Consider the following 57,671-nt stretch of genomic DNA (forward strand, 5'->3'; position numbering starts at 1 on the left):
AAGTCTTGCGTGAGCGCGGCCTGCTGGAGGTTTCCGCATGAGCAGTCAGACAGTCCGGATCGCTTGGCGTGAAAGGGCCGCAGAGCTGGTCGCATCGTCTGAGGAATACCTCACCACGGGAATTTTCGGAGATGCGGCAAACATCTCCGGTACCGTAGTTGCCTATTATCGAGGAGCGGCCTGGGCATGCGAACGGGCCTGCGGATTCGACCCCGACTCTTTGTGTGAAGAAACGATTCCTCAGCTGGAAAGTCTGCGCCGGTTCGCCCTTGACGAGGCTCTCCACCATCTCATGGCTGAGGAGCCGGATCAGGCGCGCGGAGTCTTGAGTGAGCACCTTGCGCTGCGTACTCGTGCTCTTGCGGATCCTCTGGTTGTACGCGATACATACTCGGACAGCTCGCACAGTCAGCCCACTTTTCCGCACGGTGGTACGGAACACTGGCTCGGACGTCTCTTCCTGAAGCGGTTCAGTGACACCGCGATAGTCAATGGCAAGAATGTCGAGATCACACTGCGGCCGGCCACGGAGAGCATTGAGGCAGCCCGCACCCGAGCCATCGCACTGGCACAACGAAGTCTGCCGCAATTGGCACACGAACTCTTCGGTTCTGTGCACCATGTTGTTCTCTACCGGGCGGCGCAGCCCTATAGTGGCTACACTATTTCGGCGCCCCTATTTGTCTTTGTCGCTGAGCAGACGTTCGAGCGGGACGAGGTGGCCGCCGAGCTTCTGATCCATGAATGTCTGCATCAGAAACTCAGTGACATCAGCGTGATCCGCTCGCTGCTTCGCCCGGATTATGTTGATTCCGAGAGCGCGACAATCGCTGTCCCGTGGTCCTTCGGCAGTGATCGAATTCGTCGCTTCAGTGCAGATCGTTCCTTTGCCGCTTTTCATGTGTACGCCCACCAGTCCCTTCTCTACCTAGGGATGCTGGCGACGTCGAAAAGTGAAAGTGCTGCCAAGCTGGCAGCTGATAACCTCGTTCTTTCCTGGGCCCGTGCTGCGCACTTCGATCGCGAATTTAGCACCGGTCCGATCCGTGACGAATGGGGGCCCGATGGGTACCGATTCGTCGAATGGCTGAGCCACGCACTCTGGGAAATCGGAAAGTTCCGTCTCCCTGACGGAACGATTCTGAGCTCACATGCGGACGCGTTCGCCAGACCCAAGACTGCGGCAGACATCTGAACTCCCCGAGCCGCGGGGGAGGAAAAGGAAGGGTAAGTCATGAGCAACATCACTGAGCTCGAGTCGAACCTGTCGGACCTCTTCGCATCGTTCGATGTGGATGTTGCAGAGGAAAGCGCTCAGGGCTCCACCGATGTCATCCAGATCGATGCCCGCGAGATTCGCATTGACCTGGTGGGCGCTATGGGCACACGCGCAGCCGGCAACTAATGAGAACGGGCCCGGTCACGTATCCATCGTGACCGGGCCCATTCTTTACCCTTTTGGAGGATAGTAGATGCTTTCCGCGCCAGCACCACTCGTCACCCCGCCGAGCGAAGGGCTGCTCGACCATCTGGGGAAATTGCCGTCTCCCGCGCTGGTATATGATCTCGATAACCTGCAGCGGTCGGTGGAAATATTGAAGGAAGATCTGGCCCGTGTAGAGAATGCCGAGGTGAATCTGGCGCTCAAGGCATGCCACACCCCGCGCGTCCTGTCATTCCTTGCCGGTCTGGGCCTCGGAGCGGATGTCGCCTCCGTGGGAGAACTGGAACTGGCGGTAGGGGCCGGGTTCCGACGCATCACCGCCACTGGGCCGTCTTTTTCGTCCGACCAGCTCCCTCTGCTCGACAAGCACCAGGTAATGGTCGATGCGACTTCCATGGAGCAGTTCAAGGAGATCTGCACCAGCCGGCCCGGGAAGGATGTTGGGCTGCGGCTGAGAGTCCCTCTTCCCAAGTCGCTGCACAACATCGCCACGTTCGGCTCCGGCAGCCGGTTCGGCGTACTCGCGAACGACCTCCGCATTCAGGAGGTCCTTGACCGAACGGGGTGCCGCCTGACTCGATTGCACACGCATACGGGTCAGATGTCCCCCCAGCACGTCATATACAAAGTGCGATACCTGCTCGCTGTGGCCGAAGCGTACAAGAGCATCGAAGAGATCGATCTCGGCGGCGGCTTCTTCGCACTCTACTCGGATCGCGAGCAGGCTCAGCTGGCTTGGGATTCGGTGGCCGTCGACCTGGAGAATTTTGAGCGGAAGACGGGTCGGAAGATCCGCATTCTGGTCGAGCCCGGTGCGGCAATACTCTCCTTTCATGGCTACCTCGTGACGACGGTCCGGTCCGCCGAGTACGGGCACCCCTTCTTCCAGGCCGACGTACTGACCGTGGATTCGTCGGCATGGAATTTCTCTCCGTGGCACAAGCCTCAGTTCATTCCCTTGTCCCCGCGCCGCGAGGGCGAGTCCCTGCGACCCACGCTGCTTGCCGGTGACACCTTGTACGAGCACGATTTCTTCGGTGCAGATTCGCTCGGTCACAGGCATCCCCTTCCGCTGCCTGAGATGCATCCGGGTGAGCGCATTGTCATCACGACGTCGGGTGCCTACACCATGACCAATTCGCGCAACTTCAACCGGTTGCCCCTGCCGCAGGAATACATCCTCAAGTCGGGACAGATCGAGAGAGTCTGATGAGCGCTGTTGCGGGAGCCGGCTCGGGGAGGCTGTCCCTGGAGCGTGATCTGCTTGCCGACATGGCCGGCTTGGCTGCAGATCAGGGGGGTGACGACTCCGCCCGGTGGGCCTCACTTGCAAAGTCGGTCACCCGAATCGACCTCAAGAACCAAGATGATCTTTCGATCGAACAGCAACTGGTTCAAGAAGCTGCCCGTGCGCGAACGCTGCTCCTTCGGCGTGGGCACCGAATGGAAGAAGAGTTCGAGCGGTCGCCGGATCTCTCCACGCATCGCAAGCTCCCGAGCGGCGAAAGGCTTCAACTCGGCTACGAGCGCAGTCTCCCCGTCGACGCACTCGAACGAAAGCTGGCCGCCAGTGGCCGTGTACCGCCGGACGGATGGCACCGCGGAACGGTCGCGTTCAGCAGCGGAATGGCTGCGATAACAAATCTCGTCCAGAGTCTCACCTATATGCTGAGCCCATCGGAAAAGCGTCCGATGCATATTGATTTCTGGGGTGACTACTTCGAGACCGGCGCGCTCCTTCAGTATCTTTCCGGTGCGACAGTGCGAACCCGCAGGCTCGCTCCTCATGATCTTTCCATGGCGTGGTCCGGCCCAGATTCTGCCGACGTCCTTCTGATCGAGCCGATTCGGTACAACTGGTCACTCGATGCCCTCAATGTGAGCCGCCTGGTGAACGGGTGGCGCCGTGGACCCGCACGTGCGCCCATCATCATTCTCGACACCACGCTGGCCTCGCCGGCCTGGCCCACTGCCGCATTCCTTGATGCATTGGTATCTCCGGCCGGAGCTCCACTCGTGGTGGAAGTGCGCTCCGGTCTGAAACTCGATCAGCAAGGCATGGAGATATCGAATCTTGGCGTGGTGGACATCTTCCAGCACGATCGGGCCATGAATCCTGCCCTGACCGTGCAGCATGTGGAGGAAACGGTCAAGTCGGCACGAGGTATCACCGGCGCCTGTCCGTCAGCCGCTGCCGTTGCCGCGCTCGACGCACCCTTCCTGCTGGACGAACGGTGGACCCAGATACACAGTGGCCGTCTGTTCCGCAACAACGCATGGCTGGCGGAACGATTGGCAGTCCGTACGGGTGGACTGTTCCGGTCCTTCGCGCATCCCTCACTGTCCGAAGGATCCAGCCGTGCCAACGCTCCCTTCATCGTCTGTGAGCTGCGCGAGAATACGCTGGACAACCATGCCGTGCTGCTGGCGGCAGTCCGGAAAGAGATCGAGCGGCGTCGTCTCAACATTGTTTACGGAAACAGTTTTGGATTCAGAACCACGCGATTCGATCTCATCGTTCCGCGCAAGACCGAAGGAAATGCTCTGTTCAAGGTTGCCGCGGGCGCACTTGGCGGTCCGTCCCTGGACCAGTTCTGTGAAATTCTCTGTGAAATCGCCTCCTACCCATCGATAGCCAAGTTGCGTGAAACCTATAATATGGACGCTGTAAAATGGAAATGAGCAGCAACATCTCTCAGAATCCGCTCAGCAATCTTGTCCGTGAACTCAGCCGCAGTGAGCGCAGGCCACTCGCGCTCTTCGCGGCGCTCGCACTCGCGGGAGCGGCGGCGGAGGCGACCGTACCGCTGCTCGTCGGAGCATCGCTGAGCGCCGCGCTGGACGCGGGATCAGGGCAGTTGGCCGCAACGGTGATGGGACTGGGTGCGGTTCTTGCCGTCGGAATCATCACCAACGTCACCCGGAATGTCATCGCTTCACGGATCAAGGTGCGCAACGCGGCACAGCTGCGTACCTCGATCGCTGAGAAGGCGGCGAGAGCACCACGTGAGGTGGCGGCATCCGCACACCAGGCACAGGTCGCCACGGTCGTTTCCTACGACGTCGAGCGAGTGACCAGTTTTCCCATCGCACGGATCAAGCTCGTCGCCTCGATCATCGGCATGGCTGTCGTATCCGCCTACCTGCTGTGGATCTCACCATGGGTGACCCTGCTCATCCTCGTGGGCGTGCCGACGTTCATGTGGCTCACGACGAAGATCGCGGAGCCCCTTGAGGAACGCCAGGAGAGGCACCGCGAACTGCTGGGCAAGGTGGCCGAGTTGAGTTCGGACATCGCCCTGGGGCTGCGCATCCTGCGTGGACTCGGTGCGCAGAAGGTCATGCGGTCACGGTTCGAGAAGGCGTCCCTGGACACCGAGCAGGCCGGGGTGAGGGTTGCTCAGACCGAGGCGCTTCTGTTTGTCTCCGGCAATCTGCTGCCCGGTATCCTCCTCACCGGTGTCGTGGCACTCGGAGGTCACCTCGCGGCGTCCGGGGCCATCGCGGCCACCGACCTGGTCACCTTCTACGCTGCTTCGGCCTATCTGGTGCTGCCCGTCTCCACCGCGGCCGGCTACAGCGGTCTGCGCAGCAGCGCGCGGGTCGCCGCCAAGAACATTGTGGAGATTCTCGACATTCCGGAAGGCGACTGGCCCGGCCGACTCAGCCCCATTCCGACGGATGCGGATCTCCTCGACCAGGTGACGGGGCTGCGCGTGCCGGCCGGCAAGCTGAGCGTGCTGGTGCCCGATACCGATACCGACACCGAGGAACTGGGCCGACGGCTCGCCGGGTTGACGCCGGACGCGGACGAACCGGTTCTTCTCGGCGGACAACCTCTGCGGGACTACGACCTGACCGCGCTGCGCGATGCCGTGCGGTACCACGGCTCGCGCACCACGATGCTCTCCGGCAGCGCCCTCCAGGTCCTGGACCCCACTGCCCGCCATGATGACGAGGCACTCCAGGCAGCGCTGTGGGCGGCCGGCGCCACCGATGTGATCGACCGGCTCCCCGAGGGACTGCACACGCACATCGACGCCGACGGGCGCAGTGTGTCGGGCGGACAACGGCAGCGCCTGGTGCTGGCCCGTTCGCTGCTCGGCGAACCCTCCATACTCGTGCTCGTCGAGCCGACAACAGCGCTCGACGCGGTGACGGAGGTCGAAGTCGCCCGGCGTATCGCCGAGCACCGCCAAGGACGCACCACCCTGGTGGTATCCCGCAGCGGCGCATTCCGTGCCGTGGCCGACCAGGTGTTCCGCAGTCAGGAGGGAACCTGTGTCTGACCTCACCCACACCCTGCCGGTGGCCGACGCCCACAGTGTGGGACGCCGGGTCCGTGATCTCCTCACGCGATTCAGGGGACGCCTGACCGCGATCGTCGTCGTCCACGCGGCGGCAACGGCCTGCGGGCTCATTCCCCCTCTGGTGCTGGGCGAGATCATCGACAGGGTCTCGTCCCACCAACAGCTCTCACTTCTCCAGTCGGCCTCCGTGATCGCGGTGGCGCTGCTCGTCGGAGCAGTCCTCGAATTCACCGCGGCGAAGTGGTCGTTCATCCTGGGCGAGCGCGTCTTCTCCATTCTCCGTATGCAGTTCCTGACCGGCCTGCTCGCCATGCCGCTACGCCATGTGGAGAGGGCGGACGCAGGCGAGATCCTGTCCCGGTCCACCTCCGACATGGACGCGTTGCAGGAAGTGACGCGCACCGGTCTCCCGGAGACCATCGTGGGTTCGGTGACGACGGCCATGACCCTGGGCTGCGCCTTCGTCATCAACCCTCTGCTCGCCCTGGGATGCCTCGTCGGATTCCCGCCCATCATTCTCGCGACCCGGTGGTACGTTCGCCGTGCGGAGAAGGCGTACGGCGACGAGCTTGAGGCACGCGCGGCGGTATCGAGCCAGGTCACCGAGTCCGTACGTGGCCACGAGGTCGTCGAGACGCTGAGGCTGGAGGAGGTCCGGAAGAGTTCCGCCTCACGCGCCGTCGCGCGAGCGGTGGACACGGCGAGCGAGCCGATCCGGCTCGAACAGCACGCTTTCCCCGTTATCCAGATCGGATACCACCTCCCCCTGCTTGTCGTGGTGGGCTGGGGCGCATGGCTGGTACGCGACGGCAGCGCCGAGGTGGGACAGGTCGCGGCTATCGCGCTGTACATGCGGGCGATCCTGTCCCCGCTGGACGACCTCATCTACTGGTTCGGCGAGGCACAGCCGGCCCGAGCGGCGCTCGCCCGGATCCTCGGCGTCGCCGCGGACCCCGTTGCCGCTCAGCGCGCTGTTCCGAAGGAGCACGCTCCACTGCGACAGCGGGAAGCGTTGAGTGTTCAGCAGCTCTCCTTCGGCTATGTCGACGGCACGAGCGTGCTTCACGACATCAACCTCACCGTGCACACCGGTGAACGGGTCTGTGTGGTGGGCGCGTCGGGAGCGGGCAAGACCACACTGGCCCTTCTCCTGGCCGGCATCCTCACGCCCGCTTCCGGCAGCATCCGCGTGGCGGACACCGGCCGTTGCGACGACACCCGCCTCGACATCGTCCTGATGACACAGGAGGACCACGTCTTCGGGGGCACCGTCGCCGACAACCTGACTCTGGTCCGGGACGATGCTTCCGAAGCAGCCATCTGGCACGCGTTGGAGGCCGTAGGCGCCGACGGCTGGGTCAAGGCCATGGGTGATGTCCTGCAGACCCGACTGGGAGCGGACGCGCATACCCTCACCCCCGCTCAGGCGCGCCAGCTCTCCCTGGCTCGGCTGGTCCTGATGAAGCCGAGGGTCCTCATTCTGGATGAGGCCACCGCAGGTCTGTCCGAGGAGGAGGCGAAGCGGTTCGCGACGCTCCTTCCCACCGTCCTGCAGGACACCACCGTCATCCAGATCGCCCACGACCTGTGGGCCGCGCAGAACAGTGACCAGGTCGTCGTCATGGACGGCGGCAATATCGTCGAGCAGGGAAGCCATACGGAACTCCTTTCCTCGGACGGTGCTTACACACGTCTGTGGAATTCCTGGCGTTCGGCGTCCCACTCGCAGGGACAGCTCGGATGACCGGGGCGAGCACTCAGCACGCTGGAACGGTCCTCATGATCGCGCCGGGCGCGACCCGCCAGGACACCCCTCAGGGTGGCGCCGATCTGATCTGGCCGCAGGATGGCCGAAGACTGGCCCTGGGCCGGACATCCCTGCACATCCTCATGCAGTTCGCCGTTCCTGCCACGGCGTCATCCGTTGCGGATCGTATGGAGCAATCCGCGCCGGGAAGCATGGAAGTGGTCAACAGGGCAGTCGCCACGCTGGTGGAAGCGGGAGCTCTCTGCGAGCGCGAGGTCCTGCACCCGACGCCGTCGGGACGCGGCTCCGGCCTCTTCGGCACACCCGTGGTGAAGATCGATGACGCGATGAACGGAACCGACGATTTCGTCGTCATCGGGGCACCCTATGACCACGGTGTCACCTATCGTCCTGGAGCCCGCTTCGGACCGGAAGTACTGCGCCGCGTGAGCACCACCGTGTATCAGGCCGAAGCCGGCCGATGCGGAGTGTATGACGTCGAGACGGACAGCCGATTGCTTGCCGGGGTGGGCATAGCGGACGTCGGGGATGTGTCGGCAGCGCCCGGAGGGCTGGGGGAGGACCTGCTGGACGGCCTTGAGGAAATTGTCGCATTGACGGCACACAGCGGAAAAGTTCCGGTCGTGCTGGGTGGGGACCACTCCATAACACTCCGCGTGGTGGACGGTCTGACCCGCCATCATCAGAGACTCGGGTTGCTCCATTTCGATGCGCACCACGACTTCGGAAAGATCCGCACCGGAGAGCGTGTAGGGATGCACCACGGAAACTTCCTCGACTGGGTTGTAGGGAATCAAGCCGTGGAATGCGTGGCTCAGTTCGGTATCCGCCAGCTCACCCGGAACATTCCGCAGGAGTCGGAAAAGGTGCGGCGGTGGCCCGGTCTCACCGCGGTGGCGGAAGACCCGGCCGACATGGTCCGTCATCTGCCCAGCGACCTGGTCTGGCACCTGACGTTTGACGTGGATGTGCTCGACCCATCAGTGATGCCCTCCACCGGAACCGTACTGCCGGGCGGCTACACCTATCGTCAGGCCGAGACGATCGTCAGCGCACTTTGCGACGCCTTGCCCATCGTTGGCGTTGACTTCGTGGAGTATCTGCCCGGAGCCGACGAAGCGCCCGGCGTCACCACGTCCGCCCTTCTCCTGCGGACCTTGCATCATATAGCCGCCGCACGGAAGAAGCCGCTGTGACAAGCGTTCAGATATTGACACCGGAGATCTTGCCGGATTTCACGGAAGCGCTGAAGCGGAACAGCAGCGACGGTATCGACGGCATCGATCATATGCGGATGTCGCGGGTGTCCCGGGCGATGGAGGATTCTTCTGCCGCATTCATTCGGGTTGATGGCGAGTTCGTCGGGTACGTGGCCAACCTGCACGACAGGGGAAACGGGTTCGAGCTCGTCGAGTGTTTCGGCGAGATCCTGCGTCCGTGGCGGCGCCAAGGTTTTGGCGGGCAGCTCATCGACTGGGCAATCGAGCAAGCCGCAGCGAGAAGTCACTCAAGCATGCTGGAAATTGTGATCGACGCTGTCGCGGAAGACGACGGACTGAGTTCACTGCTGGAGTCTCGACGGTTCAGTTCCTCGCACTTCACGCAGATCTCGGCAAGGGCTGCCCAGCATGACGTCGCACGGCTGCGGCCGTTCGGGATCCGCGCGATACGCGCGGAAGACGCCCCCTTTGTCGAGGACCTGTCCAAACGCATCTCGAAGGCGGAGCCGCTCGCGCGCGGTGGTGAGATCTCCATGCATTCCGCACTTCGCCACCCGTACCTGCGGAGGGATCACTGCCTGATCGCGTTCGGTCCCGGTGATGGCCCGGCCCTCGGGGCGGCTCTCACCATGGTCTGGCCGGACGACGCGGAAGACCTGTGGATAGAGACCCTCTGTACGGAGCCGTCGGACCCCCAGTTGCTCCGGCAGATGGTCGTAGAACTGCTGCGGCGCGCCGAGGGTCATTTCGAAACCGTGAGCATGGGTGCTTCCGATGCCGTGCTGAGCGAGCTCGCAGGCCTGGGTTTCGAGGAAGAGTACACGTGGACCCGCAATTCGCTGTTGGTGATGTCGGGGTGACGCTGGTGGGGAGATGAAAGGGGGAGTGGTGCTGTCCGGGATGCCGCGGGCCGGGTGACCGGTTGCGGTGTCTCGTCGGTGCTGTCCCGTAACGGAGCACGTCCGTGTTGAGGGTGCCGGAGTTTCCCCGCCCATGGAGTCAGAGAGTCCAGGAAGGTCGCCCACATGATTATTCACGCATTCAAAGAGCATGGTGCGAAGATTATTTCACTCCTTGACGGCGATGGCGTCGGGGTGGAACCGGAGGGGGGTGGCGGGGACAATATTCTGTCGGGCGTCGCAGAGGGCGGGTTCGAAACCCTCGATTTCACCGGAGTATCTGAAGACATCCGGAATCACATACTGTCCGCTCTTGATGAAGCGCTACTTCCTGGGCCACCCGATCGGATGGTGGTCCGTAGGTACGGTCGGGGCTCCTATGCGCCGCCGCACAGGTTTCGCGAGGAATTGCCGAGCAATTCAGGACCCGACAGCTGGACGGTTCTGTGTGCACTTCAGGACTCGGAGGTCGACGCGATCACCTACTGGTCGGGAGAAAAATTCTCCCGGCACTTCGACCGTGCCGGCAGTGGACTTCACCTCACGCAGGATTCCTGGTGCTGGACCAGTCCGGTACGGGGAGAGACGCGGTACACCCTAGCCATCGGAGGAGAGCAGCGATGGAAGAGCTGAAACTCATTCGCAACCTGGTGCGCAACAGTTCCGAGATCGTAAGAATTGCTGAAATGCATCGAGATCTCTTCGAGGACTACCCGTCGAGTGCCGCGGCAGCGGCGCGGACACCGGATCGCGATCCATTCGACCCGTACCGGGACTCGGAATACGAGGATGACGATCGGTACCACGTATTGCAGGCCAACCACATGCCGGCCGACCTGCTGGAAGCGGTCGTCCGAGGGATCGCTGACGCCGACTCCGACCTCAGCCGATTCTACGTTCAGATCAACCGATACGACCGGGGTGACTACGTCCTGCCTCATCGGGACAAGGTTCAGCAGGGCTTGTACATGCTCACCAGTTCCACGAAGGACGGGCTCGTCGCGCAGAGCAGTGATGGGCGGATGAACTTCGTTGGTGACCGGGCAGGCACCTTGGTCCTGCACGACGCGGCAGCATGGCACTGGGTCGATCCGGTCCAGGACGGGCCTCGGTACACCTTGGTGACGATTCCTCCGAGGCCACCGCGCAGGAGCTCCTGAGGGCTGTCCCGCAATTCCTGGTGGATCAGCGCGCGGCGTCGGATGCGGTGCATCGCAAGGCGGAGAGGCGCCCGCATACTGGATGTATTCGGGCGTTTCGACGACGCGGCGAGGTGCCGTAGCTGTCGTCGTGCGCCCGCCAGGAATTGCGGGACAGCCCTTAGTAGGGCTTGGTCATGTGCGGTCCGTGATGGAGTGTCTTCTTGATCGGTCGTTTCGTTGACCGTGTGTGCTGAGTGAGGAGTTGGCTGCGGTCCGGTGTGATCTGGAGGACTTCGCGGCGGAGATGTTCGGGCCGTTCGCGCGGGCGGATCAGCGGCGGTGGGGCGGGGTCTATCTGCGGGGCCTGCTGCTGGACGGCGGGCGCAAGTCGGTGGAGCCGATGGCCGGCCGCCTGGGCGAGGACGGGAACCGGCAGGCCCTGGCCCACTTCGTCACTTCCAGCCCCTGGGATGCGGCGCATGTGCGGGCCCGTCTGGCCTGGCGCATGCAGCCCGTCATCAAGCCCACCGCGTTGATCATCGATGACACAGGATTCCTCAAGGACGGAGATGCGTCGGCGTGCGTGACCCGGCAGTACACCGGCACCGCGGGCAAGGTCACCTAACTGCCAGGCCGGGGTCTCGCTGCACCTGGCTTCCAACGGCGCCTCCGCGGCCGTGAACTGGTGTCTGTTCCTGCCCGGGAGCTGGGATCCCGCCTCGCCCAAGGCCGACCCGGCCAAGGTAGCCCGCCGCGACAAGTGCGCCATCCCCGTCCAGGTGGGCCATGTCGAGAAGTGGCAGCTGGCCCTCGACGTGATCGACGAGACGCGGTCCTGGGGCATCGAGGTGCCTCAGGTCATCGCCGACGGCGGCTACGGGGACACCGCAGCCTTCCGGCTCGGCCTGGAAGAACGCAGCCTCGACTACGTGGTCGGCATCTCGACCACGACCACCGCGCACCCGAAGACGCACAGCCCTGCACCCCGGCCTACTCCGGCCGCGGCCCACGGCCGGTTCCTGCCTACCCCGAGCCGGCCCAGCGGGTGAGGAGCCTGGTCATCGCGGCCGGTAAGAACTCCGCGCGGCCGGTGCAGTGGAGGGAGGGATCGCGGCCGGGCAGTGGCCGCAACGGGTACAAGCGCATGTACTCGCGCTTCGTGGCCCTGCGGGTTCGGCCCGCCGGACGCGAGATCCGCAAGGCCACGGCCGTCACCGAGCTTCCGGTCCGCTGGCTGCTGGCCGAATGGCCCGCCGGCCAGGACGAGCCCGTGCAGTTCTGGCTCTCCAACCTGCCCGGGACCACCCCGTTGCCCGTCCTCGTGCGCACCGCGAAGCTCCGCTGGCGCGTCGAGAACGACTACCGCGAGATGAAACAGGCCCTGGGCCCGGCCCACTTCGAAGGCCGGACCTGGCCAGGCCGGCACCACCACGTCACCCTCGTCCCGGTCGCCCACGCCTTCTGCACCCTTCAGCGACCGAGCCGATCCCCAGAAGAGACGGCGTCGGCCTGAGCCTCTGCCGAGTTGTCCGCGAGCTGCAGATACTCCTCGTGATCTGGACCGGCGCCTGCCCCGCCTGTCACCGCGACATGCCAGACCCCGCACCGACATGACCCAGCTCTACGAGCTAGTAGCGGTGGGCGCCGCGTCTGTATCTCAGGCGCGGCGGATCCGCCAGAGCCAGGTGCACGCGGCGGCAATCAGGGCGGTGATTACCAGGTTGGGCAGGAGAGCGGGAGCGACGCTGTCCTCCTGCAGGACGCCGGAGGAGAGGTTCCAGGTGGCGATGAGGACCGTGGGCAGGACGGCGGTCAGCAGGACGCCGGTGGTTTTCTGGACGGCCCGCCAGTGCACCGAGGTGCACAGCAGGACGGCGCCGGTGACGCGGAACAGGACGCCGAACACAGGCCCCGGCTGGTCGGGGAAGACCATCCCGAAGGGGACGACGAGGGTGAGCATCAGGAGCGGGACCAGGGGGTGGACTCTGCCGGGCCGGGCGGACGGGGCGTCGTCGCCTTGGCTGTGTGCCGGGACCCAGGCGTTCCCGTGGGCGGCCTCGGCCAGTGCCGTCGCCGCGATCGTGCGGGGGTCGCCCAGTTCGGCCAGGACCACGACGACCGCGGTGCCGGGGCGTTCGGCACGGGTGACCTCGATGTGTTCGGCGAGGTCGGCGAGGAGTTCCTGGCGGCGCTCTGCGGGCAGTGCGGATGCCTCGCGTTCGACGGCGCGGAGGTAGTCCTGGACAATTTCGGCGGTCTTCATGCGGGGTCTCCAGGGGAGGGGCGGGGGACGTTCAAGAAAGCGTCGACGGCGTTGCGGAAGCCGGGCCACAGGAGAGTGAACTCCTCAAGCGCGGCCCGGCCGCTGGCGGTGAGCGCGTAGTAGCGGCGCGGCGGCCCGACGGCGGACTCCTGCCAGGTGGTGGTGACCAGGTCGTCGCGGCGGAGCCGGGAGAGCAGCGGATAGACGGTGCCCTGGCTGGTGGCCAGGGCACCGGAGTCCTCCAGGGCGGCCAGGAGTTCCACGCCGTAGCGAGGGCGGTCCCGCATGAGAGCGAGGACGCAGTACTCCAGGACGCCCTTGCGCAGCTGGGCGGTTGCCCGAGCCTGCTTAGCTGAATAACCTGGTTCCATGTGATGCAAGATACCTGGCGAGGCAGGCAGCGGGGAAGGGGGGTCTTTCTCTGGGCATCCCCCGGTGCTGGGCGAGCTGACGGATCTGGTGCGGGAGGCGTTCGAGCGCTGGGCGCAGCTGGATCAGGCCGAGCAGCAGCGGCGGTTGCGCCTGCGGCAGCAGGCGGCGTCATGATGCGCCGCAGCCGGAAGGAGCGTGCCCGGTGGTCCGATGCCGATGCTGTGGCGGACCAGGAGCTGGAGGAGCAGGGGGGTGGTGGATGTCGCCGTCGTCCAAGTCGGTGGTGGTGACCGGTGTGGTGCGGCGCCTGCCCCGCCTGTCACCGCGACATGCCAGACCCCGCACCAACATGACCAAGCCCTACTAGAGCTCGCCACGCGGTCATGTGCCGGCCTTCTCGTCACTCTTCTCGCCACGGCCGGGGTCTGTCCCGACAAATGATCTTCGACTGGTGCTGCGTGGGCGGTGAGCAGCGCGACTGCTCGCCCGCCCGCACGCGTACCGCATATCGGCATCAGGCGCCGCTGCTGTACGACGCACACCTGCCGGGGACGGACCACGGCCGATGCCGCCCGGTTCTCAGGGCTCCACGCCGTGGCGTCGCGCGATTGCTTGGAGGCGTTCCAGTTCCCGTCGCGCTGCTGTCGGGTGGGCGAGATCAAGGGCCATTCCGGCGCGGGCCGAGATGTAGAGGATGTCCTGGTGGGCGGCGGCGTCGAGGCCGGGAGCGTTCTGCAGGCGGCGGCCTGTGACACTCAGATAGATCGCGATGCTGTCGAGATCCTCGCGCAGGTGCACAGGAAGCACCTGCCGCAGTTCGTCCTTGACGTAGTCGCGGGCCTGCCGGTCCGCCGCGCACGGGCCGGGCGGCACGGGTGCCCAGGGAAGGCCCGCTTCTCGGGAATCCTCGTACATCTCCGCCACCAGGGCGCGCGCATACGCGGGATCGCCCCCGGCCGCTGCCGCACGGGCCGACTGCAACGTGGAGCGCAGCCGTGCACGGACCTGAGGATCCTCGCCGGTCCGGGCGTTCAGATAGCCGGACCACACATCGAACGCCTTGCTCAACTCGGCATCCAGCATGACCTTGTACACGTCCGGCACTCCGCCGCCCCTCCGTCGGGCCCGTCCCGGCATGGACGGCAGCGGTCAGAATAGGACAGGTACTGGGCGGGACGCCCGCGAATTCCCCGGTGCGGTGTGCGGGACCCGGTCCGCGGGCGGCAGGCACCATGGCCGGCTCCCTGAAGGCCCGCCCCCGTTCAGGCGCGGCACTCAGCAACTGGTCGAACTGCCGCAGCCGTCCGGTGAACGTCTTTTCGCCCATCATGCCTCAGCCGTTCGATCTCATTCCTTGACGAACAGGCCGGGCACGCGGAGAAACCGTTGATCGTGAGGCATGACGGCCTCGGCCGGCCCAGCGGCTCGGAGGACGACATCCAAGGCCCGCTGCGGGTCGGCGCTGTACAGTCCGCTCGCCCAGGCGGCGTTGGCTTCGATCACCGACCAAGTCCCGTTCACCGTTCCGACATCCACGACGATGGCGGAGGGCAACGTGTCGCCGTGCTCGGCGAGCAGCTCCGCTCCGAACGCGGTCGCGTCCTTGTGCGGCGGCCCGGGACTCAGCCGACCCCGCCGCGCGTACCGGCTGCCGGTGTGAACCGTTCCATCGAGCAGATACAGCCGGTACTCAGCGGCGAACTCCACCACATGATCAGCACCGGTGTGTGCGGATCCACCGAGTCCGGGCCCGGCAGCCGTGACCCGTCGGTGTAGATCAGTGCCGGTATCCGCTTGTCGTTGGGAGACTTGATGAATGCGGGCCGACGCGGGCCGTAGGCCTCGCGGGTCGGTACGAAGGTGATCTCACGCCCGGTGTACATCCGGGGCAAACGAGCCAGCCAGTCCTCAGCGGCCTGCAGCAGGGCGATGTTCAGAACGGGTGCCACGATGTCCGCGAAGCCGGGCCCGGCGTGCAGATGCTCGGCGCGCGCATCGGCCGGTACGGCGAACGTGGGCAGTTGTACTGTCGGCAGGCCGCGACGGTGAGCGGCATCACGCAGAACCTGCGCGGAGGCCGTGAGGCGGGGTGGCAGAACGAGAGTCACAACTGATCGGGCAAGGGGATCCGCACCCCTGTTCCCATCCACTTGCTCCACCAGGTATCTTGCGTCGCATGGAACCCAGTGATCCGGCCAGGCAGGCACGGGCAGCCGCCCAGCTGCGCAAGGGTGTCCTGGAGTACTGCGTACTCGCCCTGATGCGGGACCACCCCCGCTACGGCGTGGAACTCCTCCATGCCCTGGAGGACTCCGGTGCCCTGGCCACCAGCCAGGGCACGGTCTACCCCCTGCTCTCCCGGCTCCGCCGCGACGACCTGGTCACCACCACCTGGCAGGAGTCCGCCTCCGGCCCGCCCCGCCGCTACTACGCGCTCACCGACAGCGGCCGGGCCGCGCTCGACGAGTTCACCCGTGTCTGGCCCGGCTTCCGCGACGCCGTCGACGGCTTCCTGACCACCCCCCACCCCTCCACCGGAGACCCCGCATGAAGACCTCTGCCGACCTCGTACACGACTACCTCTCCGCCGTCGAGCGCGAGGCTTCCGCGCTCCCCGCCGACCGTCGTCAGGAACTCCTCGCCGACCTCGCCGAACACATCGAGGTGACGCGCGCCGAACGCCCCGACGCCGCGATCGGCGAGGTCCTGGCGGAGCTGGGGGACCCCCGCACGATCGCGGCGACGGCGCTGGCCGAGACGGGGAACGGGGCCCAGGACCGGAGCGGAGCCGGTGCGTCCGCCCGGCGCGGCAAGGTGCATCCCCTGGTCCCGCTCCTGATGCTCACCCTCTCGCTTCCCTTCATGATGGTCTTCCCCGACCTCCCCGGACCGCTGTTCGGCGTCCTGCTGCGCGTCACCGGCGCGGTACTTCTCTGCACCTCGGTGCACTGGGCCGCGGTGCAGAAGACCACCGGCGTACTGCTTGCCGCCGTCCTTCCGAGTGTCGTCATCGTCACCTGGAACCTGTCCAGCGGCGGCCCGACGGGCGAGGTCCCGGCGCTCCTGGCCAACCTGGCGATGCTCGCCCTGCTGGCCGGCACGGCAACATGGCTCTGGCGGGTCCGCCGCGTCTGAGATCCGCTGCGACCCCTCCGTCACGGGTGAACGCCGGTGCTCAGTCACCGACACCGGCGCAATCCTCGCCCAGGACGACGGGACCGCCTTTCGGCCTTGAGTCTCCAGTGACTGGAGACAGCAGGGTGGGGGACATGGACGTGACGACCCTCTATTCGATCGGGGAGCTCTCCCGGCGGACCGGCCTGTCGGTGCGGACCATCCGGTTCTACTCCGATTCGGGGGTGGTGGCGCCGACCACCCGAAGCCCCGCCGGCTACCGGCTCTACGACCTCGACGCACTGCACCGTCTGGAACTCCTGCGCACACTGCGGGAACTGGGCGTGGACCTGGCCACCGTCCGGCGGGTACTGGACCGCGAGCTCTCGGTGGCGGAAGTCGCCGCGGCGCGGGCCGACGCCCTGGACATCCAGATCCGGGTCCTGCAACTGCGCCGGACCGTTCTGAGAGTCGTGGCCCGGCGCGGGGCCGATCCCGAGGAGACCCAGCTCATGCACCGGCTCGCACAACTCTCCGGCGAGGAACGCCGACACCTGATCGACACCTTCATCGACGCCACCTTCGCCCCTGCGGACGCAGAGCCGGCCGCGGCGGCCATGGTGCGTGCCGCCACTCCCGAACTCCCCGACGATCCCTCCACCGACCAGGTCGCCGCATGGGTGGAACTCGCCGGACTCGTCGGCGACCAGGACTTCCGGGCCCGGCTGCGCCGGACGGCGGCGTTCCGGGCCGGCGGGCGCCTGCTCGGCATCGAGCGGAAGGCCGGCGAGGAACTGATGGCGTTCACCCGCCAGAAGGTGGCCGAGGCCATGGAGTCGGGCATCGACCCGCTCGGCGACAGCGCCGCGGCCGTCGTCGACGGCCTTGTGCACCGCTTCGCCGAGGCGTTCGCGCGCACACCCGACACGGAACTCCGGGACTGGATGGCCCAGCAGTTCGAGGAAGCGCACGATCCCGGAGTGGACCGGTACTGGCGGCTGGTCTGGATCATCAACGGCTGGCACGTGGTACCCCACCTGATCCCGGTGTATCCCTGGCTCATCCGGGCACTGCGGAATGACCGCGCCGGGTAGTCACCGAGGCGGAGGCCTGCGGACGTGAAACGAGGGTGCCCCATTGCGGTGGACGATCACCGAATGGGACACCCTCGTGACGGTTCTGTACACCAGGATCGATGTGGTGCGTGATGCGTTCTGTGTGGTGCGCGGCCCTGGCCCGTGTGCCGGCGGAGCGCTCAGGACTTCGGCGAGAAGCGCAGCCGGGTGGCCGCCAGCGCGCCGAGGGCCAGCAGGACGACGGACACCCACAGGCCGGACAGATGGTTGCCGGTGGCGTCCTCGGCGTACCCCATGATGTAGGGGCCGACGAATCCGCCGGTGATACCGATGGTGTTGAGCAGTGCCAGTCCGCCCGCGAGGGTCTTGCCGGCGAGCCGGGTGGCGGGGAAGTTGAACAGCAGGGGCTGGACGACGAAGAACGCCAGGCCGGTGAAGCAGAAGCCGAGCAGGGCGATCACGGGACCGGCGACCGCGGCGACGATCAGGCCGGTGAACATCATCAGCAGACCCGCCACCACGAAGTTGCGGGAGCGCCGGGGCGTGGTCGCACGGGACGGGACGAGTACGGCGCCCACGGCCGCGGTGATCCAGGGAAGTCCGGTCAGCAGGCCGATGGTGAACGGTGAGAGATCGCCCCAGCTGCCGATGATGCCGGGCAGGAAGTAGACGACGGAGTACAGGGCGACCTGGTGCGTCCAGTTGGCGAAGATGGCCAGCAGCATCTGCCGGTCGCGCAGGACCGTGAGCAGGGATCCGGAGGTGTTGCCGGCCGCTGCCGCGCCCTCGGCCTGCTCCCGGGTGACCGCGTCCTGCACCATGCGGGCCTCCTCGGCGCTCAGCCACGATGCCTGGGAGGGACCGTCGGGCAGCAGCCGGAAGATGACGAAGGCCAGGAACACACAGGGGATTCCCTCGATGACGAACATCCACTGCCAGCCGTGCCAGCCGCCCATCCCGTCCATCTCCATCAGCAGCCCGCCCAGCGGGTTGCCGACGACGCTGGCGATGGAGGCGCCGAGCAGGAGCAGTCCGATGGCCTTGCCCCGGGTCTCGGAGCGGAACCAGTACGTGAAGTAGAGCAGGATGCCCGGCAGCAGTCCGGCCTCGGCGGCGCCGAGCAGCAGGCGCATGGCGTAGAAGGACTTCTCGCCCTGTACGAAGGCCATGCAGGCGGAGATGACGCCCCAGGTCAGCATGATCCGGGTGATCCACCAGCGTGCCCCGACCCGGTACATGATCAGGTTGCTGGGGATCTCGGAGAGCGCGTAGGTGAGGAAGAACAGCCCCGCTCCCAGCCCGTAGGCCGCGGCGGAGATGCCGAGGTCGACCTCCAGGCGCTCCTTGGCCAGACCGATGTTGGTCCGGTCCAGGAACGACATGATGTAGGCGGCCAGCAGCAGCGGCATCAGCCGCCGCATATTGCGGTGGTCCAGCTCGCCGAGCGCATCGCGCGGGGTTGCGGGTGGTGTGACCGCACGCGGGGTGCGGGAACCGCGGATCAAAGACATCGGTGTCCTCATGGAGTGCTCTGGCAGCCGTCGGACGCGGGCTGCGGCCGAGGGGGCGGGGCCGGGCGGCGGACGGCGGTGACGCCGCGGGCCGCCCGGCCGGGGTGGGTTCAGACGACGAGCCGGACCGGGTTCTCCACGGCCTCGGTGAATACCGCGAGCCAGCGTGCGGCCACCGCTCCGTCCACCGGGCGGTGGTCCACGGACAGGACCACGCCGAGGACCTTGGCCGCGGTGACCGCGCCGTCGCGGACCACCGCCTCGTCGCGTGCGGCGCCGATGGCGAGGATCGCGGCCTGCGGCGGGTTGATGATGGCGGCGAACTCCTCAACCCCGTACATGCCGAGGTTCGAGACGGTGATCGAGCCGCCTTCGAGATCGGCGGGACGGAGCGACCCGGAGCGCGCCTGCTCCGCGTAGGCGCGGGTCCGCGCGGCGATCGCCGACACCGACAGGTTCCCGATGTCACGGAGCACCGGGGTCACGAGGCCCTTGCCGGTGGCGATGGCGACCGAGACATCGACGGTGCCGAACCTGCGGACGGCCTCCGGCCGCCAGATCGCGTTCATCTCGGGCACCTGGACGTGCGACGTGGCGACGGCCTTGATCAGCAGATCGTTGACCGAGACCTTGACGGGGCTGACGGCGTTGAGCCGCTGCCGCAGGGCCAGCAGTTCGTCCACGGCACAGGTCGCCCGCAGATAGAAGTGCGGGGTGTGCTGCTTGCTCTCGGTCAGGCGCCTGGCGATGGCCCGGCGCATGCGGCTGTGCGGGATGTCCTCGTGGTCACCGCGATCCCCGGCGTCACCGGCACCATCGGCGCTGTCGGGTGCGGCGGCCGGCACGGGTGCGTTCGGCCGGGGGGCCGGGGGTTCCACCGCGGCCGGTGCCTGGCGAGCGGTGACCGCGGCCTCGACATCGCGCCGGACGACGCGGCCGCCGGGACCCGTGCCGGTGAGCAGCTCGATGTCCAGCCCGGCCTCCCGGGCCAGTCTGCGGGCCAGGGGACTGCTGAAGACGCGCCCGCCGCGGTCCGGCCCGCCCTCCGGCGGTGCGGCGGGGGAGGGCGTGGACGCCACCGGGGATGTCCGGGACGCCGGGGACGTCTGACGTTCCGCGTCCGCGTCCTCCGGCACGTCCCTGCGTACCGCCTGCCGGGCCTCGCCGGGCCCCGTGACGCCGACGCCCAGCTCCGCCAGCAGCGCGCCGAGGTCACCGGGCTGCTCCCCGGCGGCGCCGAGTACGGCTATCGGATCCCCGACCTCGACCTCCGTACCGGCCTCGTGGAGCGTCTTGAGCAGCACGCCGTCACGGTCGGCGGCGACATCGACCTCTGCCTTGTCCGTCTCGATGGAGACCAGCGCGTCGTCCTTCGTGAACGAGGCGCCCTCCGCCACCTGCCAGGCGGACAGCACCGCCGTTGCCGCGTCGGCGGCCACAGCGGGCATTCGGAACAGTTCTGCCATGATCAACCCTCCTGGGTGTTCTGCCGTACGGGGAGGGTCAGTTCCCGGTGACCCGCTGGAGCGCTGCCACGACCTCTTCGGTCCGCGCGATGGCCGCCCGCTCCAGCACCTTGCTGATGCTCGGCGAGGACTCACCGGCCTGGACGCGCTGGACCGGCTGGTCGAGCCAGTCGAAGTAGCGGCGCTGGATCTCGTCGGCCAGCCAGCCGCCGTAGGAGGTGCCGACGGGGCCCTGCTCGGCGATGAGCACGTTGTTGGTCTTGCGGATGCTCTCGCCGAGGGTGTCCCAGTCGAGACTGGCGCGGTCCAGCCAGCGCAGATCGATGACCTCGGCATCCAGCCCCAGCTGCTCGACGGCTTCCAGGACATGGCCGGTCATCGCGAGGTAGGAGACGACGGTGATCCGCGATCCGGTGCGGCGCACGGCGGCCCTGCCCACGGGCAGGCAGTAGTCGAAGTCGTCGACCGGACCCGGGCCGACCGCGTTGTACAGGTCGGTGTGCTCCAGGACGACGACCGGGTCCTTGCAGGTCAGCGCGCTGTTCATCAGGCCCACGTAGTCGAAGGGCGTCGACGGGGCGACGATGCGCCAGCCGGGGGCCGTCGCCAGGATTCCCGCCGGGTCCATCGAGTGCTGGGAGCCGTAGCCGGTGCCCATGGCGACCTTGCTGCGCAGGACGAGCGGCACGCCGGATCCCTGACCGTCGCCTCCGAACATGTGCCGCGCCTTGCCGATCTGATTGAAGATCTGGTCGGCCGCGACCCACATGAAGTCGGCGTACATGAACTCCACCACCGGCTTGTACCGGCCGTCGAGCGCGATGCCACCGGCGAGCCCCGCGAAGGCGTTCTCGCTGATGGGCGTGCCCAGGACCCGGTCGGGGTGGGCTTCGGCCAGCCCCTTGGTCGCGCCGTTGGTACCGCCCTTGAGGCGGTGCACGTCCTCGCCCATGACGACGACCGATGAGTCCTGTGCCATGCGGCGGCCCATCACCTCGGCCACCACGTCGATGAACTTCCGCTGCTCCAGCCGCCCCTGGAAGGCGTCCGGCCCGGCGCCGGGGGCGGTGTCGGCGAGGCGCACGCCTTCGAACTCGCTGAGGTCGCCCCGTACGCCGACATCACGGAAGGACGGGTCGGGCCATTCGGCGGGTCTGATGCGGCGGGTGCCCGGCTTGCCCCCGGGATCGGGTTCCAGCAGTTCGTCGCCGATGGCGGCCATGACGGACTGGGCGCGGGCGGTGCACTCCTCGATCTCACCGGCGCTCAGGACGCCGCTCTCGACGAGCTGCCGGGAGACGAGGGCCAGCGGGTCGCGGGCCCGCCACTCCTTCTCCTCGTCCTTGGTGCGGTAACCGAAGGCGCTGCCGGGGAAGGGGCCGTTCTGGTGGAAGTAGCGGTAGACCTCGGCCTCGACGATGGTCGGGCCGTGGCCGGCGCGCATGTGGTCCACGGCCTCGCTCATGGCGAGGTACACGGACAGCGGGTCCATGCCGTCCACGCGCCAGCTGGGGATGTTGAAGCCCAGGCCGCGCGCCGAGAGCCGGGGTTCGGCCGTCGCCTCGTCCACGTGGGTGGAGACGGCGTACTTGTTGTTCTCGATGAAGAAGCAGACCGGCAGCTTCCAGGCCGCGGCGAGGTTCATCGTCTCCAGTACGGAGCCGATGTTGACCGCGCCGTCGCCGAAGTAGCTGACCGAGACGGCATCGGTGCCGGCCTGCCGCGCCGACCAGGCGAACCCGGCCGCCTGCGGTACGCCGCCGCCGACGATCGCGTTGGTACCCATGGCCCCGGCCTCGCGCCACTGCAGATGCATGGATCCGCCCCGGCCCCGGCAGAATCCCTTGGCCAGACCGCAGATCTCGGCCAGGCTGCGCGACAGGACGGTGCGCACCCCCTCGTCGACGGGCCGGCGCAGGTCGATGCCGCCGGGCGCGACGTACCCCAGCGCCTTGGCCAGGAACTGGTGGTGACCGCGGTGCGAGCCGCCGACGAAGTCGGCGCCGGTCAGCGGGAGCACGGAGCCGACGGCGCCGCCCTCCTGGCCGATGCTGGAGTGGGCCGGGCCGTGGACCAGTCCCTGGCCCGCGAGGTCGAGGACGTACTCCTCGAACGTCCGGATCAGCAGCGTCTGGGTGAACATCGAGGTCAGCAGCTGCGGGTCGGCGCTGTGCCAGTCCTTCTTGGTGGCCGTCACCTCGGTCCACGGTGAGGCGGGGGCCAGTTTCCGGTGTGTGGGCATGAGCACTCTCCTGTGTGATTCGGTGAGCACTGTCGCAGCCAATGGATCCATAGCCAATACCTCGTTACCGGAACGTTACGTTCAGATTTCGGGAATGTCCATTGACTGTGGCACCTATGGCGGCGCACTGTGGGAGTCATGGCGGATGAATGGATCCATTCCGAAAATGACCGAGAGCGTGGGCTTCCCGGGTTGACCGGCGTCGAGCACATCGGCTTCACGGTTCCCGACCTGGAGGAGGCCACCCGGTTCTTCGTCGACGTGATCGGCTGCGAGCACGTCTACTCGCTCGGGCCGTTCCGCTCCGAGGGCACCTGGATGAGCGACCACCTCGGCGTCCACCCGCGCGCCGTCATGCGCGAGCTGCGCTTCTTCCGCTGCGCCGGCGGCCCGAACTTCGAGATCTTCGAGTACGAGGCCCCCGGGCAGGAGACCCGCCCGCCCCGCAACAGCGACGTCGGCGGCCACCACCTCGCCTTCTACGTCACGGACCTCGACGCCGCCGTCGCGCATCTGCGGAGGCACGGCGTACGGATCCTGGGCGGACCCACGGCCAGTTCGGGCCCCAGCGAGGGACAGCGGTGGGTCTACTTCCTCGCTCCCTGGGGGATGCAGCTGGAGCTGGTCTCCTACCCGGACGGCAAGCGGTACGAGGACGGGGCGCCGGTGCTGCTGTGGCAGCCTTCCGTCTGAACACGCCGCCGCGACACCGCACCAGGGAGAGCCATGTCACGCAAGCCGTCCGTCGCATCCGAAACCCCCGGAGCCGGCACATCCGCTTCCACTGCCCCGGGTCCCAGTGCCGCCGTCGCCAGCCAGCGCGTCGCGGACCATCTGCGGGCCGCCATCCTGAGCGGTGAACTGCGCCCCGGCGCGCGGATCATGCAGGAGCAGGTCGCCGCGCAGCTCGGCGCGAGCCGGCTCCCGGTGCGCGAGGCCCTGCGGATACTGGCGGCCGAGGGCCTGACCGTCGTGAAGTCCAACAGCGGCGCCTGGGTCTCCAGGATGGACATGGCGGAGTGCGAGGGCGTCTACAAGATCCGCGAACGGCTGGAACCGCTCGCCCTGATCGAGAGCGTCCCGAACCTGACCGCCGGACAGGTAGCCGAACTGGAGACGATCGCGCGGCAGATCGAGCTCACCACCGACGTGGACCGCTTCCTGGACCTCGACCGCCGTCTGCACCTGCTCACCTACGCCGGATGCCGGGTCGACCAGATCAACGCCATGGTCGACCGGTTCTGGAACACCACACAGCACTACCGGCGCGCCTTCGCCCGGCTCGCGGGCGACAGCGGCTGGGAGCTGATCCACGCCGAACACCGCCTGATCATCGAGGCGATCAAGCGAGCCGACACCGTCGACGCCGAGCGCTTTCTCACCGGCCACATCCGCCGCACGCGGCTGGAGCTGACCCAACACCCCGAACTGTTCAACGAGGATGACCATGACACCGACGACACAGCAGACGCAGCAGGCCCCGTGGACTGACCCCCGCCCCTTCGAGGGCCGGACCCTTCTCCTGTCGGGCGCGGGCGGCGGCATCGACCGCGAGGTGGCCCGGCAGTTCCACGCCGCCGGTGCCAATCTGGTGCTCGGCGATCTGAACGCCGGCGCCCTGGAGGAATTCGCCGCGACGCTCGACCCCTCCGGCAAGGCCGTGATCACCCGTGGCCTGGACGCGGCATCGCCGGAGAGCAACAACGCGTTCGTCGCCGCGGCGGTCGAGACGTTCGGCTCGGTCGACTTCCTCGTACCCGCCGCCGGGATCTACCCGGAACAGGCCGTCGCCGACATGACCGACGAACAGTGGAACACCGTGATCTCGGTCAACCTCAACGGTGTCTTCTACCTCACGCGCGCCGTTCTGCCCCACCTCAACGAGGGCGGCAGCATCGTCAATCTGACCTCCATGGCCGGTCACCGGGGCAGCGTCCGGCACGCGCACTACGCGGCGACCAAGGGCGCGCTGCTCGCCTTCTCCCGCAGCCTCGCCTGGGAACTCGGCTCCAGGGCCCGGATCAACATGGTCTCGCCCGGAATCATCGAGACCCCCATGACCCGCGACTACGTCGCCTCCCGCGGTGACACCGCGCTCTCCTCCACCCCCCTCGGCCGTCTGGGCAGGCCGGAGGAAGTGGCCTCCGTCGTCACCTTTCTCTGCTCGTCCGCGGCGAGCTTCGTGCAGGGCGAGGTCATCCATGTCAACGGCGGCATGCACATGATCTGACGGTACGGGGAGCGGCGGCGAGCAAGCGGTGGAGAGAGCGGGAGCGGAAGAGGACATGACGACACGAGCAGCGGTCTACCCCGACCTGGACGGCAGGTCCGTGTGCGTCACAGGTGCCGCGCGCGGCCTGGGGCTGGCCATGGCCGAGGCCTTCGTGCGAGCAGGCTGCCATGTGCTGCTGCTCGACATCGACGGCGCCGAACTGGACCGGGTGCGGCCCGTGCTGGCTGCGCGCCGGCCGGACCGGGTGATCGGGACGGCCACGGCTCCGGTGAGCGACGAGGACGCCGTGACCGCGGCGCTCGCCGACTTCACGGCCCGTACGGGAGAACTGTCCGTCATGGTCGCCAACGCCGGGGTGTCGGCCAACGCCCCCTCGCTCGACCTCGGGCTCGACCGCTGGAACACCGCGCTCGACGTCAACCTCACCGGCGTCTTCGTCTGCGCGCGCGCCGCCGCACGCGTCATGCGCGAGGGGGACGGAGGCGTCGTCCTCACCACCTCGTCGATGTACGGGGTGACCGCCGGGCCCGAGCGCGCCGCGTACTGTGCGACCAAGGCCGCCGTCGCCGCTCTCACCAAGGTCCTGGCAGTCGAATGGGCCCCGCACGACATCCGGGTCAACGCGCTGGCGCCCGGGTATGTCGAGACCGACCTGCTGGCCGGGCTGTCGGCCGCCGGACGGCTGGACACGGAGGCGCTGCGCCGCCGTACCCCTCGCGGCCGCCTCGGCAGCCCCGAGGACATCGCGCACCTCGCCCTCTTCCTGTCCTCCGCGGTGGCCGCGAACATCACGGGCCAGGTGATGGTCAGCGACGGCGGCTGGACGGCGGACGGGTACGCGGTCGCACGGTGACGCCGGGCTGAGGGGCGCGCGGTACCCGGTCACCCGGCCGCCCCCGCGCGCTGCCTGCTCCGCCCGGCCGTGGCCGCAGCTCCGCCGTACGGCTTCCGCGGGGGTCAGGCCAGCGACGCTGCGTGGGCCGGGTCGATGGCGTACCGGAGCGGCAGGCCCCCGGTGAAGCGGCGGAGCTCGTCGAGCACGAGTTCGCCGAGACGGTGGCGTTCGGCGCCCAGCGCACCGGCGAGGTGGGGTGTCAGGACCACATTGGGCAGGGTGAACAGCGGCGAGTCCTCGACCGGTGGCTCCGGGTGGGTGACATCGAGTACGGCGGTCAGGTCGGTCCGCGCGCGCAGGACCTCCGCCGCCGCGTGCTCGTCGATGAGTCCGCCACGCGCGGTGTTGATCAGCGTCGCACCCGGCCCCAGGGAGTTCAGCAGCCGCGTCCCGATCATTCCCCGGGTCTCGGGCAGCAGCGGTGCGTGGAGACTGACGACATGGCAGGTGGCGAAGAGTTCCTCCACACCGACGAGCCGGACCCCTGCCCGCAGCGCGGTGTCCGGGGCGGCGACGGGGTCCGCCGCGAGGACCTCGATGTCGAATCGGGCCAGGTGGGAGGCGACGAGCCGGCCGATGTGCCCGAGCCCCAGCAGGCCCACGCGTGACCGGTGGGCGCCCGGGACCTGAGGGTTGTGCGGGAAGCTGCGGCTGCTCGCCACCTCGCGGGTGATGCGGTGCACCTGCTTCAGCCCGAGGAGAATCTGGGCCAGCGTGAACTCCGCCACCGGGACGGCGTTGGCCGCGGCGGCGGAGACGATCGGGATCCCGCGTGACCAGAACGCGGGCGTGGTCAGGTGCCGTACCGATCCCGCCGCGACGAGGACGGCCCGCAGCCGGGGTGCCCGGGACAGGAGCGCGGCGTCGAGGACGGGCGCGCCCCAGCCCGTGAGCAGGATGTCGACCCCGCGCAGCGCGTCGGGGTCCTCGGCGAGCTGCTGCCGGGTGAGGACAGGCGCCTGCCGCTCCGTGAGCCGGTCGATCCCGGCCAGAACCTCGCGGGGATAGACGTCCGCCCTGCGCTCTTCCTCCATGACCAACAGTGCTGTCGGTCGGGCTGCCGGCTCGTTCATGCGGGTTGCGCTCCTCAGCACCTCGACTGGCGATCCGTCAGGGATCCTTACTGCCCGCGTCCGGTGGGACGTGTGGGGAATTGTCTGACCGGATGTCGCGGGTTGGTGTGGCTTGTTCGGCGCCTCGATCGGCGCAACGTGCAGCACGATACATCGGATGACTGGAAAAGCCCCTAGGTGAGGCCGAGTTACCTTGCCGTGGTTGCCCCGGCCGCCGTCGCGGTCATGCGTGATGACGCGAAGTGTGGTGCTCGGTGCCTCTGAGTGGCTGGTCTGCCGTTTCGTCAGGCGATATCTGGGGGTCGGCATTCCTCTTGTGGAGGCTCTGGGGCGCCCGGGGTCGTGGAGGGGGGTTGCCTGCCGGGGCTCCGGCGAGCCATCGCAAAATTTTTGTATTCATCGGACTATTGACCACGGATTCGGACCCCATTAGCGTCCCCAGCAAGCGCTTTCCAGGCCAGCTGTGATGCGGCGAAACAGGAGTTGTCATGCAGAGATCGCACTGGATCGGTGCGGGGTTCCTTGCCTCGGCGCTGGTCCTCACCAGCTGTACATCAGGGCCTGCGGGAGTGGACGCCAAGCAGAACTCCAAGGCACCGCTCGAACTGTGGACCAGGACGACACCGGGCGGACCGGGGGAGAAGGGCACCCTGAAGCTCGCCGCCGCCTTCGAGAAGGCGACGGGCTTCAAGGTGAAGGTCACAGCGATCTTCGACGACTTCGAGACGAAGCTGCAGCAGCGGGCCGCGCAGAAGAACCTTCCCGACATCGTCATGAACGATGTGACACAGCTCGGAGCCATGCACAGCCAGGGCCTGCTCCGGGAGATCGACCTGGACAGGATCAAGAGCGCCGATCAGCTCATCGGCCAGGGGCTGGACTCCGGCAGGAGCGTCGACGGCAAGCAGTTCGGCCTGCCGTACTCGGCGCAGGCGTCCGCGCTGCTGATCCGCAAGGACTGGCGCGAGAAACTGAAGCTGGAGGTCCCGCGGAGCTGGGACGACTTCTCCGCGATGGCCTCCGCCTTCACCACGAAGGACCCGGACGGTGACGGCAAGAAGAACACCTTCGGCCTCGCGGCCCCCCTCTCCACCAAGCGCGGCTACGCCTCCTGGTACTTCTCCAACTTCCTCTGGGCGGCGGGCGGAGACTTCATCACCGAGTCGGGCGACGGCACCTACAAGCCCGCGATGACCACGAAGGCATCGCTGGAGGCAGTGCGGTGGTTCCGTGGTCTCGGCTGCGAGAACAAGGTCATCCAGCCCGGTGCCGTGACCATGGAGACCCCGCCCACGAACGAGACGTTCGAGGCGGGCCGGACCGGCATGTTCGTCGTCGGCCCGTATCTGCTGCCGCGCTTCGACGAGACGCTCGGCAAGGACAAGTACGAGGTCGTGCCGATGCCCAAGGGGCCCAAGGACGCGACCGTGCTCGCCGAGGGTGCCTCCGTCTATCTGATGGCCGGCTCCGAGAACCGGGCGGGCCAGGACGCCTTCGCCGACTTCGCCGTCTCCGCCGAGGGACAGAAGATCGGGATGCAGGGCGACACCGGCTTCACCGTGCAACTGCCCGTCAACAAGACGGTGGACATCTCCGAGGTCCGCCCCGACCCCCGCTGGAACACCTATGCGGAGGCCTACCGGGACTCCGGCCGGTACGCGCCGTCCATCCCCAACTGGACCCCGGTGCGGCAGACGACGGCGGAGACCGTCAACGCGCTGATGGCCGACTGCGATCTGGACACCGAGGCCAAGCTGGGCGAACTCGACAAGCAGCTCGCCGACATCCTCAAGGAGCAGGGGATCGCCGCGTCATGAGCCTCGACCAGGCGGATCCGGCCGCCCCCGCGGCGGCCGGCCCAGCCGCGCCGAAAACGGGCAGGCAGGCCGGAGGGGGCGCCGCCGGCCGCCGCCGGAGCAACCGCCGGGCGGGCCGGTGGTGGACTCCGTGGCTGTTCCTGGCCCCGGCACTGCTCCTCTTCCTGTACTTCAAGTTCATCCCCATGGCCAACGCGCTGACCATGTCCTTCCAGGACGTCCAGCCCTACCTCGGCAGCAGCTGGGTCGGCACCGAGAACTACTCCACGGTGCTCCACTCCGAAGGCTTCCGCGAGGCCGCGTGGCACACCGTCGTCCTCGCCGCCGGTCAGACGGCCGGCTCGATGGCGCTCGGCCTCGCGCTCGCGCTGCTGATGGAGGGACAGGGCCGCCGGCTGGGATTCATCCGCTCCGCGGCGTTCCTCCCGGTCGTGGTGCCGATCGCCGTCGTCGCCGAACTGTGGCGGATCATGTACCACCCGACCGAGGACGGCATGCTCAACGGCATCCTCGGCCTGGTGGGATTCGGCCCCTCGGGATTCATCAACGACCCCGACACATCGATGGCCTCCATCATGGTCACCGGTATCTGGCGGGGCGCCCCCTACGACATGATGATCTTCCTCGCCGGGCTGACGAGTGTGGACCGCGGTCTGTACGAGGCAGCCAAGGTCGACGGCGCCTCCAGAACGCAGCGGGTGTGGCATGTGACCGTGCCCGGACTGCGGTCGGTGTTCTCGATCCTGTTCATCCTCGCCGCCATCCGCGGGCTGCGCGTGTTCACCGAGGTGTTCCTGCTCACCAACGGCGGACCCGACGGCTCCACCGAAGTCGTGATGACCCTGATCTACAAGCTCGGGCTGGAGCAGAACCGACTCGGTGTCGGCGCGGCGGGAGCCGTTCTGCTGTTCCTCGCGACGCTGGTCCTGACAATCGTCGTCCATCTGCTGCGACGGAGGGAGAGCAAGTGAACGCGCCGACCGAGACCGCGCTGGGCCTGACCGAGAGCAGGAGTCCGGGCGGGCGGATCCTGAAGGCCGTCACCTACCTGCTGGTCCTGATCGTCTTCGCCGGGCCCCTGCTGGCCCTGCTGGTCAGTGCCTTCAGCCAGGTCAAGGACCCGACCCAGCTGAGCGTCATCCCCTCGGGCACCACCCTGGAGAACTTCAGGATCGCCTTCGACCAGGGCGTGCTCGGCTATCTGCTGAACTCGTTCTTCGTCGTCGGCTTCGGACTGCTGCTCCAGGTGGCGGTCTCCGTCCTGGCCGGCTACGCGCTGGCCAGGAAGGTCTTCCCCGGGATGACTCTGGCGCTCGTCGCCATCCTGGCGACCCTGATGCTGCCCGAGGAGATCCTGGCGCTGCCGCTCTCCCTGATCCTCGCCGACCTTCCGGTGGTCCACTTCAACCTCATCGGCACCCTGGCCGGAATGATCGTTCCCCTGGGAGCCTGGGGATTCTCCATCCTGGTGATGACCGAGTTCATGAAGGACGTACCGAGGGAACTCGAAGAGGCCGCCCGGATCGACGGCGCGGGAGACCTGCGTATCTTCGCCCAGATCATCATGCCGATGTGCAAGCCCGCGCTCGGGGTCATCGGAGTCTTCGGGTTCACCATGATCTGGGACCAGTACCTGCTGCCCCTCCTCGTCTCCACCGACTCCTCCTCGTACACGCTGCCGCTGGCGCTGCGCACCCTGCGGATCGACCCCGCCGTCACCCCCGGAGTGGTGATGGCAGCCTCCCTGCTGGCGCTGCTGCCCTCGGTGGTCGTGTTCCTGTTCTTCCAGCGCTCCTTCGTGCACGGTCTGACCTCCGGCGCCCTGAAGGGCTGACCCGGCGGACCGTCCGGCAGCAGCCGAACACCTCCCGTACCCACCACGGCCCGGCCCCGCACGCACAACCAGCCTGTCCGGTCCCGCCGCCCGGAGCGCCGACGGCGCTCCGGGCGGCGGGACCCGGACGCCGACGACAAGGAGCGATGCCCCATGACCCCGAGCGCTGACACCCCATCGGCGGACCCGCTCGCGCCCGCCGCCCAGGCGCCCGCACCGGCACCGGACACCACCTGGTTCACCACGGACCGGTTCGGCATGTTCATCCACTGGGGCCTGTACTCCCTCGCCGCCCGGCACGAGTGGGTCAAGAACCAGGAGAAGCTGACCGACGAGCAGTACCAGGTCTACTTCGACCACTTCGACCCCGACCGCTACGACCCCGCCCGGTGGGCCAGGGCGGCGAAGGCGGCGGGGATGCGCTACGTCGTCCTGACCGCCAAGCACCACGACGGCTTCTGCCTGTGGGACAGCGCCCTCACCGACTACAAGGTCACCAACACCCCGCACGGCCGCGACCTCGTCGGGCCGTTCGTCGAGGCCTGCCGCGCCGAGGGGCTCAAGGTCGGCCTCTACTACTCCCTGATCGACTGGCACCACCCCTCCTTCCCCGTGGACGGCATCCACCCGCAGCGCGACGACGAGGAGTTCAAGGCCGCCAACGCCGACCGGGACATCCGTGAGTACCAGCGCTATCTGCACGGCCAGGTCCGGGAACTGCTGACGTCCTACGGACGCGTCGACTACCTGTTCTTCGACTTCTCGTACGCGGGCCGCACCTGGTGGGGCGGCAAGGGCCCCGACGACTGGGATTCCCCCAAGCTCCTGGAGACCGTCCGCGAACTCCAGCCGCACATCCTCGTCAACGACCGGACCGGCCTTCCCGGCGACTTCGTCACGCCCGAGCAGTACCAGCCCTCCGGTCCCATGACCAAGGACGGGCAGCCCGTGCTGTGGGAGGCCTGCCAGACGCTCAACGGCAGCTGGGGCTACGACCGCGACAACCTCGACCACAAGAGCGCCGACCTGCTGATCCGCATGCTGGTGGACGGGGTGTCCAAGGGCGGCAACCTGCTGCTCAACGTCGGACCGACCGGGCGCGGCGACCTCGAACCGCGTGCCGTCGCCGTCCTCGGGGAGATCGGCCGCTGGATGGACCTGCACGAGCGGTCGGTCCGCGGCTGCGGCCCGTCCCCGTACCACGCCCCCTCCGAGTGCCGGTACACCCAGCGGGGCAACCGGCTCTACGTCCACCTGTTCGCGTGGCCGCTGCGCCATCTGCACCTGCCGGGACTCGGCGGCAAGGTCCGCTATGCCCAACTGCTCAACGACGCCTCCGAGATCACCCGGATCCACATCGCCCCGGACCGGCCCGCGCTCAACACCGAGATGGGTGGGCAGCCCGCAGGGACGCTCACCCTCCAGATCCCCGTACAGCGCCCCGACACCCCCGTGCCCGTCATCGAGCTGTACCTGGACGCTCCGGCCGACCGGGCCGACGGCTGAGGCGGCCGGCTCCCCTCTTTCCACCACCACACTCTCGGAGGCATCATGCAACGCCGTACGTTCCTGATGGGCACGGCGGCCGGGGCAGCTCTTGCCGCCGCCCCCACCGGCAGTCTTCTGACCGGCAGCGCCGTCGCGGCCTCGACGGTGGCCGTCTCGCCGGCCGAGCTCCAGGCCGCGATCGACCGGGCACGGCCGGGTGACCGGATCGTGGTCGCCGACGGCAGCTACACCATTCCTCCGGACAGCCCCCTCACCATCCGGAACAAGCGGGGGACCGGGCGAGCCCCCATCACCATCGCCGCCCAGTCCCTCGGCGGTGTCGTCCTCCACGGCGCACACAGTTTCGTCTTCGACACGTCCAGCCACATCACCCTCAGCGGCTTCTCCTTCCGCCAGAGCGGCACCCTGGAGATCCCGGAGAGCTGCTCGCACATCAGGCTGACCCGCAACGACTTCCAGCTCGCCGACATCGAGGGCGTGCACTGGGTGATGGTGCGGGCGGACGACAGCAAGGTCGACCACAACCACTTCCACGGCAAGTCCACGCTCGGCATCTACCTCGGTGTCGAGGGCGCGGGTACGGAGGAAATGGCCCAGCGCGTCCATGTGTTCAGGAACTACTTCTCCGACCACAGCTTCGCCGGGTCCAACGGCGGTGAGCCGATCCGGCTCGGCGTCAGTCCCCGGGCGCTGTCCAGTGCCCACGCGGTGGTGGAGTACAACCTGTTCGAGCGCGCCGACGGCGACCCCGAGGCGATCTCCGTCAAGAGCTCGGACAACACCATCCGGTACAACACCGTCCGCGACAGCCTCGGCGGGATCGTACTGCGGCACGGAAACCGCACCAGGGTGGAGGGCAACCACCTCATCGGCGGCACGGACGGCCTCCGGATCTACGGCGACGACCATGTGATCGTCAACAACTACCTCGCCGGCCTCTCCGGGCGGGCCCTGGTGATCGGCAGCGGATCGGCTCGCGACCACCTGCCCGGCGAGCCGGCCGACGCGCGGCGGGGCAATGACGCGCCCGACCGGGTCCTGATCGCCTACAACACCCTGGTGAACAACGCGGGCACGCTCTCCGGCGAGAGCCACCGCCCCCACGCGCCGCAGGACGTGACCGTCGCCGACAATCTGTTCGTCGCCGACTCGGGGGAACTGGTCTCGATGGCGAACACCGTACGGTTCACCTGGTCGGGGAACATCGTGTGGGGCGGCGCTCCTGACGGCAACATCCCGGCCGCCGGATACACCCGCGTCGACCCGAGGACGGTGACCGGTCACGACGGCATCTCCAGACCGGCCGCGGACAGCCCGCTGATCGACGCGGGCACACTCAGGCGGCCGCCCGTCACCCACGACATCGACGGAAACCCGCGCGGGCGGGTCCGGGACGTGGGCGCGCACGAGTACTCCCGCAGGCCCCCCAAGCACCGGCCGTTGTCCCCGGCCGATGTGGGTCCCCGTTCCCGCTGAACCCCCGCCCGGGTGGGAGGGCCGGTCCGCTTCGGGCCCGGTCCTCCCACCGCCCGCCACAGCTGGTCCACGGCACGTCCGGCCGCGGGGGCGGCACGGATCGGCCCGGCACCCTCTTGTCCCACCCGGCACCTTCTCGTCCCAGCAGGAGGCATCATGCAACGACGCACGTTCCTCACCGGCACCGCGGTGGCAGCGCTGGCCGCCGTGCCGCTCACCCGACTGTCCTCGGCGGGCGCGGCGGAGGCCGCAGCTCCGGTCACGTCCCTGGCCGCCCTCCAGAGCGCGATCAACGCCGCTGCGCCGGGCGACCGGATCGTCCTGGCGGACGGCACCTACACCGTTCCGTCCGGCGGCTCCATCAGTGTTTCGGGCAAGAACGGCACCACAGACGCACCGATCACCATCATCTCGGAAACCCGCGGCGGCGCGGTGCTCCAGGGCGAGCGCGGCTTCGTCTTCGCCAACTCCAGCAACATCACCGTCAGCGGCTTCGCCTTCCGCCAGAGCACCTCGCTCGAACTCCCGGCGAACTGCTCGCGGATCCGGCTGACCCGCAACGACTTCCGCTTCGCCGACATCGAAGGGCTGTACTGGGTCGTCGTGCGGGCGGACGACGCGAAGATCGACCGGAACCACTTCCACGACAAGACCACCGCGGGCATCTTCATCGTGGTCGACGGCCCCGGCTCGACCGCCATGGCCCAGCGCCTGCACATCTTCAGGAACCACTTCTCCGACCACAGCTTCGGCGGGGCCAACGGCGGCGAGCCGATCCGGCTCGGTGTCAGCGGGCGGGCGCTGTCCGGCGCCAACGCGGTCGTGGAGTACAACCTGTTCGAGCGGTGCAACGGCGACCCCGAGACCATCTCGGTGAAGTCCTCCGACAACACCATCCGGTACAACACCATCCGCGACAGCCTCGGCGGAATCGTGCTGCGGCACGGCAACCGCTCCAGGGTGGAAGGCAACTACCTGCTCGGCGGAACGGACGGACTGCGCCTCTACGGCAACGACCACCTCGTCGTCAACAACTACCTCGGCGGGCTGTCGGGCCGGGCCCTGGTGATCGGCAGCGGTACCACCCGCGACCACCACTCGGGCGAGACGACGGAGGAGCGGCGGGGCAACGACGCCTGCGACCGCGCGGTGATCGTGCACAACACGCTGCTCGACAACTCCAGCACCCTGTCCGGCGAGACACGGGAGCACGAGCCCCGGAACGCCGTCATCGCCGACAACCTGTTCGTCGGTTCCTCCGGCAGCCTCGTCGCCATGGGAACGACCACCGCGTTCACCTGGCAGAGCAACATCCTGTGGGGCACCGCGTCCAACGGCAACGCGCCTTCCGGCGGTTACACCCGCGTCGACCCGAAGCTGGTGACCGGCCCGGACGGCATCGCCCGGCTGTCGGCGGGCAGTCCGGCGATCGGCGCGGCCACCCTGGGCAGTCCCACCGTGACCGACGACATCGACGGCGACGCGCGCGGCGGCGCACGGGACGTCGGCGCCGACGAATACTCGACAGCGCCCGCACTCCGTCACCCCCTCACGACCGCCGACGTGGGCCCGAACGCGGCCTGAGAGTCGCCCGCTCGTGACAACGAGCCGGTGAGAGGGCGCCGGTGAGGCGGTCCGTCCGTCCGGCCGGGGCGGACCGCCTCCTCCGCCGGCCGCCCGCGCGGGGTGGAGGCACCAGGACTCGCGGCCCCGAGAATGTGCACAAAGGCGCCGCAGGGCGACCGCAGGGAAGGAACGCCGTGACCATGAGGAGAAGAGACGTGGTGCCGCGCACCGCAGGGCCAGCCGTCCGCGGGCCGGGCCGGGTGACGTCGTGACCAGGACGGGGCTGTGCTCGGTCACCTTCCGGCGACTGCCCGCCGCCGAGGTGGCACGCCGCGCCGCGGAGGCCGGGCTGGAGGTGGTCGAGTGGGGAGCCGACGTGCACGCGCCACCGGACGACGCCGATGCCCTCCGCGCGGTCCGCGACGCCTCCGAGACGTACGGGCTCGGCTGCTGTTCGTACGGCTCGTACTTCCGCGCCACCCCGGGCGAAATCGACGCGTTCCCGGCGATCGCGCGTGCCGCGGTGCTTCTCGGGGCGCCACGGGTGCGGGTCTGGGCGGGCGGTGCCGGCTCGCGGGCCGCCACGCCGCAGGAGCGGAGCGAGACCGTGGCCGGCCTGCGGGAGGCCGCCCGGATCGCCGCGGACCACCGCCTGGAACTGGCGCTGGAGTTCCATACGAAGACTCTTACCGACACTGTTGCCTCAACCCTTCAACTCCTGGACGAGGTGGGCGCGGACAATCTGCGCACCTACTGGCAGCCACCGCTCGACGCCCCCGACGAGGAGGCGCTGGCAGGGCTCATGACACTCGGCGACCGCGTGAGCGCGGTGCACGTCTTCTCGTGGTGGCCGGCCAACCACAGACTGCCGTTGGCGGACCGGGAGGACCTGTGGACCGGGGTCTTCGATCTGCTGAAGCGGCGGAGCACCCCGGTCGAGGCGCTCCTGGAGTTCGTGCCCGGCGACGATCCGGACGTGCTGACGCGCGAGGCCACGACATTGCGGCGCGCCGCGGCCCTCGCACCCGGGACGTCCGGGAGGCCGACGATCCGGGGGAGGCCCGGACGAGAGCGTCTGTGAAAGACCTGTTCGGCGTGGTCCGCCACCCTTCGCCGTGCGAGGACCGGAGCGTACGCGGCTTCCGGTACCGAGCGCCTTCCATCCCGTCCCCCCCCTGTGCCAGGAGGCCAGACATGCACATCACGGAGCAGGACACGCTCCTGTTCATCGGCGACTCCATCACCGATGCGGGCCGCGACCGATCGGATTCCGCATCCCTCGGACATGGATACGTCCATGAGATCGCGCAGACGCTGCGTGCCCGGCAGGGCCCCGGCCCCACCGTCATCAACGAGGGCCTCAACGGAAACCGCGTGTACGACCTCGCATCCCGCTGGACCGCCGACGTCCTCGACCACCGGCCCACGACGGTCACGGTCAAGATCGGCGTCAATGACACCTGGCGGCGCTACGACCAGGGACTTCTCAGCCCGGTCGACGAGTTCGAGGACTGTCTCGGCAGCCTGCTCGCGGACACCGCGCGGATACTGTCCGCCCGGCTCGTCGTCATCACGCCCTTCCTGCTCCCGGTCACCACGGAACAGCAGGAGTGGTTCGAGGACCTGTCGCCCCGTACCGACGCCGTCCTTCGGGCCGCGCTCGCCAACGGGGCCCGGGTGGTTCGCGCGGATCTCGTGATGAGCCGTGCCGCGGAGGAGAGGGAGGCAGCGGAGCTGGCCCGGGACGGGGTCCATCCGACAGCCCTCGGCCACAGACTGATCGCCGATGCCTGGTTCGCCGCGGTCGACCCCGCGGCGGGCCCGCACCCACGAGGGTAGGCGGTAGGCGGGCGGCGGAGAGATCTACGGAACGAGTACCACCTTGCCGGCGACCGTACCCGACTCCGCCAGGCGCATCGCTTCGGAGGCGCGGACCAGGGGGATTTCGGCGGCGACCCGGGCGGCTATCTCGCCGCGCTGCAATGCCGCGAACACCTGGGTCAGGTCGGCACGCAGCCGGGCCCGGAAGCGGTTCCTGGAGAGGGCGCGGCCGGCCCAGACATTGAAGAAGTACGCATGGCGTCCGTTGGGCAGCCAGTTCCACAGCCAAACCCGGCCCAGGAGCTGGAGCACGGGCCACAGCCCCGATCCCTCGTCGTCGCGGGTGGCGGCACTGCCGTAGGAGACGACGGTGCCGCCCGGGGCGAGCAGACGCCAGGAGTGGGTGACACTGTGGACGCCGACATGGTCGAACACGGCGTCCACGCCACCGGGGGCCAGCTCCTTCACACGAGCGGGAACGTCGGCGCCGCGGTAGTCGACGGGGGTCACACCCATCGCGCGCAGTGCGTCGTGGTGACGGGTGGATGCCGTCCCGATGACCTCGGCGCCGGCACCGAGCGCCAGTTGGACGAGTATCGAACCGACTCCGCCGTTGGCGCCGTGGACCAGGACCGTGTGACCTGCGCGCACACGGGCTCTGCGGTGCAGCATCTGCCAGGCGGTGATGCCGTTGACGACCGCGGTCTCGGCTTCCGCGGGGCTCACGCCCTTCGGTACCCCGACCGCGTCGTCGGCGTCGACCACCACATGACTGGCCCAGCCGCCGGTCTTGGTCATGGCGGCCACCCGCTCGCCGAGCAGGCCGCGGCCGACGCCCGCACCGACCGCCAGCACGGTGCCGACCACGTCGTAACCGGGGACGAAGGGGAACGGCGGCTGGTCGAAGTAACGGCCTCGGCGCATCTGCTGCTCGGCGAAGGACACCCCGGTCGCCTCCATCCGGATCAGGACCTGCCCCGTGCCAGGTACCGGAACGGGCTGCCCGTAGCGGATCTCCAGTCCCTCCGGCTCGACCTTGCCCGGCAGTACGACTTCGACGTGCTCGACGGTGTTCATCCCGGCCTCCGCAGTGATGGGGCATCTCGTGTTCGTTATAAGCTATAACTAGAGTGAGCCGTCATAGTGGTGCTGTCAAGTGGGTGGGAGGGTTGATCGTGAGCGGGTGTGCCGGTATTGATAGCCTCTAACCGGCTGCTGGCGTGATGATGCGAAGTGAGAGGTGGCAACCATGGCCGGGACTGCGGCGACCCCCCGCGAGCGGTATCGGGAGCAGGTGCGCGCCGAGGTCAAGCAGCTGGCCTGGGAGCAGATCGCGGGCGACGGCGCGTCGGCGCTGTCCCTCAACGCGATCGCCAAGCGGATGGGTATGAGTGGACCGGCCCTGTACCGGTACTTCGCCGGCCGGGACGAGCTGATCACCGCACTCATCCGGGACGCCTACCGGAGCCTCGCCGACACCGTCCGGAACGTCGACCCCCGTGATCTCCCGGGGCTGGCGCGGGCGTTGCGCGACTGGGCGCTGGAGGACCCGCAGCGCTACTTCCTCGTGTACGGCACTCCGGTGCCCGGGTATCACGCGCCGCAGGACATCACGGCGATCTCGTCGGAGATCATGTCGGTGCTGCTCGACGCGTGTGTCGCCGCCGGTCCGGGGGGAGCCCCGGCCGCCGCCGGAAACCTCGACGCGTATCTGGAGGGGCACCGGCACTGGGCCGCCGGTCACCCCGACGCCCGGCCGGCACAACTGCGCCGGGCCCTGTCCTTCTGGACCCGTCTCCACGGTCTGCTCTCCCTGGAGTTGGCGGGCCACTTCACCGGTATGGACATGGACGTGGAACTGCTCTTCGCGGCCGAGGTGGACGCGCTGCTCCCCGACTGAGCCGGCGGTGCCACGCCCTCCCCGCTGAGCGGCCGCGTCAGCCGCGTCTGCCGCGCCGCTCCTGCGGCAGCACGCTCGGAACGGCGCATTCGTGCGTCCATGCCCGGACCGATGCCTCGGTGAAGGCGCTCCCTCGTGTCGGGTGCGTCACGAGATCCGGGAGGGTCGGGAGAGCGGGGAGAGCCCACAGGGGCCGGATAGCCCGGAGCGCCGGAGGGGCCGGGAGGGCCCAGCCGGCCCGGAGCGCCCGGAGCGCCCGGAGCGCCCGGAGCGCCCGGAGCGCCTGGAGCGCCTGGAGCGCCCGGAGATTCGCTCCTGTGCCGCCGGTGCGGCGAGCCCTCGCCGACGGCGCCGGACTCCCGCCGTGCGGCGGAGACCTGCGACCGAACCGGCCCGCCGGCCCCCGGTGTTGGCCGCCGCTTCGTCGTTCCGCCACCGACGGTTCCGGGCGGGGTCACGAGGTTTCGGCATGAGTGTCATGGGCATGCCCATAGCGCCCGTGTCGCCCGACGTGGTCCGGCCTGGAGGGAAGCAGTGGAGAGCAGAGCAGGTATGCGCCGAGGGCGAGCGGGGATGCGCCGCGCCCCGCTCGTCCTCGGCGTCGCCGCGATCCTGGTCATGGCTTCGGCGAGCAGCGCTCTCGCCGCCCCGCCCACCGCTCTGCCCGCGAACGCGGACGGGCTGGAGCAGACCTTCCAGCCCGCCTTCGACTACGACGGTGACGGCTGCTATCCCACACCCGCCATCGGCGCCGACGGGACCATCGCTCCCGGTCTCCGCACCACCGGGGCCGTCAACGGCAGTTGCCACGACGCGGAGGACCTGGACAACACGAACGGATACGCGCGCCACAAGTGCGACAACGGCTGGTGCGCCATCATGTACGGCCTCTACTTCGAGAAGGACCAGGCCGTGGCGGGCAGCGGCCTCGGTGGGCACCGTCACGACTGGGAGCATGTCGTGGTGTGGGTGCAGGGCGACGAGGCCCGGTACGTCTCCACCTCCGCCCACGGCGACTTCGACATCCATGGCAGTGAGCGGATCCGGTGGGACGGCACCCATCCCAAGATCGTTTACCACAAGGACGGCGTGAGCACGCACTGCTTCCGGCCCGCCGGCCCCGGCGACGAACCGCCGGAGAACCACCACCGCGCATGGCAGTTCCCCCGGCTGGTCGGCTGGAACGGCTATCCGGGGGACCTTCGGGACAAGCTGTCGCAGGCCGACTTCGGCAGCGCCGTCTTCGGCCTCAAGGACGGCAACTTCAACTACCACCTGGCCGAGGCGAAGCCCGCCGGTATCCCCTTCGACCCCCACGCCTGACGGGCGGCCGGTGCGGGGCGGCCACTCCCCGGACGCTCGTGAAAGGACCCTGGTGCGCCCGATGTCACGCCGTTGCCGTGGGCGAGGCTGCACGGCCCGCGCCCGGCCGCCGGGCACACTGGGCAGATCCCGTACCCCCGACGAAGGAGAGTGCTGTGCCCCTCACAGGTGAAGAGCGCGAACGGTTCCTCGCCGAGCCCCACATCGCCGCGCTGGCCGTAGCGGCGTCGGACGGCGACCGCGCCCCGCTCAACGTGCCCATCTGGTACCAGTACGAGCCAGGCGGTGACGTCGTGATCCTGACCGGCCGCACCTCGCGCAAGGCCGAACTGATCGGCGCGGCGGGCCGGTTCTCGCTGCTGGTGGACCGGACGGAGCCGACGATCCGCTACGTGTCCGTCGAGGGCCCCGTCACCGACACCCGCGCCGCGACGCTCAAGGACCTGGAAGAGGTCTCGGCGCGCTATCTCCCTGCCGAGAAGGTCCCCGGATACGTCGACTTCGCCTCGAAGAACCACGGCGAGCAGGTGGTGATCCGGATGCGTCCGCAGCACTGGCTCAGCTCGGATCTCGGCCAGGTCTGATTTCCCGCACGGGCCGTCCCCTTCCCGCCGATTTCCTTCCGGCGGGTCCCGGGGGGCGGCCCGTTGTGCTCCCGGCTCGCGTGAGCGGCGGATCCCGGTCACGATCCGGCGGCGAACGGACCTGCACACCGTGACGCGAGTGTGTGGCACATGTGACCAACTCGTGTTTGCCGCGCAGTGGATCATGTCGGACTTGCGTTCTTGTCGAGGTCAGAGCCTCGTGGAATAGTTCGGCTCCGCTTCTCGTGGTCGCAGGGTGGGGCTTGTCGGCGGAGAGGCGCAGGGGGAGAGTCACTCAAACCAGGATGTTCGGCGTGCCGTGTGCCGCCATGTCCTTTTCGATCTTCACCGCGCCTTCGCCTTTCCCACACTTCTGCACGAGAGCGGGGCGTCGAACGGCAGGTGACCGGCGCTGCCCTGATCTGTTGTCAGAGGTCTCGCCGGCTCCCGGGCTCGGCGCGAAAGTGCGGGGTGGGAGAGAGATGTCGCTTGTCAGCAGGCGTGCCGGGCGGGGGGCCGTCGCGTTCGTTCTCGCGGTGGTCCTGTCCGTGGCGGTGCAGGGGGCGGCGAACGCGCCGCGGGCGCAGGCCGCGGAAGGCTGCGCGGGAGCACAGTCCGACTTCAACGGCGACGGCATCCGCGACGCCGTCATCACCGACCCGGAGGCCACCGTCTCGGGCAAGGCACGGGCCGGACGCGTGCACATCGTCTACGGCGGCGGAAAGGGCACCGCCGAACTCTCGCAGGACTCCGCGGGCGTCTCCGACAGTGCCGAGACCGGCGACCAGTTCGGCTTCTCCTTCGCCGTGTACGACGCCAACCTCGACGGCTGCAGCGACATCGCCGTCGGCATCCCGTTCGAGGACATCAACCTGGGCGACTCGACGGTCAAGGACGCCGGGCTCGTCCAGCTGGTCTACGGCTCGCCGGCCGGCATGGCCGCCGGGACGCTCGGCACCTACGGCTTCCGCCAGGGCTCCGACGGAAAGCTCGGCGGCGGCTACGAGGCCGAGGACTGGGTCGGCTACGCCGTCGCCGCGGGCAAGTCCGCGACCGGCGTCCCCTTCCTGGTCATCGGCGCCCCCGGTGAGGACGGCGGGGAAGGGGCCGACATGGGCATGTTCCACTACGTCTACGGCGTCAACTACGACGTCGCGCATGTGGCCCAGGACTCCACCGGCGTCTGGGAGGACCCCGAGCCGAACGACCGCTTCGGGGCGACGATCGCCGCCACCGACCGGTACTTCGTCGTCGGCGCGCCCGGCGAGTCCCTGGTCAACACCTCCGGAAAGAACATCGAGTTCGCCGGTGGTGTCATCGCGTTCCGTTCCTCGGTCAACACCAACGGCATCCCGGCCCCGGTGTTCGGCATGGGACAGGGGCGCAGCGGCACCGCGGACACCGCCGCGCAGGCCGGGGACCAGTACGGCTCCGCACTGGCGATGGCCCCCTACCGGCCCGCCGGTGCCGCGACGACCACCGATGCGGTGCTCGCCGTGGGCGTGCCCGGCGAGGACCTGTCCACCACTGTCGACGCCGGCGCCGTGCACACGTACCACATGAAGGCGGACGGCACCGTCCAGCTCCTCAACTGGGTCGACCAGAACCTGCCCGATGTCGCGGGCGAGGCGGAGGCCGGTGACTTCTTCGGGCAGCGGATCGCCGCCGTGAACACCGCGACGAACGTCGTCAGCACCGCGGCGACCATGCGCTTCGCCGTGGGCGTACCGGGCGAGGAATCCACCGAGGAGTACCCGGAAGAGGGCGGAGTGCAGCTCTTCTCGCTGCTCGGCGCACCCGGCGACGCCGACAGCTGGATCTCGCCCGGCAACGGCATCCCGGCCGACCGCGCGCCCCGCATGCTCACCGGCATGGGACTCGGCGCCGCCCCGGACTCGCTCTACGTCGGCGTTCCCTACGGGCCGGCCGGGTCGCGGGCCGTGCACGCCTTCGCCTGGAACACGGCGGACGGCGGTGCGCCCGCACAGAGCTGGAAGCCCGGTGAAGGCGGAATCCCGCCGGAGAACGTCGCATTCGGGACCTCCGCGCGCTGATCGCGCGGGAAGGACAGGAGAGGAACCACTTCAGTGAGAACACCCGTGCGCGCGCCGCGGCGCGCGCCACGAAGACCCGCAGCCCGGTGGGTCAGCACCGTCACGCTTGCCGCCCTGGCGTTCGCGTTCGGCCCCGGAGCGCCCCTCGCGCCGCCCGCCGCCGCGCTGGCCGCCGGCTGCTCGGGCGTGGACTCCGACTTCAACGGGGACGGCATCGCGGACACGGCGATCGCCGACCCCGAGGCCACGGTCAACGGCGTGCCGCGGGCGGGGCTGGTCCACGTCGTCTACGGCGGCGGCAAGGGAAACCTGGCCCTGTCGCAGGAGACCGCCGGAATCCCGGGCGCCGCCGAGCCGGGCGACCAGTACGGCTTCGCCCTGGCCGCCTACGACGCCAACTCCGACGGATGCGCCGATCTGGCCGTCGGGATCCCGTACGAGGACCTGGATGTCGTTCCCGACGCGGGCCTGGTCCAGATCGTCTACGGCTCCCCGGCCGGACTCGGCGGGGGCAAGGCCGTCAAGGAGCACCACCAGGGCGCGACCGCCTCCCTCGGCGGCGGCACGGAGGACGGCGACTGGACCGGCTACGCGCTGGCCGGCGGCAGGACCGCCGCGGGCACCTCGTACCTGCTGATCGGCGCTCCCGGTGAGGCCATCGGCACGGTCGAGGACATGGGCGTCTTCTACTACATCTCCGCCGACGCGGCGACCGCGGTCGGCATCAACCAGGGCACCACCACCGCCGGCGCGGTTCCCGGCGACCCCGAAGCGGACGACCGCTTCGGCGCGTCGTTCGCGGCCACACCCACGCACTTCGCCGTCGGCACACCGGGGGAGGCGATCGGTACGGTGCCGTTCGCCGGAGGGGTCGCGGTCTTCAGCCACACCCTCGTCTCCGGACTGCCCAAACCGCTGGTCGGACTCGCGCAGGACCAGGACGCGATCCTGGGTGCCGAGGAGGCGGGAGACGGCTTCGGTACCGCGCTGGCCATGGTCCCCCACCGGCCGGCCGGCGCCACGTCGACCACCGAGTCCCTCCTGGCGGTGGGCATTCCGGGCGAGGACCTGGCCACCACGGTCGACGCGGGGGCCGTCCAGGTCTTCCGCATCACCGCCTCCGGGAGCTTCACCGAGGTCAACTGGATCGACCAGAACTCGGCCAACGCCGAGGAGGAGACCGAACCGGGCGACTTCTTCGGACAGCGCCTCGCCGCGGTCAACACCTCGCCCAACACGGTGGCTTCGGCGACCACCACCCGGCTGGCGGTCGGCGTGCCGGGGGAGGAGTCCTCCGAGGAACACCGGGAGAAGGGCGGGGTGCAGATCTTCCCGCTCGTCGGCGCCCCGGGTGCCTCCGACGCCTGGATCGACCCGGGCTGGGGCATCCCCGGAGAGCCCGCGCCCCGGCAGCTCGCCGGAATGAGCCTCGCGGCGACCCCGTCCGCGTTGTACGTGGGCATGCCCTACGGCCCCGCGGCGGGCCACGCCGTGCACGCCTTCGACTGGAACGTGGCGTCCGGCGGCGCCCCCGGGAAGACCTTCAGGCCCGGCGAGAACGGCATTCCCGCAGGTGACGTCGCTTTCGGAGCGGTGGCACGCTGATGAACGACATGGAGAGCGGACGCATGTCCAGAAGAACAGCACGCGGCCCCGTGCTGCGTGGCGCCCTCGCCGCGCTGGTGGCGGGAGCCGTCCTGACCGGTGGCTTCAACGCGCTGCCGGAAGCCCCCGCCGAGCGCGGGCGGCCCGAACGGGAGACCGTCGCGTCCGACAAGCCCGTACAGACCGAACAGCAGGCGCTCGCCGCCGCGAAGAAGAGCGGGAAGGAGGTCGAGGTCCTCGGTATGCGCGGTGCGCGCCGGGAGATCTACGCCGAGCCCGACGGCACCTTCACCGCCCGCGAGTACACCGACCCCATCCGCACCTTCCAGGACGGCAGTTGGGTCGACATCGACACGACCCTGGTGCGGCGTGCCGACGGCACCGTCGTGCCCAGGGCCACGGCCGTGGCCCTGTCCTTCTCCGGCGGTGAGGCCGGCAAGCCGTTCGTCACGATGCGGCAGGCGGGCCGCGAACTCTCCCTGACCTGGCCGTACGGGAAGCTGCCCGCGCCGGAACTCGACGGTGGGAGTGCCACGTACAAGGACGCGCTGCCCGGCGTCGATCTCACCGTACGGGCGGAGTCGGACGGCTTCGGACATCTCCTGGTCGTCAGGACACCGGAGGCCGCCGCCGATCCGAGGCTCGCCAAGCTGGACCTCGGGCTGGACACCCACGGCCTCAAGGTCGCCGAGGACGCGTCCGGCGCTCTCAAGGCCGAGGACGCCGCCGTCGGCGGCACGGTCTTCGAGTCCGGGAAGCCGGTCATGTGGGACTCGGCAGCCGTCAAGGAGGCCGAGGCGAGGAAGCGGGGGCCGCAGGCCGTCTCCAAGGCGCTCGCCCAGGCCTCCGCGGCCGGGAGCCCGGCTCCTTCCGTGGCCCCCGAGCCCGCGCTCGACGGCCCCGGCGGCGGTGGCCGGACCGCGCCGCTGGGCATGGAGGTGGGCGGCGGCAAGCTGTCGCTCGTCCCCGACCGGAAGCTGCTCACCTCGAAGGACACCGTCTTCCCGGTCGTCATCGACCCGATCCAGCGCACCACGTCGCGTACGGCGTGGACCGGTGTGATGTCGGGCATGCCGAGCGAGCAGGACTGGAAGTACTCCGACAGCGCCGGTGTCGGCAAGTGCCCCACCGACTACAACCCGGTGTCCTGCAACGGGGTCGGCGTACGCCGGCTGCTGTTCACCATGCCGATGTCGTTCTACAAGGGGAAGCAGATCCTCGGCGCGACGTTCTCCGCCCGGGTCGCCCACATCTACAGCGCCTCCCCGACCGCGGAGCCGATCCGGCTCTACCGCATCGGCGGCAAGAACTACAGCATCACCTCCTCCAGCAACTGGTCCAACACCTCGGACGACTGGACCGACCACATCGGCACCGTCGACAAGGCCATCTCGCCGACGAGCTGTTCGAGCCAGGCCAACCTGCACTTCGAGGGCGGCTCCTCCGGGGAGCTCACCACGGAGGTGAGGACCGCGGCCACCGAGGGCTGGTCCTCGATGACGCTGGGCCTGCGGGCCACCGACGAGAGCCGGTTCCCCGAGTGGAAGCGGATCTGCGGGAACGCGTACCTGTCGATCAGCTACAACAACCTGCCGCGCAAGATCACCACGCTGTCCCAGAACCCGGGCGGTGTGTGCACCTCGGGCGCCGGGCGCCCGTACGCCGAGGTCCCGCCCCAGCTCCAGGCGGTGGCGAGCGACCCCGACCACGGCAACGGACAGACCGACAAGGTCAAGGTCGAGTTCAAGGTGGACTGGACGGACCCGGTCAGCAAGGAGGCGAAGTCGTACACCTACCTCACCCCCTCCTGGCTCGCACCGACCTCCAGCACCAAATTCACCCACACCGTGAAGTCCACGATTCCGCAGAACACCGTCATCTACTGGAGCGCCCGCGCCTACGACGGGGACGGCTACGGCCCGTGGAGCTATGACGGCACCACGGTCCGCTGCGAGTTCATGTACGACAGGACGCTGCCGGGCAAGCCGAACGTGCTCTCCAAGGAGTACCCGTCCGACACCGTCTACCACGACGGCGTCGGCACCTACGGATCCTTCACCTTCTCGCCGAACCCGAACGACTCGGTGCCGGACACCGACGTCGTGAAGTACCGGTACGCGTTCGACGGCACGGCCACCCCGGCCACCACCGTCAACGCCTCCAAGCCCGGCGGACCCGCGACCGTGACCTGGATGCCGACGCGCGCCGGCCGGCACTGGGTGGACGTCATCGCGGTCGACAAGGCCGAGAACCCCAGTACCAAAGCGCACTACGAGTTCCTGGTGACCGACGGCGCACCCGTCGCCGCCCAGTGGAACCTCGCCGACGAGCCCGGCAGCGGCCAGGCCCACGACGAGACGGGCGTGTTCTCCGCGGACACCGGCAGCGGCGTCACCTTCGGTGTCGAGGGCCCCGGCGGCAAGGTCGACGCGGCGGCCCGCTTCGACGGCACCACCGACTCCTACGCCGACGTCAACGAGACGGTGCTGGACTCCTCGGAGAGCTTCAGCGTCAGCGCCTGGGTCCGCCCGACCGCACTGGACCGCGACATGGCCGTCGTCAGCCAGGACGGAACCGGCGAGCCCGGCTTCACCCTGGGCTACGACCACACCGCGGGCACCTGGGCGTTCTCCGTACCCGTCACCGACGTCGACTCGCTCGGCAAGTGGAAGGCCGTCTCCACCGGCATCACCGTGGTCAAGGACCAGTGGGTGCTGCTGACCGGCGTGTACGACGCGGCCAAGTCGGAACTCCGGCTGTACATCAACAAGGACTCCAAGGGCGTCTCGCAGCGCCGTTCCGTGTGGAAGTCGTACGGCCCGCTCCAGATCGGCCGCACCACGGCCAAGAGCGGCTACCGGGACCACTTCACCGGTGACGTCGCCGAGGTCCGGGTCTTCGACCGGGTGCTGCCCGCGGCACAGGTCGCCGAGCTGATGACCGTGCGGCCGAGCCGTCAGGGCTACTGGCAGCTCGACGCGGAGGCGGACCGCAAGGCCGCGGAGACGGGCGGCGGCCAGCCGCTCGCCCTCGCGGGCGACGCGAAGATCGCCCTCGCGCCGACCGACCCGCTGTCGCCCGACCCGTTCCCCATGGTCGGGGCCGGCCACCTGCTCCTGGACGGCGCCGGGGACTACGCGTCCACCGCCACCTCCCCGGTCACCGGAGCGTCGAGTTTCACGGTGACGGCACGCACCCAGCTCACCACACTGGACCCGGAGAAGGCCCAGACGGTCCTCTCGCTGCCCGGCAGCGCGGCCAACCGCCTCGCCGTCCGCTACCGGCCCGGACCCGACGCCGAGACCCCCTCCATGTGGGAACTCGCCGTCGCCACCAGTGACTCGGCGACAGCCGCCCAGAAGGTCTTCCACGACGACCAGGAACTGCCGGACACCGACATGGCCGGTCAGCACCTGGCCGTCGTCTACGACGCCTTCGCCAACGAGATCCGGCTGTACGTGAACGGCATGCTCGCCGATGTCGCGCACGGGACCGACGACACCCTGTGGGGTGCCACCGGCGGTCTCCAGGTGGGCCGTTCGGCACTCGGTGGCGGCGGTGAGTACTTCGCGGGCGCGATCGACGAGGTCCGTGTCTACAGCGGCGCGGCCGACAGGACCGCGATCCAGCAGCTCGCCAATCCGATGGCACTGCCCGACATGTGATCCGCACCCCGGGTGTGCCGGTCCCGGACCGGGACCGGCACGCCCGGCCGCATTTCCACCCTTCCTCTCCTACGTGTGGAGACACGTGATGACATTTCGTGGCCGGCTGTTGAGCCGGCGCATGCCCGGACGGTTGCTCGCGGCAACCGCCCTGGGTGTGGTGATCGCCCTGACCGGAAGCACGGTGCACGCCGTTCCGGCCGGGGAAAAGGGCCGTGACGGACGTCGCGTCCAGGACTTCGGCGACCCGGTGGAGGGCGCCCGCGCGAAGGGCGTCCCGCGCCCCGTCGACAAGGCCGCCAAGTCCGCCGTCACCCGGCTCGACAAGGCGTCGTGGCCCACCGGGGGCAGCGCCGCGATCGATGTCGCGGCCAGGAACCCGGCGGAGGTGAGGGTCGGCGGTCTGCCGGTCGCCGTCGAGGCGGCCGGCAGCCGTACGGGCCGCTCGGCGAAGGCCGCCGCCCCGGCCACGGTCGATGTCGATGTCCTGCCCGCCGAGCGGGCGGAGCTGCTCGGGGCGGGAGCAGTCCTGAGGGTGAGCCGCGGCGACGACGTCGAGACGGACGCGAAGGTCCGCCTGTCGGTGGACTACTCGGCCTTCGAGGAGGCCTACGGAGGCTCGTACGGAGCCCGGCTGCGCCTGGTCGAGCTGCCCGCCTGTGCGGCGGTGGCGAAGCCGGGCAGCAAGGCCTGCCCCGGCACGGGCAAGCCGCTGGCCACGGAGAACGACTCCCGGACCAACACGGCCACGGCCGAGGTGACCGCGAGCGCGGCGGAGGCCAGCGGCCCCTCGGCGATGGCCGTCCGGGCCGGGACCCTCATCGCCCTGACCGCGGGCAACTCGTCCTCGCAGGGCACCTATGGGGCCACCCCCCTGGCACCGTCCGCGAGCTGGAGCGTGGCGCAGTCGACCGGTGGCTTCAGCTGGTCCTATCCGCTGCGCGTCGTCCCGACGCCCGGCGGACTCACCCCCACCGTGGGCCTCTCCTACACCTCGCAGTCGGTCGACGGCCGTACGTCGGCCACGAACAACCAGGGCTCCTGGATCGGTGAGGGCTTCGGCTACGAGGCGGACTACATCGAGCGCAGCTACAAGTCCTGCGTCGACGACGGCCACGACCTCTCCGCCGAACAGTGCTGGGCCTTCGACAACGCCACGGTGATGCTGAAGGGCAACGCCTCCCAGATCATCAAGGACGACGACACCGGGCAGTGGCGGCTCGCCAACTCCGACGGTTCGAAGGTCGAGAAGTTCACCGGCGCCACGAACGGCGACAACGACGGCGAGCACTGGAGGATCACCACCGCGGACGGTACGGAGTACTACTTCGGGCTGAACCGGCTGCCGGGCTGGACGGCGGGCAACGAGGAGACCGCCTCGACCTGGACCACCCCCGTCTTCGGCGACGACTCCGGTGAGCCCTGCTACAACGCCACCTTCGCGAACGCCTCCTGCAAGCAGGCATGGCGCTGGAACCTCGACTACGTCAAGGACCGGCACGGCAACGTGATGTCCCACTTCTACGAGAAGGAGGTCAACCACTACGCCCTGAACGCCAAGACGGACGTCAACGGCACCGCGTACGACCGGGGCGGATACCTGAAGCGGATCGACTACGGCCAGCGTGACGGACAGGTCTACGCGGCCAAGGCCCCGGCCCGTGTCACCTTCGAGGCGGCCGAGCGCTGCCTGCCCGGTGACACGTTCGACTGCGCGGAGTCCAAGCGGACGAAGGCCAACGCGGCGCACTGGCCCGACACCCCGGTGGACCAGGAGTGCAAGGCGTCCACGAAGTGCGGCTCGGACCAGATAGCGGCCTCCTTCTTCACCACCAAGCGGCTGAAGTCCGTCGTCACCCAGATGCGCAAGGACGCCACGTCCTACCAGGACGTGGACGCCTGGTCGTTCACCCATCTCTTCCTCGACAACGGCGACGACTCCAAGGCGCTGTGGCTGTCCACGATCGACCACCAGGGCCGTGTCGGGACCGCAGCGAACCTGCCCTCCCTCGATCTGATCGGCACACAGCTCGCCAACCGGGTGGACGCCACGGGCGACAACCTCGCCCCGTTCCACCGCTACCGGCTGGCCACCGTCGTCAGCGAGACCGGCGCCCAGCTGGACATCAACTTCGCCCCCACCGACTGCTCGGCCTCCGCCCTGCCCAAGCCGGGCGAGTCCATCAGGCGCTGCTATCCGGTCAAGTGGGCGGCACCCGGACACATCGAGCCGATCGACGACTGGTTCCACAAGTACGTCGTCGCCGAGATCGTCGAGACCGACCGCACCGGCGGCGGCGACAAGATGGTCACCCGGTACGACTACCAGGGCCCGGCCGGCTGGCGGCACTCGAAGCCGGACGGCATCACCCCGGAGAAGTTCCTCACCTGGGGCGAGTGGCAGGGATACGGCAAGGTCAAGGTCACCAGCGGCAGCGAGGAAACCCAGCGGACCCGGATCGACTACACCTACTTCCAGGGCCTGGACGGTGACCGGAAGCCGGGCGGCGGCACCCGCGCCGCGACGGTGACCGACTCCACCGGAACGAGCCGCACGGACGACGAGGACTACACCGGCTTCGAACTCGAAGCGCTCTCGTACAACAACGGCAAGGTCTCCGCCAAGGTGATCAACACGCCGTGGAAGCACCACACCGCCACTCAGACCAAGACCTGGGCCACGACCCACGCGACCCTGGTCAAGCCGGAGATCACCCACGGCTTCACGGCGCTGGCCTCCGGCGGCTGGCGCGAGACGAAGACACGCACCAGCTACGACACCCCCACCGGCACCGGGCGGGTCACCCAGGTCGAGGACTTCGGCCACATCGTCCCCGACACCGCGAGCGCCGCCGACAAGGCCGCGGCCGCCAAGGACGACACCTGCACGCGTACCTGGTACGCGGACAGCACGACGGGAGGCGCGAACCTCCTCAGTCTGATCAAGCGGGTCGAGAAGGTGTCCGTGAACTGCGGGGCCACTCCCCAGCGCGCCACGCAGGTCGTGCTCGACGACCGGACGCTGTACGACAACCTGGCCCACGGCGCCGCTCCCACGCGCGGTGTCGTCAGCTCCACCGAACGTCTCGCCTCGCACAACGGCACGACGGCCTCGTACCAGGAGACGAGCAAGAACACCTACGACGCGTTCGGCCGGGTCAGGACCACCACCACCCCGGGCACCGGCAAGACCACCACCACCTACACCGAGACCAACGGCCTGACGACCTCGGTCAAGGGCACCAATCAGCTCAACCACTCGGTGACCACGGACTACGCCCCCGCGTGGGGCCAGAGCCGCGGCCAGACCGACCCGAACGGCAAGCGCACCGACGTGGCCTTCGACGGGCTGGGGCGAGTGACCTCGGTCTGGCTCCAGGACCGGGTCAAGGCGACGCAGACCCCCAGTTCCAAGCACTCCTACGTGGTGCGCAAGGACAAGCCGCTCGCCATCAAGTCCGAGAAGATCGACAACAGCGGTGGCTACGCCGTCGAGTACACCCTCTACGACAGCCTGATGCGGGCGCGGCAGAAGCAGGCGGACGGTCCCGGCGGCACCCGGCTCATGGCGGACACCTTCTACGACAGCCGGGGCAACCTCAAGACGTCGTACGAGACCTACACCGCGGCGGGCGCCCCGTCCGACGAACTGCTCGTGGTGCGCAACGGCGAGGCCGGCGCGCAGACCCACTACGAGTACGACGACATGGGCCGCACCACGGCCGAGGTCTTCGCGGTCTCCGGCGTCGAGCAGTGGCGCACCGGCACGCGGTACGACGGCGACCGGGAACACGTCACGGCACCCAGCGGCGGGCTGGCCACCACATCGGTCAGGGACGCGAACGGCAGGCTGACCGAGCTGCGGCAGTACCCCGGCAACGTCCCGGTCCTGTCCGGTCCGCCCACCTACTCCTGGACGTCGTACGGGTACACGCCCGCCGGCGGGCTGGAGAAGGTGACGGACTCGGCGGGCAACACCTGGTCCGCCGAGTACGACCAGCGGGGCCGCAGGACCACCTCGGTGGACCCCGACGCGGGCACCACCACGATGGCCTACGACGACGCCGACCGGATGATCTCGACGACCCACACCGCCACCGCGGAGACGGTCTCGACGTCCTACGACGGCATCGGCCGGCCGACCATCACCTACGACGGCACCGTGGCCGCGGGAAAGAAACTCACGGAACAGCGGTACGACCGGGCCGGAATGCTCGGCCAGCCCTACGCCTCGCTGCGGTACACGAGCGCCACCGAGTACTTCGCATCGGTCATCCAGAGCGCGGACGACTTCTACCGGCCCGTGAAGACCTCGTACGTGGTGCCCGCGGCGCAGGGCTCCCTCGCGGGCACGTACGACTTCACGTCCGTGTACAACCGTGACGGCACCCCGCAGAGCACGGGCCTGCCCGCCGCCGGCGGACTGGCGGCCGAGGTGCTGTCGTACGGCTACGACGAGATGCAGCGGCCGGTCACGATGAGCGGCATCTCCACCTACGTCACCGACTCGGTCTGGTCCCCGACCAGTCAGCTGCTCCAGATGCAGCTGAGCACGGGCGGGAAGAAGACCCTTCAGACGTTCGACTACGAGACCGGCACCCAGCGGCTCGCACGTTCCGTCGTGGACGTGCTGGGATCGACCACGGGCCCGGCGAAGGAGGCCAACTACTCCTACGACCAGGCGGGCAACGTCCTGTCGGTCTCGGACGTCGCCGTTCCGGCACAGCCCGATGTGCAGTGCTTCCGCTACGACGGCAACCGCAGGCTCTCCGAGGTGTGGACCCCCGGGACCACCGCCGCCGGCGCGAGCGGCTCCGGAACCACCGGGACGAAGTCACCGGTCGACGGCTCCACGCCGGCCGCCTGTGCGGCCGATCCCGGCAGCGGCCCGCTGGGCGGCCCCTCCCCGTACTGGAAGTCGTTCACGACCGACAGCACGGGCAACCGCACACAGGACATCACCCACGACATCGGGCTCGACCCGGCCAAGGACATCACCAGGACCTTCACCTACGGCGCCGACGGCGCGGGCCCGCACGCGGTGACCAAGGTGGTCGAGGACACCCCGACCGGCAACCACGAGACCCGCTACGGCTATGACGACGCGGGCCGGATGGACACGCGTACCGACGGCGGCAACACGCACACCCTCGGCTGGGACAGCAACGGCAAGCTGCGGTCGTTCGTCTCGCCGGACGACCCGACGACGGCGGGCACCGACGAGTCGTCGGAGACGAGCTACCTCTACGACGCCGACGGCTCCCGGGTCCAGCGCAAGGACGCCGACGGGACGACGATCTACCTGCCCGGCATGGAACTGCACCTTCCCACCGGCTCGACGAAGCCCGAGGCGACGCGCTACTACACCTATGCCGACCAGACGGTCGCCGTGAGGACGAGCGACAACAAGGTCTCCTTCCTCGCCTCCGACCATCACGACACCGGTCAGCTGGCGATCGACGCCGTGACCGGCGCGGTGACGGCCAGAAGATCCGACCCGTACGGCAACCCCCGGGGCGACCAGCCCGCGGACGGTGCCTGGCCGGGGGAGAAGGGCTTCGTCGGCGGCACCATCGACGAGTCGACCGGGCTGACCAATGTGGGAGCCCGTGAATACGATCCGCTGCTGGGCAAGTTCATCTCGCCCGACCCGGTGATCGACTTCCTCAACTCGCAGCAGATGAACGCGTACGCGTACGCCAACAACTCGCCCGTGACCCTCTCCGACCCCAGCGGACTGCTGTTCTGCATGGGTCTGATGTGCGGTGCGCTGGGCGACGACTTCGGCAGCGACGACAAGGAGGTGGAGGAGGCCCAGCAGGGCGTCGACCAGGCCAAGTCCAACGTCAAGTCGGCGGACAGCGTCGTGACGCAGGTGGCCGACGAGATCATCTACCAGATCAAGGACATCGTCGGCATCAACGCGCTCCAGGACTGCGCGTCCAACCCGACGGTCGGCAAGTGCCTCAAGGCCGCCGGTGAGATCGCCATGAACTTCGTCGGCGGGGCCGTGCTCAAGGGCATCTTCAAGGCCAAGCGGATCGCCAAGGCGCTCGACCTCGTCCCCGACCTCTACCGGGCGATCAACAAGATCAAGAAGGCGGAGGACAAGCTGGAGAAGGCCGAGGAGAAGCTGGACAAGGCCAAGGACAAGGCAGCCGCGAGAAAGAAGAAAAAGAAGAAGGACGACGACGATGACGAGTGCGAGACGCACAGCTTCCTGCCGAGTACGACCGTGCTCCTGGCCGACGGCGGCAGGAAGCGCATCGAGGACGTCAGGATCGGCGACCGGGTAGCGACGACCGACCCGGCGACGGGCCGCGAGACCACCCGGGCCGTGGTCGGCACCATCGTCACGGAGTCGGACAAGGAGTTCGTCGACCTCACGGTGAGCACCGGGGACGGAAGCCGTACCTCGGCTCTCATCTCGACGGTGACCCACCCGTTCTGGGTCGCCTCCGAGGGCGAGTGGATCGACGCGGGTGAACTGCGGCCGGGCATGGAGCTCAGCACACCGTCGGACGAGAAGGTCACGCTCGTCGCCGGCCGCTACTTCGAGCAGCGGCAGCGGACGCACGACCTGACGATCGACGGCATCCACGCCTACTACGTGAACGCCGGCGAGACCCCCCTGCTCGTCCACAACTGCCTGGTCACCGTCTACCACTACACCAACAAGTCCGGGTACAACGGCATCCGGGCGGGCAACCCCTACAAGATCAAGCCCGGCGACTCGAAGAACGGCGCGGGCCCGTTCTTCACCACCCGCAGTCCGGCCGACCTGACCGCCCCCGGCGCGTTCAAGAAGCTGGGAATCACCAACGAGAAGTCGCAGTACGTGATGGAGCTCCAGGTGCCGCAGAGCGCTCTGACACCGCTGCGCGGGGACCGGGGTAAATTCATCTTCGCGATTCCCGCGGGCGTGACGGTCGCGCGGGCCAGGGTCAGATACTTCGGGCCCACCACAGGATGGAAGGCACCATGATCACAGGCAGCGACAGCGTGTTCGTCGCGTGCGGCCCGGTGTCCGGGGCCCTTGAGCGCTTCCTCACCGACTGGTCGCGCAGATGGCCGCGGCTGCGGGTGTCCGCGGGCGACGGGGAGGAGTTCTCCGCCTGGGAGCCGGGGGCGGTCACGCTGCCCGGGACGTCCGGCCAGGTGCTCGTCGCCCGCGACGAGGACATGGTGGCGGGCTGGGACGACTCCGGCTATGTGCTCGATCCGCACCGGGAGGGGCCGTTCTCCCTGGCGTACGAGCCGGCCGGCTGGACGTCGCTGAACGTGCTGGCGCTGGATGATCCCTACACCCGTACGGGATTCGGGTACGAGCCGTACGAGATCGGGCTCGTCGGCACGGGTCTCCAGCTGATCACGCTGGTGGCGCCGGAGGACGGGGCGTTCCGGCAGGCCGTGACACACGGTCTGCTGGCGGCCCTCGGCGGGCCCGCGCAGACGGGCTCCCGGGCGCTCTGAGCCCGGCCGCCCGACGGCGCTCCACCCGGCGGGGCCCGGTCCGTACCCACGGACCGGGCCCCGTCGCACGCGCGCAGTGCCGTGGCGCACCGGTGACCGGGGCCCTGTACGGGACGGCCGGCCCGGCCGGGGCTCAGTCGCGCTGGTCGAGGCCCGCGCCGAGCGGCGGCCGGGGGGCGTCGAGCAGGGAGGTGTCCACCTCGCCGACGCCCCAGCCGTACGCCAGCTTGTGCACCTCCAGCACGAAGAAGGAGTCCGTCGACAGGAGTCCGTCGATCAGCTGGAGCCTGCGGTTCATCAGGTCGGTGAAGTGGTCGGTGTCCCGGCAGATCACCTCGGCCATCACGTCGTACGTGCCCGCCGTCATGATGACGTAGGAGGTCTCCGGCAGCTCCCGCAGCCGTCGGCAGACCTCCTGGGCCGTGCCCGGCCTGACCCGGATGCCGACCATCGCGAACCGGTCGAATCCGATGGTCAGCGGGTTGGCGATGCCGACGATCTGGAGGGTGCCGTTCTCCTCCATGCGCTGGACGCGGTAGCGCACGGAGGAGGCGGGGATGCCCAGTTCCTCGGCGATCTGGCTGTACGGGCGGCGGCCTTCCGCTTGAAGTGCGGCGATGATCTGGCGGTCGGTGTCGTCCAGGGGGCTGCCACCCAGCGTGCTCATGCTGTCGCTCCGGCTCTCATGTGCGGCCCGCGCGGTCCCGCGGGCCTGGATCTTCGGTCGTACGCGCCTATCCTGCCCGGCTCAGGAGTCGAAGCCGAGACCGAGCCGGTCCAGGGTGCGCAGCCACACGTTCCGGTGGCCGTTGACGTCCTCGCGGGCCATCGACCACCGGGTGGCCTCGACCCCCAGATAGCGGACCGGTTCCGGGGGGAAGGGCACCGGGGGCCGCCGGATCATCGCGGGCCGAAGCCGCTCGGTGCGCTCACCGGCGAGCAGATCCAGCATGACCCGGGCACCGTAGCGGGTCGCCCCGACACCGAGTCCGGTGAAGCCGAGGGCGTAGGCGATCCGGCCCTGCGCCGCGGTGCCGGCGAACATGCAGAAGCGGGTCGTGGAGTCGATGACACCGCCCCAGGAGTGGGAGAAACGGACATCGGCGAGGGCGGGGAAGGCTTCGGCGAACTGGGCGGCGAGCGTGTCGAAGGTGGCCGGGCGCTGGGTGAGGCGCTCCTCGACGCGGTTGCCGTAGTGGTACACCGCGTCGTAGCCGCCGAAGAGGATGCGGTTGTCGTCGGTCTTGCGGAGGTAGTGGAACTGGTTGCCCGCGTCGGTGATTCCGTGGTCGCCGCCCCAGCCGATGGAGGCGAGCTGAGCGTCGCTCAGCGGTTCCGTCGTCAGCGCGTAGTCGTAGACCGGAATCATGCTGAGCGAGAGGCGTTTGAGCAGGGGCCGGTAGACGTTGGTCGCGAGGGCGACCTGCCGGGCGCCGACGGCGGCGTACGGGGTGGTGAGCCGCACCCGTCCGGGCTGACGACCGGCCAGGGCGGTGACCTCGGTGTTCTCCGCGATGCGGACTCCCAGACCGAGACAGGCGGCGCGCAGTCCCCAGACGAGCCGCGCCGGGTCGAGGAGCGCGTAGTCGGGGGACCAGAGCCCCTTCGTCCACAGCGGGGAGTCGACGTAGCGGCGCAGTTCCTCGCGGTCCAGCAGCCTGGTCCGTTCGCCGTAGCGGTGGGCGAGGGCGTGGGCTCCGTCGAGTCCCTCGGCCTGCCAGGGGGTGGCGGCGACGGTGACCTTGCCGCTGCGGACGAATCCGCAGTCGATGCCGTGGGTGTCCAGGTCGCGCTGGAAGGCGTCGAAGTTCTCCATGCCCAGGCGGTGCAGCAGACCTGCCTCGGCGGGCCAGCGGTCGACGCCGTTGGCGAGGCCGTGGGTGATGCTCGGTGAGCAGAAACCGCCGTTGCGGCCGCTGGCGGCGTGGCCGCAGGTGCTCTGTTCCAGGACGAGGACGTCTCGTTCCGGGTGGGCGCGCTTGGCGAGCAGGGCGGTCCAGAGTCCGGTGTACCCGC

At 68.9% G+C, this 57,671-nt stretch carries 43 protein-coding genes and 2 pseudogenes (1 of these 45 running past the window's edge); 34 read left to right on the forward strand and 11 right to left on the reverse strand.

The window, feature by feature from the left end; genetic code table 11:
- Positions 1-37: 37 nt before the first annotated feature.
- The 11 genes and pseudogenes from ABT170_RS27650 (at position 38) to ABT170_RS27700 (ending at position 12,296) form a co-directional block, all read left to right on the forward strand.
- Complete coding sequence (locus tag ABT170_RS27650; protein ID WP_351871796.1) at positions 38-1,195, forward strand: hypothetical protein; 1,158 nt, start codon at positions 38-40, stop codon at positions 1,193-1,195.
- A gap of 39 nt (positions 1,196-1,234) precedes the next feature.
- Positions 1,235-1,405 (forward strand): hypothetical protein, encoded by a 171-nt coding sequence (locus ABT170_RS27655; protein ID WP_266926585.1) that lies wholly within the window; start codon positions 1,235-1,237, stop codon positions 1,403-1,405.
- A 67-nt stretch (positions 1,406-1,472) separates the two neighbouring features.
- Positions 1,473-2,654, forward strand: coding sequence for a diaminopimelate decarboxylase family protein (locus ABT170_RS27660; RefSeq protein ID WP_329947105.1), 1,182 nt, complete (start codon positions 1,473-1,475; stop codon positions 2,652-2,654).
- A complete protein-coding gene (locus tag ABT170_RS27665) occupies positions 2,654-4,126 on the forward strand; it encodes a PLP-dependent aminotransferase family protein (RefSeq protein ID WP_351871800.1) in 1,473 nt (490 codons plus the stop codon). The genes ABT170_RS27660 and ABT170_RS27665 overlap by 1 nt, the downstream gene beginning before the upstream one ends.
- Entirely contained in the window at positions 4,123-5,733 is a 1,611-nt protein-coding gene (locus ABT170_RS27670; RefSeq protein WP_351871803.1) for an ABC transporter transmembrane domain-containing protein, read from the forward strand. The genes ABT170_RS27665 and ABT170_RS27670 overlap by 4 nt, the downstream gene beginning before the upstream one ends.
- On the forward strand, positions 5,726-7,498 hold the full coding sequence (locus ABT170_RS27675; protein ID WP_351871806.1) for an ABC transporter ATP-binding protein: 1,773 nt from the start codon (positions 5,726-5,728) through the stop codon (positions 7,496-7,498). Before ABT170_RS27670 ends, ABT170_RS27675 begins: the two co-directional genes overlap by 8 nt.
- A complete protein-coding gene (locus ABT170_RS27680; protein ID WP_351871809.1) occupies positions 7,495-8,718 on the forward strand; it encodes an arginase family protein in 1,224 nt (407 codons plus the stop codon). Before ABT170_RS27675 ends, ABT170_RS27680 begins: the two co-directional genes overlap by 4 nt.
- Positions 8,715-9,602, forward strand: coding sequence for a GNAT family N-acetyltransferase (locus ABT170_RS27685; RefSeq protein WP_329947100.1), 888 nt, complete (start codon positions 8,715-8,717; stop codon positions 9,600-9,602). Before ABT170_RS27680 ends, ABT170_RS27685 begins: the two co-directional genes overlap by 4 nt.
- Before the next feature lie 165 nt (positions 9,603-9,767).
- Positions 9,768-10,274, forward strand: a complete 507-nt coding sequence (locus tag ABT170_RS27690; protein WP_329947099.1) for a hypothetical protein — start codon at positions 9,768-9,770, stop codon at positions 10,272-10,274.
- The gene (locus ABT170_RS27695) at positions 10,262-10,801 is read left to right on the forward strand and encodes a 2OG-Fe(II) oxygenase (protein WP_351871813.1); all 540 of its coding nucleotides are present in this window, start codon (positions 10,262-10,264) and stop codon (positions 10,799-10,801) included. Before ABT170_RS27690 ends, ABT170_RS27695 begins: the two co-directional genes overlap by 13 nt.
- Positions 10,802-11,087: 286 nt before the next feature.
- A pseudogene (locus tag ABT170_RS27700) lies at positions 11,088-12,296 on the forward strand (IS701 family transposase).
- A 144-nt stretch (positions 12,297-12,440) separates the two neighbouring features.
- Here the strand turns inward: ABT170_RS27700 and ABT170_RS27705 are convergent.
- From ABT170_RS27705 to ABT170_RS27720, 4 genes and pseudogenes are all read right to left on the reverse strand, one after another.
- A complete protein-coding gene (locus ABT170_RS27705; protein WP_329947097.1) occupies positions 12,441-13,046 on the reverse strand; it encodes an HAAS signaling domain-containing protein in 606 nt (201 codons plus the stop codon).
- Complete coding sequence (locus ABT170_RS27710; protein ID WP_329947096.1) at positions 13,043-13,417, reverse strand: PadR family transcriptional regulator; 375 nt, start codon at positions 13,415-13,417, stop codon at positions 13,043-13,045. The genes ABT170_RS27705 and ABT170_RS27710 overlap by 4 nt, the downstream gene beginning before the upstream one ends.
- A gap of 580 nt (positions 13,418-13,997) precedes the next feature.
- Entirely contained in the window at positions 13,998-14,522 is a 525-nt protein-coding gene (locus tag ABT170_RS27715; protein WP_329947095.1) for a hypothetical protein, read from the reverse strand.
- A gap of 243 nt (positions 14,523-14,765) precedes the next feature.
- Positions 14,766-15,526, reverse strand: a pseudogene (locus ABT170_RS27720) (ATP-grasp domain-containing protein).
- 68 nt (positions 15,527-15,594) lie between these two features.
- On the opposite strand from ABT170_RS27720, the gene ABT170_RS27725 reads away from it, so the two are divergent.
- The 3 genes from ABT170_RS27725 to ABT170_RS27735 all read left to right on the forward strand — a co-directional run bounded on the left by ABT170_RS27725 (position 15,595) and on the right by ABT170_RS27735 (position 17,626).
- Positions 15,595-15,969 carry a PadR family transcriptional regulator gene (locus ABT170_RS27725; RefSeq protein ID WP_329947094.1) on the forward strand — a complete coding sequence of 125 codons (375 nt, stop codon included), beginning with the start codon at positions 15,595-15,597 and terminating at the stop codon, positions 15,967-15,969.
- Positions 15,966-16,553, forward strand: a complete 588-nt coding sequence (locus tag ABT170_RS27730; RefSeq protein WP_351871818.1) for an HAAS signaling domain-containing protein — start codon at positions 15,966-15,968, stop codon at positions 16,551-16,553. The genes ABT170_RS27725 and ABT170_RS27730 overlap by 4 nt, the downstream gene beginning before the upstream one ends.
- A gap of 134 nt (positions 16,554-16,687) precedes the next feature.
- Positions 16,688-17,626 (forward strand): MerR family transcriptional regulator, encoded by a 939-nt coding sequence (locus ABT170_RS27735; protein WP_351871821.1) that lies wholly within the window; start codon positions 16,688-16,690, stop codon positions 17,624-17,626.
- Positions 17,627-17,787: 161 nt separating this feature from the next.
- Here the strand turns inward: ABT170_RS27735 and ABT170_RS27740 are convergent, their stop codons facing one another.
- The 3 genes from ABT170_RS27740 to ABT170_RS27750 form a co-directional block, all read right to left on the reverse strand.
- Entirely contained in the window at positions 17,788-19,119 is a 1,332-nt protein-coding gene (locus ABT170_RS27740) for an MFS transporter (RefSeq protein WP_351871824.1), read from the reverse strand.
- Between the two features lie 110 nt (positions 19,120-19,229).
- Positions 19,230-20,585 (reverse strand): 2-oxo acid dehydrogenase subunit E2, encoded by a 1,356-nt coding sequence (locus ABT170_RS27745; RefSeq protein WP_351871827.1) that lies wholly within the window; start codon positions 20,583-20,585, stop codon positions 19,230-19,232.
- A gap of 37 nt (positions 20,586-20,622) precedes the next feature.
- Positions 20,623-22,827 carry an alpha-ketoacid dehydrogenase subunit alpha/beta gene (locus ABT170_RS27750; RefSeq protein ID WP_329947089.1) on the reverse strand — a complete coding sequence of 735 codons (2,205 nt, stop codon included), beginning with the start codon at positions 22,825-22,827 and terminating at the stop codon, positions 20,623-20,625.
- Between the two features lie 192 nt (positions 22,828-23,019).
- Between ABT170_RS27750 and ABT170_RS27755 the strand changes: the two genes are divergently transcribed.
- The 4 genes from ABT170_RS27755 to ABT170_RS27770 are packed head-to-tail and all read left to right on the forward strand — an operon-like array spanning position 23,020 to position 25,913.
- On the forward strand, positions 23,020-23,520 hold the full coding sequence (locus ABT170_RS27755; protein ID WP_329947088.1) for a VOC family protein: 501 nt from the start codon (positions 23,020-23,022) through the stop codon (positions 23,518-23,520).
- 33 nt (positions 23,521-23,553) lie between these two features.
- A complete protein-coding gene (locus tag ABT170_RS27760) occupies positions 23,554-24,318 on the forward strand; it encodes a GntR family transcriptional regulator (RefSeq protein ID WP_351871831.1) in 765 nt (254 codons plus the stop codon).
- Positions 24,275-25,057 carry an SDR family NAD(P)-dependent oxidoreductase gene (locus ABT170_RS27765; protein WP_351871834.1) on the forward strand — a complete coding sequence of 261 codons (783 nt, stop codon included), beginning with the start codon at positions 24,275-24,277 and terminating at the stop codon, positions 25,055-25,057. The genes ABT170_RS27760 and ABT170_RS27765 overlap by 44 nt, the downstream gene beginning before the upstream one ends.
- A gap of 55 nt (positions 25,058-25,112) precedes the next feature.
- A complete protein-coding gene (locus ABT170_RS27770; RefSeq protein ID WP_329947085.1) occupies positions 25,113-25,913 on the forward strand; it encodes an SDR family NAD(P)-dependent oxidoreductase in 801 nt (266 codons plus the stop codon).
- Between the two features lie 104 nt (positions 25,914-26,017).
- Here ABT170_RS27770 and ABT170_RS27775 read toward each other — a convergent pair whose 3' ends face one another.
- The gene (locus ABT170_RS27775; RefSeq protein WP_351871837.1) at positions 26,018-27,028 is read right to left on the reverse strand and encodes a hydroxyacid dehydrogenase; all 1,011 of its coding nucleotides are present in this window, start codon (positions 27,026-27,028) and stop codon (positions 26,018-26,020) included.
- Between the two features lie 488 nt (positions 27,029-27,516).
- Between ABT170_RS27775 and ABT170_RS27780 the strand changes: the two genes are divergently transcribed.
- The 8 genes from ABT170_RS27780 to ABT170_RS27815 all read left to right on the forward strand — a co-directional run bounded on the left by ABT170_RS27780 (position 27,517) and on the right by ABT170_RS27815 (position 37,069).
- Positions 27,517-28,845: a sugar ABC transporter substrate-binding protein gene (locus ABT170_RS27780; protein WP_329947083.1), complete on the forward strand. Its 1,329-nt coding sequence runs from the start codon at positions 27,517-27,519 to the stop codon at positions 28,843-28,845.
- Complete coding sequence (locus tag ABT170_RS27785; protein ID WP_351871841.1) at positions 28,842-29,816, forward strand: carbohydrate ABC transporter permease; 975 nt, start codon at positions 28,842-28,844, stop codon at positions 29,814-29,816. The genes ABT170_RS27780 and ABT170_RS27785 overlap by 4 nt, the downstream gene beginning before the upstream one ends.
- Complete coding sequence (locus tag ABT170_RS27790; RefSeq protein WP_266926625.1) at positions 29,813-30,679, forward strand: carbohydrate ABC transporter permease; 867 nt, start codon at positions 29,813-29,815, stop codon at positions 30,677-30,679. The genes ABT170_RS27785 and ABT170_RS27790 overlap by 4 nt, the downstream gene beginning before the upstream one ends.
- 153 nt (positions 30,680-30,832) lie before the next feature.
- Positions 30,833-32,185: an alpha-L-fucosidase gene (locus ABT170_RS27795; RefSeq protein ID WP_351871844.1), complete on the forward strand. Its 1,353-nt coding sequence runs from the start codon at positions 30,833-30,835 to the stop codon at positions 32,183-32,185.
- Between the two features lie 45 nt (positions 32,186-32,230).
- Complete coding sequence (locus tag ABT170_RS27800; RefSeq protein ID WP_351871847.1) at positions 32,231-33,664, forward strand: polysaccharide lyase 6 family protein; 1,434 nt, start codon at positions 32,231-32,233, stop codon at positions 33,662-33,664.
- Between the two features lie 156 nt (positions 33,665-33,820).
- Entirely contained in the window at positions 33,821-35,248 is a 1,428-nt protein-coding gene (locus ABT170_RS27805; protein ID WP_329947079.1) for a polysaccharide lyase 6 family protein, read from the forward strand.
- 250 nt (positions 35,249-35,498) lie between these two features.
- The gene (locus tag ABT170_RS27810) at positions 35,499-36,311 is read left to right on the forward strand and encodes a sugar phosphate isomerase/epimerase family protein (protein WP_351871850.1); all 813 of its coding nucleotides are present in this window, start codon (positions 35,499-35,501) and stop codon (positions 36,309-36,311) included.
- A 113-nt stretch (positions 36,312-36,424) separates the two neighbouring features.
- On the forward strand, positions 36,425-37,069 hold the full coding sequence (locus ABT170_RS27815; RefSeq protein WP_351871853.1) for a GDSL-type esterase/lipase family protein: 645 nt from the start codon (positions 36,425-36,427) through the stop codon (positions 37,067-37,069).
- A gap of 24 nt (positions 37,070-37,093) precedes the next feature.
- Here the strand turns inward: ABT170_RS27815 and ABT170_RS27820 are convergent, their stop codons facing one another.
- Positions 37,094-38,128 carry a medium chain dehydrogenase/reductase family protein gene (locus ABT170_RS27820; protein WP_351871855.1) on the reverse strand — a complete coding sequence of 345 codons (1,035 nt, stop codon included), beginning with the start codon at positions 38,126-38,128 and terminating at the stop codon, positions 37,094-37,096.
- 172 nt (positions 38,129-38,300) lie between these two features.
- Between ABT170_RS27820 and ABT170_RS27825 the strand changes: the two genes are divergently transcribed.
- From ABT170_RS27825 to ABT170_RS27860, 8 genes are all read left to right on the forward strand, one after another.
- Positions 38,301-38,951 carry a TetR/AcrR family transcriptional regulator gene (locus ABT170_RS27825; RefSeq protein ID WP_351871858.1) on the forward strand — a complete coding sequence of 217 codons (651 nt, stop codon included), beginning with the start codon at positions 38,301-38,303 and terminating at the stop codon, positions 38,949-38,951.
- Between the two features lie 552 nt (positions 38,952-39,503).
- Positions 39,504-40,274: an NPP1 family protein gene (locus ABT170_RS27830; RefSeq protein ID WP_351871861.1), complete on the forward strand. Its 771-nt coding sequence runs from the start codon at positions 39,504-39,506 to the stop codon at positions 40,272-40,274.
- 155 nt (positions 40,275-40,429) lie between these two features.
- Entirely contained in the window at positions 40,430-40,858 is a 429-nt protein-coding gene (locus tag ABT170_RS27835) for a pyridoxamine 5'-phosphate oxidase family protein (protein ID WP_351871864.1), read from the forward strand.
- Positions 40,859-41,340: 482 nt separating this feature from the next.
- Complete coding sequence (locus tag ABT170_RS27840; protein WP_351871867.1) at positions 41,341-42,912, forward strand: VCBS repeat-containing protein; 1,572 nt, start codon at positions 41,341-41,343, stop codon at positions 42,910-42,912.
- A 33-nt stretch (positions 42,913-42,945) separates the two neighbouring features.
- A complete protein-coding gene (locus tag ABT170_RS27845; RefSeq protein ID WP_351871870.1) occupies positions 42,946-44,517 on the forward strand; it encodes an FG-GAP repeat domain-containing protein in 1,572 nt (523 codons plus the stop codon).
- Positions 44,518-44,540: 23 nt separating this feature from the next.
- Positions 44,541-48,182: a LamG domain-containing protein gene (locus ABT170_RS27850; protein WP_329947070.1), complete on the forward strand. Its 3,642-nt coding sequence runs from the start codon at positions 44,541-44,543 to the stop codon at positions 48,180-48,182.
- Positions 48,183-48,303: 121 nt separating this feature from the next.
- The gene (locus tag ABT170_RS27855; protein ID WP_351871873.1) at positions 48,304-55,167 is read left to right on the forward strand and encodes an RHS repeat-associated core domain-containing protein; all 6,864 of its coding nucleotides are present in this window, start codon (positions 48,304-48,306) and stop codon (positions 55,165-55,167) included.
- Positions 55,164-55,655, forward strand: a complete 492-nt coding sequence (locus ABT170_RS27860; RefSeq protein ID WP_351871876.1) for a hypothetical protein — start codon at positions 55,164-55,166, stop codon at positions 55,653-55,655. Before ABT170_RS27855 ends, ABT170_RS27860 begins: the two co-directional genes overlap by 4 nt.
- 133 nt (positions 55,656-55,788) lie before the next feature.
- Here ABT170_RS27860 and ABT170_RS27865 read toward each other — a convergent pair whose 3' ends face one another.
- Both ABT170_RS27865 and ABT170_RS27870 read right to left on the reverse strand, forming a co-directional pair.
- Entirely contained in the window at positions 55,789-56,322 is a 534-nt protein-coding gene (locus ABT170_RS27865) for an Lrp/AsnC family transcriptional regulator (RefSeq protein ID WP_329947067.1), read from the reverse strand.
- Between the two features lie 81 nt (positions 56,323-56,403).
- Positions 56,404-57,671 carry the 3' portion of an NAD(P)/FAD-dependent oxidoreductase gene (locus ABT170_RS27870; protein WP_351871879.1) on the reverse strand. The gene runs 160 nt beyond the window's last position, so the window shows 1,268 of its 1,428 coding nt (coding positions 161-1,428); its start codon lies off the right edge, out of view; its stop codon occupies positions 56,404-56,406.

It is taken from the genome of Streptomyces sp. NPDC001787, assembly GCF_040297465.1.
Classification (GTDB): Bacteria; Actinomycetota; Actinomycetes; order Streptomycetales; family Streptomycetaceae; genus Streptomyces.

Excerpts from the sequence above, each read along its gene's own strand:
- ABT170_RS27650 (WP_351871796.1), top strand. The coding sequence starts at position 38 with ATGAGCAGTCAGACAGTCCGGATCGCTTGGCGTGAAAGGGCCGCAGAG.
- ABT170_RS27655 (WP_266926585.1), top strand. The coding sequence starts at position 1,235 with ATGAGCAACATCACTGAGCTCGAGTCGAACCTGTCGGACCTCTTCGCA.
- ABT170_RS27660 (WP_329947105.1), top strand. The coding sequence starts at position 1,473 with ATGCTTTCCGCGCCAGCACCACTCGTCACCCCGCCGAGCGAAGGGCTG.
- ABT170_RS27665 (WP_351871800.1), top strand. The coding sequence starts at position 2,654 with ATGAGCGCTGTTGCGGGAGCCGGCTCGGGGAGGCTGTCCCTGGAGCGT.
- ABT170_RS27670 (WP_351871803.1), top strand. The coding sequence starts at position 4,123 with ATGAGCAGCAACATCTCTCAGAATCCGCTCAGCAATCTTGTCCGTGAA.
- ABT170_RS27680 (WP_351871809.1), top strand. The coding sequence starts at position 7,495 with ATGACCGGGGCGAGCACTCAGCACGCTGGAACGGTCCTCATGATCGCG.
- ABT170_RS27690 (WP_329947099.1), top strand. The coding sequence starts at position 9,768 with ATGATTATTCACGCATTCAAAGAGCATGGTGCGAAGATTATTTCACTC.
- ABT170_RS27695 (WP_351871813.1), top strand. The coding sequence starts at position 10,262 with ATGGAAGAGCTGAAACTCATTCGCAACCTGGTGCGCAACAGTTCCGAG.
- ABT170_RS27705 (WP_329947097.1), bottom strand. The coding sequence starts at position 13,046 with ATGAAGACCGCCGAAATTGTCCAGGACTACCTCCGCGCCGTCGAACGC.
- ABT170_RS27710 (WP_329947096.1), bottom strand. The coding sequence starts at position 13,417 with ATGGAACCAGGTTATTCAGCTAAGCAGGCTCGGGCAACCGCCCAGCTG.
- ABT170_RS27725 (WP_329947094.1), top strand. The coding sequence starts at position 15,595 with ATGGAACCCAGTGATCCGGCCAGGCAGGCACGGGCAGCCGCCCAGCTG.
- ABT170_RS27730 (WP_351871818.1), top strand. The coding sequence starts at position 15,966 with ATGAAGACCTCTGCCGACCTCGTACACGACTACCTCTCCGCCGTCGAG.
- ABT170_RS27735 (WP_351871821.1), top strand. The coding sequence starts at position 16,688 with ATGGACGTGACGACCCTCTATTCGATCGGGGAGCTCTCCCGGCGGACC.
- ABT170_RS27740 (WP_351871824.1), bottom strand. The coding sequence starts at position 19,119 with ATGTCTTTGATCCGCGGTTCCCGCACCCCGCGTGCGGTCACACCACCC.
- ABT170_RS27745 (WP_351871827.1), bottom strand. The coding sequence starts at position 20,585 with ATGGCAGAACTGTTCCGAATGCCCGCTGTGGCCGCCGACGCGGCAACG.
- ABT170_RS27750 (WP_329947089.1), bottom strand. The coding sequence starts at position 22,827 with ATGCCCACACACCGGAAACTGGCCCCCGCCTCACCGTGGACCGAGGTG.
- ABT170_RS27760 (WP_351871831.1), top strand. The coding sequence starts at position 23,554 with ATGTCACGCAAGCCGTCCGTCGCATCCGAAACCCCCGGAGCCGGCACA.
- ABT170_RS27765 (WP_351871834.1), top strand. The coding sequence starts at position 24,275 with ATGACACCGACGACACAGCAGACGCAGCAGGCCCCGTGGACTGACCCC.
- ABT170_RS27770 (WP_329947085.1), top strand. The coding sequence starts at position 25,113 with ATGACGACACGAGCAGCGGTCTACCCCGACCTGGACGGCAGGTCCGTG.
- ABT170_RS27775 (WP_351871837.1), bottom strand. The coding sequence starts at position 27,028 with ATGAACGAGCCGGCAGCCCGACCGACAGCACTGTTGGTCATGGAGGAA.
- ABT170_RS27780 (WP_329947083.1), top strand. The coding sequence starts at position 27,517 with ATGCAGAGATCGCACTGGATCGGTGCGGGGTTCCTTGCCTCGGCGCTG.
- ABT170_RS27785 (WP_351871841.1), top strand. The coding sequence starts at position 28,842 with ATGAGCCTCGACCAGGCGGATCCGGCCGCCCCCGCGGCGGCCGGCCCA.
- ABT170_RS27795 (WP_351871844.1), top strand. The coding sequence starts at position 30,833 with ATGACCCCGAGCGCTGACACCCCATCGGCGGACCCGCTCGCGCCCGCC.
- ABT170_RS27800 (WP_351871847.1), top strand. The coding sequence starts at position 32,231 with ATGCAACGCCGTACGTTCCTGATGGGCACGGCGGCCGGGGCAGCTCTT.
- ABT170_RS27805 (WP_329947079.1), top strand. The coding sequence starts at position 33,821 with ATGCAACGACGCACGTTCCTCACCGGCACCGCGGTGGCAGCGCTGGCC.
- ABT170_RS27815 (WP_351871853.1), top strand. The coding sequence starts at position 36,425 with ATGCACATCACGGAGCAGGACACGCTCCTGTTCATCGGCGACTCCATC.
- ABT170_RS27820 (WP_351871855.1), bottom strand. The coding sequence starts at position 38,128 with ATGAACACCGTCGAGCACGTCGAAGTCGTACTGCCGGGCAAGGTCGAG.
- ABT170_RS27825 (WP_351871858.1), top strand. The coding sequence starts at position 38,301 with ATGGCCGGGACTGCGGCGACCCCCCGCGAGCGGTATCGGGAGCAGGTG.
- ABT170_RS27830 (WP_351871861.1), top strand. The coding sequence starts at position 39,504 with ATGCGCCGAGGGCGAGCGGGGATGCGCCGCGCCCCGCTCGTCCTCGGC.
- ABT170_RS27840 (WP_351871867.1), top strand. The coding sequence starts at position 41,341 with ATGTCGCTTGTCAGCAGGCGTGCCGGGCGGGGGGCCGTCGCGTTCGTT.
- ABT170_RS27850 (WP_329947070.1), top strand. The coding sequence starts at position 44,541 with ATGTCCAGAAGAACAGCACGCGGCCCCGTGCTGCGTGGCGCCCTCGCC.
- ABT170_RS27855 (WP_351871873.1), top strand. The coding sequence starts at position 48,304 with ATGCCCGGACGGTTGCTCGCGGCAACCGCCCTGGGTGTGGTGATCGCC.
- ABT170_RS27860 (WP_351871876.1), top strand. The coding sequence starts at position 55,164 with ATGATCACAGGCAGCGACAGCGTGTTCGTCGCGTGCGGCCCGGTGTCC.
- ABT170_RS27865 (WP_329947067.1), bottom strand. The coding sequence starts at position 56,322 with ATGAGCACGCTGGGTGGCAGCCCCCTGGACGACACCGACCGCCAGATC.